Consider the following 57671-nt stretch of genomic DNA (forward strand, 5'->3'; position numbering starts at 1 on the left):
TCGATGCGCATGCGACCCGCCTGGATGATGCCCACACGGGTCGCGATGGATTCGACGTCATCGACCAGATGCGAGGAGAAGAACGCCGTGACTCCTCGTTCCGCGACCATTGCGACGACCAAATCGTTGAACTCGCGCCGGGCAACAGGATCCAGGCCGGTCGTCGGCTCATCGAGCAACAGAAGCGGAGGCCGCGGCGCCAGGGCAAGGGCGAGTCCCAGTTTCGTTCGTGTGCCGCCACTCAACTCGGCGGCCCGGCGGCGGGGCGGGATATCGAGCACCTGAAGCAAGCGTCCGTACTCCGCTTCATCCCATGTCGGATAGAAAGCACCGACGAACCGCCCCAACTGCTCGGCGTTCATCCACGGATAGAAGTTCTGTTCCTGGGATACGTATCCGATCCGACGTTTGATCGACACGGGCACGCGCTTCATCGATTCGCCGAATAGCCGGATCTCGCCCGCGACGGGCTCGAGGACCCCCATCAATACACGCATGGTGGTCGTCTTCCCCGCGCCATTCCGGCCCAGAAACCCGTAGATCTCGCCAGCCCGCGCCGTGAGCGAAAGACCGTCCAGAGCCAGAAACTTGCCGTAGCGTACAGTCACCGCGCTGAGCTCGACGAGCGGTGGAGCAGCAACGTCCATGGGTTTGCCTGCCGTTGTAGTAGTAGTTCAGGCTTCTATCAGAGTTCCCGGCTGAAGAGAACCGAGTGCGACACGCCCTTCTCCAGGTCGATCAAGAGCCGAATCTGAATTGCGTGACGTTCGTTTCGACCGTCGGCCCATTTTTGTGCCCGGCCTCGCCCCTTTGCAGCCGTTCGAGAATGTCTGGTATAGGGAGTTGCAGCAGAGTAGCGATATATCGAGCCAGCACGTGCAAAGGGCGCCATGACGATTGGTCGATTCCTTGGAGCGCTGTTCTCTATCGCGCCGGGCCTGGCGCTCGCCGCTGCGCCTGCGCCGATCATTCCAGATACGCCGGCCGGCCACGCGCTGGCCGCGTGGCTCGACGCGTTCAACAGCGGCGACAGGGCAAGATTCCAATCCTTCCAGAAGGCCCATGCTCCGTGGTTGAGTCTTGACCAAGAGATGAACCAGCGGGCGCGCACCGGGGGTTACGATCTTGTGACTATCGATAAAGGCGACAAGTTATGGATCGTTTTCCGGGTCAAGGAAAGAGCGAGCTCGGCACAGACTCTCGGCAGCCTCGTAGTCCGGTCGAGCGACGCAGATCATATCCGCCTGTTGAGGCTCGCTCCGGCTGGCGCCAACGCTGCGGAGGTCGTTTTGGATGAAGCTCAGCGCAGCCGTGTGATTGACGGGGCAGCCAAACTGCTGGCTCAGTTTTATCTGTTTCCGGATGTGGGGAGAACGACAGCGGAGAAACTCGGAACGCAGCAGAAGCAGGGCGCTTATCGAGACATCACGGATGGTCGGATTTTCGCGATCCGGCTCACCGACGACCTGCGCACGCTAACCGGCGACAAGCACGTTACGGTGGATTTCTTCGCCAAGAGCACGCCCCCCGCAGAGCCAACCGCTCGTCCCCGCCCCGACCCTGCCCGGCTCGCCGCCACCAACTGCGGTTTCGCGAAGGCTGAGCACTATCCTCCGAATATCGGTTATCTGAAATTGAATGGCTTCGAGGAGCCTGACCATTGCGGATCGACCGCGGTCGCTGCCATGACCTTCCTCGCCGACAGCGATTCCATCATCATCGACCTGCGGGACAACGGCGGTGGAGCGCCGCGCATGGCGGCCCTGATCTCAAGCTATCTATTCGACGAGGTCGTGCACCTCGACGATCTCTACGACCGCAACCAAAACATCACCGAGCAGTTCTGGACGGTTCCCTACGTGCCGGGAAAGAAGAAGGCCGGCAAGAATGTTTTTGTGCTCACATCCAATAGAACGTTTTCCGCGGGTGAAGTATTCAGCTACGACCTGAAGAGCCTCAAGCGAGCGACCCTGATCGGTGAGACGACGGCCGGCGGCGCCCACACCGTAGCTCCGCACCGGATCGACGATCACTTCTTCATCCGCGTGCCATTCGGGCGATTCGTCAACCCGATCACCAAGACGAACTGGGAAAGCACCGGAGTCGAGCCCGACGTCAAGGTGCCGGCCGCAGAGGCTCTTGATGAAGCGCTGAAACGCGCGCGCAGCGGACACTAATTGGCGTCATCGCACACGTACACGCACTGCTCCACCCGCGACCTACAGTCAGGCGGTCAAGGCTGGCGGCTCGACCGCGGCAGAAGAACACTAGCGCACGCTCTTGACGGGCAGGATGGTGATTGACGCCATCAGCGCGATCGAGCCTGCAATCGCGAACAGCCACGTGTAATTACCCCCCGTGAGCGCGAGGATCACCGGCGCGACGGCGGGAGCGATGGCTTGGGGCAATGCATTCGCAACGTTGAAGATGCCGAGGTCCTTGGCAGCGTCGCGCCATCGATTCGGCAAAACATCGGTCACGAGCGCCAGATCGACTGCGAAATAAACACCATGGCCGATGCCGGTGATAGTCATGCCGAGCAGGAAGGTTGGATAGTCCGGCGCGGCGGCGATCACCCACAATCCGATCGCATAGACCGCACCGCCGATGACCACAAAAATCTTGCGGCGGCCGATCGCATCCGACAGCCGACCGCCGAGAATGCTCACCGCCATGATGGCGACAGTCTGCACCAGGATGCCCTGGAAGATGAGCGTCGGAATTTGCACCTCGGCGTGACCGAGCTTGTCGATCAAATAAAACGGTTGATAGGTATTCAGGAACGCGGTGCCCAGCACGAGTAACAATCGACTCAACCAGGTCCAGCCGAAGTCCGGATACTGCCGTGGATTGACCCAATAGATTGCAATCACATCGCGCCAGCCCAGCGGCGCGACCTGGCCAGGCGCGAGGCGCCGATCGGGCAACATCACAGCAAACAACAACACGACCGCGACACAGATCGACGCAGGTACCATGAAGGTGTGCAACGTCGAAGTGGCAACCGATTGCACGAGAAACGTGCCGCTCACCTGCCCCAGCGGCAGACAAACACCCATCACACCGGCAACCGTGCCGCGCTGTTCCGCGGGCACCTGATCGGGCAACACGGCAATGATCGCCGCCAGCACCGCATTGAATGCGAGCTGGGCCAGGCACCAACCGATGAGCACCACCGCGATGCTGGTTGCCGTTGCTATCAGCAACAACGCCAGCGCGCCGCAGATGACTCCGCCGATCAGCCACGGCCTGCGCATGCCGAAGCGCGAGGTGGTCCGATCGCTCAATCGTCCGAACAAAGGATTGCCGACCAGCGCGAAGAACGCGCCGAGCCCCAGCACCAGCGACAAACTCGACGCAGCTGTCTCGGGCGCGAGATGCCGCACTCGCAAGGCAATGGTCACCAGCACCGGCGTTAGCAACGCCAGCCACGTGCCTGTGTAGGCCAGCGCGTGGAGCGTGATGAATCCCCAGCCGACGCGCGGTTTGTCATCGACAGCTGCGACCGAAGCCGGCTGCTCTTGTGAATACATGGCGCGCAGGATGCCCGGAAGGTTGCACAACTCACAAGCGACTTTGTTCCGCCCTATGAAATCAACAAGCTGGGCTCGCCGCCAGCCGCTGCTGCGACTACACTGATTTGAATTGTCGGTACGCCCCACCAGGAAGACAGGCGGCGACCGCGATGCAGTTGCGAAAGGCTTAATTCCATTCGAGCGCCTGCACGGGGGAACACAATTGAATACTCAGGATCCGGCGGCCACGCCGCCCGCATTCGCTGGAGCCGTGCCGTATCCGGCCTCGGCGCAGGCCTGGTATCTGGTCTTCGTACTGCTGCTGTTCTACATCTTCTCGTTCATCGACCGGCAGATCATTTCGCTGCTGGTCGAGCCCATCAAACGCGATCTGCAGGTCACCGATACACAGATCGGCTTGTTGCAAGGGTTTGCGTTCGCACTCTTCTATACGTTCTTCGGCATTCCGATCGGCCGACTCGCCGATCGCATGAACCGCAAGAGCATCGTAGCGGCGGGCATCGTCGCGTGGTCGCTGATGGCGACGTTCTGCGGTCTCGCGAAGAACTGGGTGCAACTGTGCCTGGCTCGCGCCGGCGTCGGTGTCGGCGAAGCGGCCCTTTCGCCAGCGGCGTACTCGATGATCAGCGATGCGTTCCCGCGAGAGAAACAAGGCCGCGCGTTCAGCGTCTACAACATGGGAATCGCAATCGGCGCAGGCATCGCGATGCTGGTGGGCGGCCTGGTGGTCGCCGCCATTTCGGGAGAAGGCAAGACATTCACGTTGCCGCTGCTCGGCGAAGTCCGCGCGTGGCAATTCGTCTTCATCGTCACCGGCGCTCCGGGATTGTTACTGCCGTTATTGCTGCTTGGGGTGCGAGAGCCGGCGCGTCGCGGACTGATGAAAATCCAATCGGCGAGCGGTGAAGACTTCGGCCAGAAAGTGCCGTTCCGCGAAGTGCTGAAGTTCCTGGTCAAGCACGGCAACTTTTACAGCTTGCACTTCATCGCGCTCGCCATGCTGGCCATGATCGGCTACTCGGTGGGCGCCTGGCTGCCGACGGTCATTGCCCGCACGTATGGAGTGCAGCCAGCGCAGGTTGGCATCGTCATCGGCCTGTCCACCATATTCATCAATACGACCGGCATCCTGCTCGCCGGAAAGCTCTGCGATTTCTGGGCAGCGCGCGGTCAAACCGACGCGCCGATCAAGGTCTGCCTGGTCGTGGCGCTGGCGACACTGATCACGAGCTCGCTCACCCCGTTCATGCCGTCGTTTGCGATCGCGTGCGTGGCAATCTGCGTTGCCGGCCTGCCCTTCCATGGTTATGTGGCGATGGGCCCGATGGCGGTCAACCAAGTCACGCCGAACCAGATGCGCGCGCAGATCTCCTCGGTGTACCTGTTCACGATCAACTTGATCGGCATGGGCGTCGGCCCGGCGCTGGTGCCGTTCATCAGTGACTACATCCTCAAGGACCCGGCGCAGATTCGCTGGGGACTGGCCATCGTCGTGGTCGTGGGCAGCAGCATCGCCGCGACACTGCTGTGGCTGGCCCGGCCGTTGTACCGGGAAAAGATTGCGGCAACCGCGAACTGGCACTGACGCCCGCGGGCGGCGGAGTGGACTAGAATGCGCGCATGCACGCCACACCACTGCTCTGCCACCCGTCGACACCGGACAATATCGTCACGGGCATCACGGTCGACGTGGATTCCCTCACGTCGGACCTGCTGGTGCTGGACTATCGGATCCGTGGCGACATCGATCGCCTGCAACTGCCGGCCCAGGCGGCCAGCAGGTTCCAGGATCTGTTGTGGCAGCAGACCTGCCTGGAAGCGTTCATCGGCTTCGGCGACAGCGACGCCTACTTCGAATTCAACTTCTCGCCCTCGAGCCAATGGGCGGTGTATCGATTCGGCGGCTATCGCCAGAACGTCACGTCGCTGAACCCGCTGCCGCCGCCGCGCGTGATCGTTCGTCGTCACGGCGACGAGCTGGAAGCCGATGTGGACATCCACCTCGGCGCCATTCCGGGGCTGACCGCCAGTGAGATCGAGGGCCGCGAGTTGCGGCTCGCCCTCTCGGCGGTCATGCAAAGCGATCAAGGCGTCATTTCCTATTGGGCGCTGGCGCATCCGCCGGGCAAGCCCGATTTTCATCATCGCGATGGCTTTGCCTTGCGGCTGGCCGGAGATCCTGCATGAAGTTCGGTATCGATCGGCTGCTCGACGAGCCGTCGCTGCGTCGTGAGTTACAAGGCAAGCGGGTCGCGCTGCTCGCCCATCCCGCGTCCGTCACGACGGATCTGACTCATTCCCTCGATGCGCTTGCGGCCGCGGGAGTGAAGCTCACGGCGGCCTTCGGTCCGCAACACGGCCTGCGCGGCGACAAGCAGGACAACATGGTCGAGTCGCCGACCTTCAACGACCCCATCCATGGCATTCCGGTCTTCAGCCTGTACGGCGAAGTGCGACGACCCACGGACGAGATGATGCAGCCGTTCGATGTGCTGCTCGTCGATCTGCAGGATCTCGGCTGCCGCATCTACACGTTCATCACCACACTGCGCTACGTGCTCGAAGCAGCGGCGAAGCATGGCAAGTCGGTGTGGGTGCTCGATCGCCCGAATCCCGCCGGCCGACCGATCGAAGGATTGCGTTTGCGCGCCGGTTGGGAAAGTTTCGTCGGCGCGGGACCGCTGCCGATGCGGCATGGCCTCACGCTCGGCGAGCTCGCGCATTGGTTCGTGCGCACGCTCAAGCTCAACGTCGATTACCGCGTGGTCGAGATGCAAGGTTGGCAACCGGAAAGTGCACCGGGTTACGGTTGGCCGCTGGGCGAACGAACCTGGGTCAATCCCAGCCCCAACGCGCCGAATCTTTGGATGGCGCGCGCTTATGCGGGCACCGTGATGCTGGAAGGAACCACGCTGTCCGAAGGACGCGGCACGACGCGGCCACTCGAATTGTTCGGCGCGCCGGATATCGATGCGAACCAAGTGCTCACCGAGATGCGCTCGCTGGCGCCGCAGTGGTTACATGGCTGTCGCCTGCGTCCCTGTTATTTCGAACCGACATTTCATAAACATGTCGGGAAACTTTGCTCAGGACTGCAGATTCACGTCGAAGATCCGAGCTACGACCACCACGCGTTCCTGCCGTGGCGCCTGCAAACATTGGCGTTCAAGGCCATCCGTCGCCTGCATCCCGACTATCCGTTATGGCGCGACTTTCACTATGAATACGAGAAGGATCGCCTGGCCATCGACATCATCAACGGCGGCCCGCAGCTGCGCGAATGGGTCGACGATGCGAACTCCACAGCTGCGGATCTGGATGCATCGACGCAGCCCGATGAGAAATCGTGGGCGCAGGAGCGTGAGGCGTTCCTGATCTATCGGTAAGCTTTTCGGAACAGCCCGCTGCGTCGAGGCGTTGGTGGTCGGGACTGATCCATCCCGACACACGAGGAGCCGTTCATGGCGACCAAACGCAAGTACAGCAAGAAGGCCTCGAAGAAAGTCGAAAAGACCATGCGCGAACGCAAGAAAGGGACGCTGCGCAGCGGTCGCTCCGGCAAGAAGGTGAAGAGCCGCAAGCAAGCGATCGCGATCGGCTTGTCCGAAGCGCGGCGTTCCGGAGCGAAGGTGCCGAAGAAGAAGAGCAGCCGCAAAGGCGGCGGCCGCAAGAAAAAGAGCTCGAAGAAGAAATAGGCCGCCCGAGCGTGCGCAGCTCCGATCAAGCCTTGGAACTGCGCACGAGCAACAGCGCGCTGAGTGCGATCAGCGCCAGCGCGCTGAGGGTCAGAGAAGTGTGAATGCCGATCGCGGCGCCCATCAACCCCACCGTCACACCGCTGAACGTTCGCAATCCCAGCGCCATCATCGAGAACACGCCCAGCACGCGGCCGCGAATGTCGGCCGGCGCGTTCAACTGCACGAGCGTCTGCGCCATCGAGTTGAACGACAGATCCATGAAACCGGCGATGAACAGCAGCAGCACCGCGAGCGAATAGACCGACGACATCGCGAAGCCGGCCAGCGCAGCACACCAGAGCATCGCCAGGATCATGGCCGTGCGCGGATTCGGCGCCAGCCAGCCGCGACTCTCCAAGATGAAACCCGCCGTCAACGCACCTACCGCGTCCGCACCCAGCAACACGCTGTAGGAAAGATCCGCATCGGCGTGACCCAGCGAGCGCGCGAAGTCCGGCATCTGCGGCAGATAAGCATTGCCGATGAAGAACGACGCTCCGCCCGACAGCAGGATCATCGACAGCAACGTCTTGTGCGAGCCGATGCGACGCAGCGTCGACGTCACATCGCTCAACGAAAGCAACGCGCGTCGCGGCGGCCCCTGCCCGGCCGCGGCTCGGGAATACGGCGCTTTCCACAACCAGGCGATCGTCGGCAAATAGAAAAATGCATTCAGCAGAATGCCGTGCGTGGGGCCGAGCAGCATCAACAGCGCGCCACCGATCGCCGGTCCACCGAGCAAGCCGAGTTGCCGTGACGTTGCATTCAATCGCACGGCGCTTTGCAGATCCTCCGCTGGCACGACGTGATGGAGCAGCACCTGCGCGGTAGGCGTCCACAACACACCGGCGATACCGTGCAGAGTCAGCAGCACCATCGCATGCCAGACCTCCAGCGTGTCGGTCAGGAACAGCGCCCCCCAGGCGAGCGACACGCCCATGAATATCACCATGCCGATCTGAATCAGGCGTCGCGGATCGAAATGATCGGTCAGCGCGCCGACCGGCAGCGACAGCAGCAGAAACGGCAGCCAGTGCGACACCACCGCGAACGCCCCGAGCGCGTTCGACTGGAACTTCTCGAACATCATCCAGTAGCTGATGACGTGCTCGACGCTGTCGGCCATCATCGCGCCGGCAAAGCTCAAGAAGAACCCGCGATAACCGGGATGGCGCAGGGCCGCGAAGGAGCGGCGAGGCGGCGCCGTAGTCGTCGCGTTATTCACTGGCCGTGTCCGAATGCGGCTTCGCGCGCAACGGCAGCTCGGGAATGAACAGCACGACGAACAGCGCGAGACCGACAATCCACAGCGCTCGCTCCAGCATGTGAGCGATTGAAGCGGCGAATGCCACTTTCACGCCGCGCTGAATGTCGGCGACCAGCTTGTCCGCGTACATCGTCATCCCTGCCTTGACCATCTGCAAAGCGTTCTGCGCGCGCTTGGCGACGATCGCATTCTCGGTGGCGAGCAAACTGTCGCGAAACAACGTAGCGACACCGGCGATCACTTCCGGCTCATTCCAGGCGCGCGAGGGAATATTGGCCAGCTGCTTCTTCATGGCGGGCGACAGATCCGGATCCTTCAACAATCGATCGCGCCCCGCTTCGCCCGCCTTCAATTCGGCGACGAGCGCGTCGGTGCGTTCCTCCAGCTCGTCATGCGTTTTCGCGCGCAGCCCGCCGTCGCGCAGCGGCGCTTTGACGGCTTCAGGCAGGCGCGAATCGGCTAGCACTTCCTGCACCGCGCGCTGATCTTCGTTGAAGGCGCGCTCTATGACTCGATATCGCTCATCGAGCGCCGTGTGCACGCGCGCACGAATCTGGTCCACATTCATGGCCTGGCTCTGAGCGTGCGCCAGATCCAACTGCGAGAGGTTGCCGCCGGGCAGCTGGGGCACGTGCTTGGGCAATTCAGCCGTGAGCGCATGCGTAAGAAATGTTCCGAAGATGGCCACGCCGACCGTCGAGCCGATCTGCCGGCTGAACTGGCTCATGCTGGTAGCCACGCCGATCTGATTCGCGGGCGCGGCGTTCTGAATCACCAGGCTGAACAGCGTCTGCGCCGGCCCGAGCCCGAGGCCGGTCAACGCGAGTCGCCACGTCAAATCGGCTTGCGTCGTGTCCGCGCCGATGCCGGTCAGCGAAACGACACCCGCGACGAGCAGGACACCGCCGCTCACCATCAACCATTTGTACTTCCCGGTGCGCGCGACGATGCGACCCGAGCCGATGCTGCTGACGATCAATGTAAGCATCAACGGCAGCAGGGCCACGCCACTCTGCACCGCCGAAACGCCCTGCACGACCTGCATGTACAAGGGCATGAACATCACCACGCCCAGGAACGCCATGCTCATGACGAACGAACCCAGCGTCGCGATCCGGAACGTGGGAATGCTGAAGAGATGCAACGGCAGAATGGGCTCGCGGGCGCGCCCTTCGACCCAGATGAAAATCGCCAGCGACACCAGCGACATGGCAAACAGGCCGAGGATGCGAGGCGAATCCCATGCGTAGTGCGTGCCGCCCAACGTCAGGCCGAGCAACAGCGACGCCGCGGTCAGCACAACCAGCACAGCGCCCAGATAATCGATGTTGCCGCCGCCGCCCTTCCGCAAGGCAGGCATGCGATAAACGATCATGAACAAGGCGAGCGCGCCGAGCGGCAGGTTCACATAGAAAACCCAGCGCCAGCCGGCAATCTCGTAAGCGCCCATCGACACGGTGCCATGATCGGTGAAGAAGCCGCCGATGAATGGCCCCACGACCGTGGCCAGACCGAACACCGATCCAAACACACCGAACAACCGGCCGCGCTCGCGTGGCGGATACATATCCGCCATGACTGCGAATGAAACAGTCATCAATGCGCCGGCCCCCAGCCCCTGCAGAGCGCGGAACACCACCAGCTGCATCATGCCGTCGCCCAGCACCGGCAAACTGCCGAACTCGCCGCTCAATCCGCACAGCGCCGAACCGACCAGGAACACCACGACACCCAGGATCAAAATCGGCTTGCGTCCGTACTGATCGCTCAACTTGCCATAAAGCGGCACCGAGACCGTGGACGTGAGCATGTAGGCCGTCGTGACCCAGGCATACATCGACAGGCCTTGCAGCTGCTCGATGATGCGAGGCATGGCCGTCGCGACGATGGTCTGGTCGAGGGCGCTGAGCAGGACGACGACCGCCAGCGCCGCCAGCGTCAGGCGCCGTTCGGCGGACGTGATTTGTAAGTCGCTCGAGTCGTTCAAGGGAGGTGGTTCAGGGTCGCAAAAAACGCCGCAGAGCTTAAACCGTCCGCCGCCGCCCCGCATCACAAGGTTCGTTCCGTCGTGATTTGAATTCGGCCTGTCGCAACGGCCCAAACCGGCGGACCGAGCTGCGGTCCAATCCGCACCTGGCCAAACCGAAGAAAGGGAGCCGAGCGATGCGCGTCATTGCCGCTGCCATCCGTAACCCCATTGCCGTCGGCGTGACGGTGCTGCTCGTCGCCCTGTTCGGCACGCTCAGCCTGCTGGAGCTGCCGCTGCAGCTGTTTCCCGATATCGAGCGACCGACCATCGGCATCACGACCAACTGGCGGGGCGCCTCGCCCGAGGAGGCCGAGGCGGAACTGCTGGAACCGCAGGAACGGGTGCTGCAGGGCCTGGCCGGCGTGGAGGAAATTACCGGCAACGCCAACAGCGGCGGCACCGAAATCGTGCTCACATTCGCGATCGGCACCGACATGAAAGCTGCGCTGGTCGACGTGATCGGCCGCATGAGCCGCTTGCCGCCGTTGCCGCGCGATGCCGATCGACCCGTCGTGCAGTTGGGCGGCATCGGCGGCGACACCAACGAGAGCCTCACCTGGTTCTTCGTGCAGCTGTTGCCGGGCACGCCGGGCCCGATCGACAACTATCGCCGCTTCATCGAAGACGTCGTGCAGCCGCGTCTCGAATCAATTCCCGGTGTGGGCGGCATGCGCGTGAATGGCGGCGCGCCGAACGACGTTCGTATCACCGTCGATCTGCCGCGAGCCGCGGCGCTCGGCGTTGGCATCCCCGATATCGCGAGACTGGCCGCGAGCGCCAACAATGTTTCTGCGGGGCAGCTCGATGTAGGCCGACGGCAGTACGCGTTGCGCTACGCAGGCCGATACGATGTGGATCAATTGGGCCAACTGGTGCTCGCGTGGCGGGATGGCCAGCCGGTGCGACTCTCTGACGTCGCCGTGGTCGAGGCCCGTCCACCCGACCAGCTTTTCTATTCGCATCAGAACGGCAACCCCGCCATCGGCCTGCAACTCTTGCGAGCGCCAGGCGCGAACGTGCTTGCTACGCTCGAGGAAGCCAAGCGCGTCGTCGCCGAGCTGCGTGACGGGCCGCTGCGCGAGCGTGGACTTGGCATCGAGCAATCGTTTGACGCCTCGGTATTCATCACACGGGCCGTCAATCTGCTGATCGAAAATCTGGTCGTCGGCGCGCTGCTCGCGCTGGTGTGCGTGTGGTGGTTCATGCGGAACGTTCGCGCCACCGTGATCATCGCGACCACCATCCCGATTTGTTTGCTCGCGACGTTCTGCGCCCTGCATCTCGCCGGCCGCAGCATCAATGTGATTTCGCTCGCCGGACTGGCGTTCGCGGTCGGCATGGTCGTGGAAGGCGCGATCGTCGTCTCCGGCAACATCATTCGCTTGCGGGAAACCGGCATGCCGATCGATCAAGCGGCGCACGACGGCACGCGGCAGGTCGTGCCCGCTCTGTTCGCATCGACGACCACGACGATCGCGGTGTTCCTGCCCGTGCTGTTTCTCAAAGATGTCGAAGGCCAGATCTTTGCCGACCTGGCGCTGACCATCTCCATCGCCGTCGCATTTTCCATCCTGGTCGCGATCACCGTCGTGCCCGCCGCGGCGGGACGCTGGCTCGGCGGGCCAGCGCAGAAATCCGGTTACGGCGAAGGCTGGCCCGGGCTGACCGACAAGGTGATCGAGTGGACACGCACCCGGCATCAGCAGGTCATGTGGGTGCTGGTCTTGTTGGGGGCGCCGTTGCTGTTGTCGTGGGCGTTCTTGCCGAAGCTCGATTATTTGCCGCCGGTGAAGCGCGCGGCGATCGACGCGTACTTCAGTTTTCCGCCCGGCATGAGCCCGGCGACGGTGGATCGCGAGATCGCCACCAAGCTGCACGAGCGCATGCAGCCGTACATGACGGGCGAGAAAGAGCCGCGACTCAAGAATTATTACGTGCTGCTGTGGCCGGGTGGCGGCACACTGGGCGCGCGCGTGATCGACGACGATCGTATCGGCGAACTGGAACGCATCGTGCGCGACGAGATTGTCGCCGGCATTCCCGACACGCGAGTGTTCGTCAATGAAGGCGAGTTGTTCGGCGGCATCGGCGGTTCGGCGCGCTCGGTCGCCATTCATCTGCAAAGCACCGACACTGCCTCGTTGAACACGGCCGCTGCGGCGGGCCGGCGATTGCTGGAGGAAACGTTCGCAGGCGCGAACGTGCAGTCATTCCCAAATACGGACGTGCAAGTGTTGGAACTGCGCGCCGAGCCCAACGATCGGCGCATCGCGGAAGTTGGCTGGGATCGCGCGGCGTTAGGCACGGTCGTGCGCTCGCTCGGCGATGGTGCGTGGCTGGGCGAATATTTCGATGGCCAGGCTCGATTGCCGGTGATCTTGCGAACCAATCTGGGCGAGACGCCCGAAGATCTCGCGCAGGCGCCGTTGATCACGCCCTCCGGCGAGGTCGTGCCGCTCGGCGAACTGGTTACCCTGGAGACGACGCTGGTTCCGGAGCAGATCCGACGCGTCGATCATCATCGCACCGTGACGCTCACCATCGATCCGCCGCCCACGCTGTCGCTGGAAGACATGCTCACGAAGATCAACAGCGACATCGTGCCCCAACTGCGCGCCAACTTGCCGCCGGATGCAAACATCCGCCTCGCGGGCAGCGCCGATCGACTCGACACCATCATCGCAACCATGAGCGGCAACTTCCTGCTCGCGCTGCTGGTGCTGTTCATGCTGATGGCGGCGATGTTTCATTCGCTGCGCGATGCGCTAGTGGTCGTGCTCACCGTGCCGCTGGCGCTGGCCGGCGGCGTGCTCGGTATTCGTTTGCTGGGCGTGGTGGCGTTCCAGCCGCTCGACCTGCTCACGATGATCGGCTTCATCATGATGATCGGCATCATCGTCAATCACGCCATCCTGCTGGTCGACCTGACCCGCGAGGCGATGAATCACGGCCACAGCCTGGAAGAAGCGCTGCGGATGTCACTCAATCAGCGCCTGCGCGCGATGGTCGCGAGCACGCTGACTGGCGCGCTCGGCGCTTTGCCCATGGTCGTCAATCCTGGACCCGCCAGCACTATTTATCGCGGCCTCGCGGCCGTGAACGTCGCGGGCGTGATTGTGAGCATGGTGTTTTCAATCGTGTTGCTGCCGAGCCTGATGCGACTTGTTTACGAACGTCGCTCGCCAGCGGCGACTCACGACGTCGGCTTGTTAACGGAGACTGCGCAATGATGCGATTCACGAAAGGCTGGTTGCTGATGCTGTTCGCGGCGAGCGCGGGCGCTCAGCAAACGAAATCCGAGCTGCCGGTGGTGATGGTCGAAGTCGCGCAAGCGTCGGTGACGCGTGTGGCGCCACGACGCTGGGTTCCTGGCAGTGTCGTCAGTCGCAACGATGCTCGGCTCGCGACCAGCGCAGCCGGTCGCTTGGAGTACGTCGCCGAAGTGGGCACTCGCATTCGTGCCGGTGAGCGTGTTGCGAAGTTGGAAGACGAAGCCGTGCGTTTGCAGGTCGAAGATGCGAAGGCGGAGATGATGCGCATCGAGGCGCAGCGTGCGATGTCGGAGCGACAGCTGCAGCGGATCGAGAAGCTGGCGAACAACTCCATCTCACAAACCCAGCTCGACGAAGTCAGGTCCCAGCTCGCCATGCTCACGGCTCAGCTGCAGCAGGCGGAGGTGCGTCATCGTTCGGCCAAACATGATTTGGAGCAGACCGAAGTGCGGGCGCCGTTCTCCGGTGTTGTGACGGAGCGCCTCGCTCAGCGCGGCGAATACGTTGCGACCGGTGCGTCCATTGCCCGACTCGTCGATACGGTTCACGTCGAAGCGCGCGTTCAGGCGCCGCTGGCGCTGCTCAGCTCAGTGAAGGCGAGCATGGAGTTGCCGATCAAGGTCGCGAACAAACAGATCCCTGCAACGGTGCGGACGGTCGTGCCCGTCGGCGAGGAACGCTCGCGGCAGTTCGAACTGCGCATGCTGCTGGCGGACAGCGCCTTCAACGTCGGCTCCGCCCTCGAAGTCGGCCTCCCAGAGCGCGACGCAACCGAAGCCCTCGTCGTCCCCCGCGACGCCATCGCCGTCCGCCAGACCGGCAACTACCTGATGCGCATCCGCGGCGACAACACCGCCGAACGCGTCGCCATCACCTCCCTCACGACCGACGGCGACCTCGTCACCATCGACGGCCCCGTGAGCGCCGGCGACGTCGTCGTCATCCGCGGCGTCGAACGCCTGCAGGACGGCCAACGCGTCACCATCCTGACCCGCGACGCCTCGCTCAAGGGCAAGCCCCGGCCGGATGCATGAATCTATTCACTAAATAACCAATCGCGTCCTTTACCGATTGATTTTATTGTAAAAATAGTCTGATTTTTCATTCAAGTATCTATTCACGTATCTATTCACTAGACTAGGCCCATGGCTACCGCCGAGGGCCTGCTAACAATCCTCGCTGATGGCGCTTCCAGCAGCTCGGTGCTGGCGGAAGCGCTCGGGATCTCCCAGCCCACGCTTTCACGGCTGATCAATCCACTGGTCAAAGCCGAGCGTGTTCTCAAGATTGGAAGCACCCGGGGGGCTCGCTATGCCCTGCGACGGGAGGTGAGAGGCGCCGGCTCCAATTGGCCGCTGTTCCGGATAGACCGAACGGGGGCAGCGCATGCGGTGGGCACTTTGTATGCGCTCGCAGCCGGTCAGTTCTATCTCGCAACCTTGTCTAATGAAGACTACCGCCCCTCCGAGCTCAGCACCGGGCTGCCCTATTTCCTGCAAGACCAGCGTCCCGGCGGATTCCTTGGCCGCGGCGTGCCGAGGCGCTACCCCGAGCTGAGCCTGCCGCAGCGGACTACGGATTGGACCGACGATCACTACCTGCTCTATCTCACCCAGCATGGCAGCGATCCGCTCGGCGATCTGGTGCTCGGCGAGCCTGCGCTGACCGAGTATCTGGCGACGATCGCGCAACGCCAGCCAATACGAAATCGCGCCCAGGAATTTCCCAAGCTGCTTCGGGACGCCATCGAAGGCGGACTGCCGGGCTCGTCGGCCCATGGCGAACACCCGAAGTTCGCCGCCTTTGTCGACGACGGACGTGGCCCCCGGCATGTGCTGGTCAAATTTTCGCCACCTCTGACCCATCCCATCGGCCAGCGCTGGTCGGATCTGCTCGTCGCCGAGCACCTTGCGCACGTGGTGCTGGCGAGCGATGGCATCGCTGCCTGCCGCTCGCAAATCCATCGCTTCGACGATCACACGTATCTGGTCGTCGACCGCTTCGATCGCCTCGGCAATGACGGACGCCTCGGTGTGACGTCGCTGTTCGCCATCGATCTGGACCACTATGGGCAGCTGGATAACTGGATCGCCGCGGCCGCACGACTGCTCAACGACCGAATGATCGATGCCGCCACGCTCGAACAAGTGAGATTGCTCGCGACGTTTGGCGCGCTGATCGGCAATACCGATCGCCACTTCGGCAATCTCTCCTTCTTCGATACATACGACGGCACATTCACGCTCACGCCCTCGTACGACATGCTGCCCATGCTGTTCGCCCCCGAGCACAATCAAATCATCGGGCGCACCTTCGAAGCGGCGCATCCGACTGCAAACACCATGGTGTGTTACGCGCGGGCGCGGCGCCTGGCCGAGCAGTACTGGCGCACGGTCGCCAGTGACACTCGCATCAGTGAAGACTTCCGCGGAATAAGCGCCCAATGCCTGGCGGCGCTCGAAGCATTGCCTCGCACGGGACCCTACTCGGCGAATCCCTCTCGCTGACCGCATTGCATTCCAAATAAGAATGATTATCATCGGACGGCTTTAATCGCTGGGACCAGCCACGCCCGTTTGAGGCCCGACTTTCGCGGCCGAGACCGCTAGCCATCCCTGGATAGTCGTCGGGAGGCGTATGCAGTCGGGAATCGGGCGCGGGTCAGCAGGGCGGAGTCGCTAGTCATGACGGCGCTCACCCCCTCCTATCGCCTTTCCGTCGCTTCGCGCGCCCTCGCCGCCATCATCGGCGGCTACGCGCTGACTGCGCTTGCCACGTTCGCACTGGCGATCTTCCTGCCGATGTCGAGAGCCGAGGCGTCGATGACGGCGACGCTGGCGTCGTTCCTCATCTACGCATGCGTCGTGCTCTGGGTGTTCGCCACTCGCACCGCCTGGCGCGCGTGGGCGGGAATCATCGGGTCCACGGTCGTGCTCGGCGCACTCGTTTGGTTGCAAAGACAGGTGACTGCGTCATGAAGGAAGGATTTCGCCAGTCGATGGCATGGCTGCACACCTGGTCCGGGCTGGTCGTTGGCTGGATCCTCTTCGCGGTGTTCGTCACCGGCACGCTGAGTTACTTCCGGCCCGAGATCTCACAATGGATGCGGCCGGAGCTGCGCGACGTAAAGGCCGATGCGCATGCGGCGTCAAAGGCGATTGCAATGCTTCAGGAGCGAGCGCCGAACTCGCCGCGTTGGTTCATCACTTTGCCGGAAGCGCGTGAGCCGGTAGTTCGCGTGACGTTCCGGGATCCAAACGGCGGCGGCGAGGGACGGCGCGGCTTCAAGGTCGCCGTGCTGGACCCAAGCACCGGCGAAGAAGTGAAAGCCCGCGAGACCCGCGGCGGCGACTTCTTCTATCGCTTCCATTTCGAGCTGAGCATGAAGCCCATCTGGGGCCGCTGGGTGGTCGGCTTCTGCGCCATGCTCATGCTCGTCGCCATCATCAGCGGCGTCATCACCCACAAAAAGATCTTCAAGGACTTCTTCACGTTCCGCCCGAAGAAGGGTCAGCGCTCGTGGCTCGACGCGCATAACGCCGTTGGCGTGCTCGCCTTGCCCTATCACGCGATGATCACGTACACCGGCCTCGTGACGCTGATGTTCATGTACATGCCCTGGGGCATAGAGGCGAACTACAGCGACAATCGTGAAGCTTTTTCCAAGGAAGCCTTGGGGATCGCGGCAGAGGTCAAGCCGGCGAATCAGCCGGGCACGCTGACCGATATCGAGCCGCTGATCGAGGAAGCACGCAGGCAATGGAACGGCGCGCACGCGGCGTTCATCACGATCAATAACCCATCCGACATCAACTCTCGCATCACCATCCGTCGCGACACCGAAGGCCAGCTGGCCAATAGCAATCGAAACGTCGTGTTCGCCGGCACGACGGGCGAGCTGCTCTCGGTAGCGGGTGAGCCCGCGCCAGCGTCACAGACGCGCGCAGTGATGTTCGGCCTGCACATGGCGACGTTCTCTTCGACGACCCTGCGCTGGCTATTCACGCTGTCCGGCCTCGGCGGAATCCTGATGGTCGCGAGCGGCCTGGTGTTGTGGTCGGTAAAGCGCGCGCCCGAGCGCGCCAAGCTGGGCTACACGCCGTTCGGACATCGGCTGGTCGAAGTGCTGAACATCGGCGTGATCACGGGCCTGCCGGTCGCGGTTGCCGCGTTCTTCTACGCCAATCGCCTGCTACCCGTGACGCTGGCCGAGCGGCCGGGCTGGGAAGTGCGAGTCTTCTTTGCCGCCTGGCTGCTCAGCTTCGTGCTTCCGATGATCCGGCCGGCCCGGGTCGCCTGGACGACTCAATTCGTCGCCGGCGCGGCGCTGTTCGCCGCCCTGCCGGCGATCAATGCCCTCACCACCCAAGCCCACCTGGGCATCACCCTGGCTCAGGGCAACTGGGTCTATGCGGGCTTCGATTTGACAATGCTGGCCATCGCCACCCTGTTAGGTTTGACAGGGTGGTACGCCTCCCGCCCGCCCGGCAGCCGCAAACCCGCGAAACATAAGGCTTCGGAGCGTCTGAATCTCCCGGCAGAAGCGGAGCGGGCGTAATGTCCTTATTCCCATTCGCGCTGACGTACACGGGGTGGGCGGCGCTATGCTTATCCATGAGCCGCCATGCCCGCGAGCTCTTGCAGCGGGAGCCAACGCCTCTACAAAGGCAGCTCCTGCGCGCCGCTGGCTGGATCGCTTTGACCGTGTCGCTGTTGATGGCCGCCGCCCAGGCGGGCTGGCCGATAGGCACGGTCGAATGGTTTGGCATGCTCACTGCGAGCGCCGTGAGTTTCGTTTTACTGCTGACGTATTCCCCCCGGGTGGCCGCTGGCCTGGGACTGGGGCTGCCGATCTGCGCCCTGGTGAGTCACTTTCTGGTCAGCGCGTGATGAGGAATTGAGGAACCAAATGTCTGCTTTCAACACTGAGCGCGTTCTGAAGGTCCGTCACTGGAACGACACGTTGTTCAGCTTCACGACGACTCGCGATCCGGGCCTGCGCTTCGAGAACGGCCAGTTCGTCATGATGGGCCTGCAGGTCGACGGCCGTCCGCTGACCCGCGCCTACAGCATCGCCAGCGCCAATCACGAAGAGCACCTCGAATTCTTCAGCATCAAAGTGCAGAACGGCGCGCTCACCTCACGCCTGCAGCACCTGCTGCCGGGCCATGAAGTGCTGGTCAGCCGCAAGCCCACCGGCTCGCTGCTGATCGACGATTTGAAGCCGGGCAAGCATGTGTACCTGTTGAGCTCGGGCACCGGCCTCGCGCCGTTCATGAGCCTGGTCAAGGATCCGGCGCTGTACGAGAAGTTCGAGAAGGTCGTGCTCCTGCACAGCGTGCGCGCCACCAGCGAGCTCGCGTATGAGGAATACCTGACGCACGTGCTGCCGCGAGACGAGCATATCGGCGAGATGGTCGCCAATCAGCTCATCTACTTCCCGACCGTGACGCGCGAGCCGTATCGCAATCGCGGCCGCCTCACTGATTTGATCGAGAGCGGCAAGCTGTTCGAACAGATCGGCCTGCCGCCGCTCAACCCCGAACACGATCGCGCGATGATTTGCGGCAGCCCGTCCATGCTGAAGGACCTGTCCGCCATCCTCGACGCGCGCGGCTTCCAGATCTCCGACCACATCGGCTCGCCCGGCGACTACGTCATCGAGCGCGCGTTTGTCGAGAAATAATCTCTCCTGACGGGCGATGCCGGCCTTCAAGCCGGCATCTGCTAGTCGATCGCTACGCTGACACTCACCGGGCAGTGATCGCTGCCCATCACGTCGGCGTGGATCTCCGCCTTCTTCACCTGCTTGCGCAGCTTCTCCGACACCAGCCAGTAATCGATTCTCCATCCCACGTTGCGCGAGCGGGCATTGGAGAAATTGCTCCACCACGAATAGTGGCCGTTGCCTTCGGTGAACATGCGGAAGGTATCGACGAAGCCGGCGTCGAGGAAATTCTGGAAGCCTTCGCGCTCCTCTTCGGTGAACCCTTTCTTGCCGCGGTTCGGCTTGGGGTTCGCCAGATCCAGCTCGGTGTGCGCGACGTTCAGATCGCCGGAGAACAGCACCGGTTTTTTCTTTTCCAGTTGTTTGCAGTACGCGAGGAACGCCGGATCCCAATGTTTGTGCCGCAACGGCAGGCGGCTCAGATCGTCCTTGGCATTCGGCGTGTACACCGTGACCACGAAGAACTTATCGAACTCGGCGGTGATGACGCGGCCTTCTTCGTTGGCGTCGCGCTTGAGCTCGTCGGCGAACGAGAACTTCTTGGCGAAGTCCTTGGGAAAGCCGTTGATCACATCGAGCGGCTCGCGCTTGGAGAAAATCGCCGTGCCCGAGTAGCCCTTCTTGACCGCCGAATTCCAGTACTCGTGATAGCCGGCGAGATCGACCTCGGCCTGGCCGCGCTCGGCCTTGGTTTCCTGCAGGCACAGGATGTCGGGCTTGTGCTCCTTGATGAACGCCTGAAACGTTCCTTTCTTCACGACGGCGCGGATGCCGTTGACGTTCCACGAATAGAATTTCATTGGTTATTTCTTATCGCCACCGTGAGTTGCGAACACGCTGGTCTTGCCTTCCTTGTCGACCAGCAGCACGTCGTAACGATCGACGCGGCCCGACGGCACTTCCATGCCGGGCGATCCAGCCGGCATGCCCGGCACCGTCAAGCCCTTGGCCGCCGGCTTTTCACTCAGCAGCCGCTTGATATCCTCCGCCGGCACGTGACCTTCGATGAAATAGCCGCCGACCTCGGCGGTGTGGCAGGAGCCCATGCCAAACGGCACGCCGACGCGTTCCTTGATGGGCGAGAGATTCTCGAGGTCATGCACCTGGACGGCGAACCCCGCCGCCTGCAGATGCTTGACCCAAAGTCCGCAGCAGCCGCACGTAGGCGTCTTGTTCACGACCACGACGGGCGCGGCGGCAGCCGAAGCAATTTGTGCCACCGCGGGCAAGGCAACCAGTCCAAGCAAAGCCTGGCGACGATTCATGGCGATCTCCGGGACGGCCGAAAACGATTAAGGCGGAGCCTGCCACGCAGACTCCGCCCTAATGATGACCGCGACCCGATGAACTGACCAGTCTTGCCAAACCGAGGGCGATTGCGCTCGCCGCCAGCCAGCCTTTGACAAGTCTGGCCGCCGCCGTTACTCGCCCTTTTCGTTATCCGCCTCGTCCTGCTTGACCGTCTTGCCGGCGGCCTGACGTTCCTCTTCACGCGCACCGGCCAGGATGCCCGGCAGCGCGTAGTTGCCTTCGTGGCAGGCGTACTCGTACATGAGGTCTGGCGTCGCATTCATCGGCAGCTCGCCGGCGAACGGTTGCGTGAGCGCCGGATCTTCCACCTTGAACTGATACAGGATCTGATCGGCCGAGACGCGAGTGAAGCGCTCGGTGACTTTGCGATCCGGGCCGAGGCCGCGGAACGTCTGCATGGGATGGAAGTTGGTCGTTTCGACCACCAGCGTGTCGCCTTCCCAGCGACCGATGGAATCGCCGTACCACTTCTTCACGCTGTTCGGCACGTGCTTGCCGCCGATGCGCACGACGCGCGCGTCGTGAATCATCTCGACCAGGATCATCACCGTGTCCGGCGTCTGCACGATCGAATACGTGTTGTTGTACATGAGCGGCAGCATCGGCGGTCCCGCGCTCGAGCCGAACGAAGTCAGACAGCGCTCACCCAGCGAACGCAGCTCGGGACCATCGACCGGACCCGCACCTTTGCGGAACGCAGCCACGCGCGCCATTGCTTCTTTGCCCGCAGCGGGCGTCATGGGAGGAATTCGGCCGTTCGCCGGCTCGGTAATGATGGAGCTGCGCGGCTCGCCATTGATGCGGATCACTTGCGTGCCGCGATCGACCCAGAAATTGTTGTAACCGCAATTGGTGCCGGAGAAGCCGTAGCCGCAATCCTTGGGCAGATCCTGAATGCCCAGCTTCGGATCGGTGGGCTTGGCGTTTTCCTCGACGTGCTCAGCGGCGGCGCCTTCGATCTTCTGCGCCTCCTCGGCGGTCAGCACTTTGCGATCGCCCTGCGCCGGCGAGCGCTCCAACTGCGTGAGCGTCGCATTGGTCCAGTTGCCCTGCAGGTCCGGCTTGCCGTCCGCAGTGCGCGGCACTTTCCACCCTGCGGCAGACGCGCTGACGACACAAAGCACCGACAGAATACTGCCCAACAGAACACGGGCACCCGACGAACGATATTTCATAGCTCCCCCACTCGCGTCACTCATGCGACGCCCGCGCAGTGTTATGGATGAAGCGCAACGAGACAATCGCGCGGGCCACGCTTTGACTTTTCTTTTTACGGCGCCCCGGTCGAATCCGGTAAACAAGCAAGCGGGGGATTCACATGTCAGCGTGGTTCATGAGCGAGAATTCACTGTGTCGCAAGGCTTTCGCGCGCGTTGCGGCGGCACTTGCTTTAGGTCTTATCGTCAACCAGCTCGCGGCAGCGGCCGAAGGTCCGGCGCCCGACCCTCGCGCCAATCTTCCCGGCCGCCAGGTGTATGAAACGTACTGTGCGGCCTGCCATAACATTCCGGGCACTCGCGCCCCTGCTTTGTCAGCGTTGCAACTGATGAGCGCGCAGTCGCTGCGGCTCGCACTCACAACCGGTGTGATGCAACAGCAAGGCTCGATGGTTCCTAAAGAGAAGATGCCGCAGCTCATCGAGTATCTCGCGGCCCCGGAACAGGATACGAACTGGACTGCCGCGATGATGTGCGGCCCCGATCAGCGCAGCGTGAATCTGCAGGCCAGCCCTGCGCTGACCATGTTTGGCGTCGATCACAACAACAGCCGCCGGCTGAGCGCCAAACAGGCCGGGCTCAGCAGCAAACAATTGCCCGAGCTGGAACTGGCGTGGGCCATCGGCTTCCCGAAGACCACGTCGCTGCGCTCATCGCCCGTGATCGTCGGGTCGACAATGTTTTATGCACCGGCGCAGAGCGGCAAGCTGCTCGCGCTGGATATCGAGAAGGCGTGTGCAAAGTGGGTTTATGACGTCGGTGTCGCGGTGCGCAGCTCGGTGTCGTTCGGCGACATCGGTTCTCGCAAAGCGCTGATCTTTGCCGACCAGCAAGCTCAAGTGCACGCCGTGGACGCGCAGACCGGCGAGCGCATCTGGAAAGCAAACGGACGTCACGATGCGACCGGCAACATCACTGGCGCTCCCGTGCTCTACAAAGATCGCATCATCGTGCCAGTCTCTTCGTCGGGCGTCGGCAGCGGCGCGAATCCGAAGTTCGAGTGTTGCGTCGGCCACGGCGCGGTCGTCGCACTCGACGCAGCGACCGGCAAACAGTTGTGGGTCGCGCACACGATGGAAGACGCCCAATACACCGGCAAGACCAGCGCGACCGGCGTGAAGTTGCGCGGCCCGTCGGGCGCACCGATCTGGTCGACACCTTCGATCGACGTCGAACGCGGGCTGATCTACGCAACCACGGGACAGAACACTTCGTTGCCGGCCACACCGACCAGCGATGCGGTGCTCGCGATCGACCTGGCCACCGGCAATCTGAAATGGACCTTTCAGGCCCTCGCGAACGATGTTTGGAATCTCGCCTGCCGACCGGAGCCAGCGCAGTCCGGGCCGAATTGCCCGAGCCCCGCCGACAGCGTGCTGAAGGACTACGACTTCGGCGCTGGCGCCGTGCTCACAAAGAAGCGCGATGGCAGCGACATCGTGCTCGCGGGCCAGAAGTCCGGCGATGTCTGGGCGCTCGATCCCGAGCAGAACGGCAAGCTGCTGTGGCGACAAACATTCGGCGACGGCAGCGCGCTCGGCGGCGTGCATTGGGGTATTGCCGTCGACAGTGAATATCGCGTGTTCGCGCCCATCAACGATCCGCACTTCCCCGAGTTCAAGGACTACGTGCCGGAGCCGGGCATGAACGCCATCGACATCGATACCGGCAAAGTCCTGTGGCGCAAGCCCGTCACCGCGGATTGCAGCAACGGTCGTGAAGCTCGCTTCAACTTGTGCGGCGAGAAGTATGGTTTGTCGGCCGCACCGCTGGTGATCGACAAATCCGTGGTCGCGGGCGCGCTCGATGGACGCATCTATATTTTCGACGCCGCGACCGGCGACATCGTCTGGCAATACGACACGCTGCGAGATTTCACGACGCTCAACGGCGTCAAAGGGCAAGGAGGCGGCATCGACTCGCATTCGGTGTTCGCCGGCAGTGGCATGTTGTTCGTGGCGTCCGGCTACGGCGGCTTCCGCCAGCCGCCGGGCAACGTGCTGCTGGCGTTTCGTCCGAAGACTAAAACCCGCTGAGTTTTCATAGGGGGACCCTCATGACCAACAGCATCATTCGAGTTTCGATCGCTGCCTGCGGCTTGCTGCTCGGGACCGCGTCGTTCGCGCAATCGTCCGCGCCGGAAAGCGCGCCGCCGCCAGCCGCCAACGATTACAGCAAGGCGGAAACCTGGCTGTGCCGTCCGGGCCGTCAGGATGCGTGCGCCGTCGATCTGACGACGACCGTCATCGCGGCAGATGGAAAACTCACGAAGGAAGCGTTCAAAGCCAATGCGAACGCGCCCATCGATTGTTTCTATGTATATCCGACGGTGTCGAACGATCCCACGCCGAATAGCGATATGAACGCGGGGCCGGAAGAGACGAACGTAGTGCGCGCTCAGTTCGCCCGGTTCGGCTCTCAATGCAAGCTATATGCGCCGCTCTATCGGCAAATCACGCTGAAGGCGCTGCGGGCCGCGATGGCGAGCGGCGGCGGCTTCCCGGCCGATCGCAAGCTCGGTTACAACGATGTGCTCGATGCCTGGAACTACTATCTTCAGAATGACAACAAGGGCCGCGGCGTCGTGCTCATCGGGCACTCGCAGGGCTCGGGCATGCTGACTCAGCTGATCAAGAACGAGATCGACGGCAAGCCTGTTCAATCGAAGGTCCTCTCCGCGCTGCTGCTGGGAACGAACATCGCCGTCCCCAAAGACAAGGACGTGGGCGGGTCGTTCCAGAGCATGCCGTTGTGCCGCTCGGCCTCTCAGCTCGGCTGCGTGATTTCGTATGTGACTTTCCGCAGCGACGCGCCGCCGCCGGCGAACTCGCGCTTCGGTCGCGTACCGACGGAAGGAATGCAGGCCGCTTGCGTCAACCCGGCAGCGCTGAAAGGCGGCAAGGCCGAGATGCATGCGTATCTGTCGAGCGGCTTCAACGGCGTGAGCACGGAGTCCGCGCAGCCGAAGCCGTGGGTGGCCGGTGCGAAGATCGAAACGCCGTTTGTGAGCGTGCCTGGATTGCTGACTGGCGAATGCGTAAGCAACGATACGGGCTCGTATCTCGCAATCACGACCAACGGAAATCCGGCGGATCCGCGCACGGATGAGATCCCTGGCGATGTCGTCGCCGGCGGCAATGTGATGAAAGACTGGGGCCTGCATTTGATCGACGCGCACGTCGCGATGGGCAACCTGGTCGACGTGGTTGAGCAGCAGTCGAAGGCATATCTCAAGAAATAACGCCGCCACTAAGTAATTTTTCTCTGCAGCGATCGCGAGCCGCCTCCCGGCGGCTCTGCGATTCGCGCCCGCGCCGAGCCGAAAGCGGCATCTGCGGTAAATTGATCTACACGTTGTATGCGGCAGGTCGCGCCGCGTAGGCGGAACCGAAAATTCCCCCGCCGCGTTCGTCGACCATGCGTTATCTCGCCTTGTGCACTGACTACGACGGCACCATCGCCCGCCACGGCGTCGTCGACCTGCCCACCATCGACGCGTTGGCGCGGCTGCACGAGTCAGGCCGCAAGCTCATCATGGTCACGGGGCGCGAGCTGGCCGAGCTCATCTCGGTATTCCCTCGCTTGGATCTGTTCGACTTGGTAGTCGCCGAGAACGGCGCCCTGCTCTACGACCCCGCGACCAAGGAGCAAAAGCCTTTGTGCGAGCCGCCGCTGCCAGAATTCGTAGCAGCGCTGCAGCGGCGCGGCGTCTTTCCTCTGAGCGTCGGGCGCACGATCGTCGCGACGCGCGAGCCCTATGAGGAAGCCGCACTCGAAGTGATCCGCGATCTCGGTCTCGAGCTGCAAGTGATATTCAACAAAGGCGCGGTGATGATCCTTCCCTCGGGCGTCAACAAGGCCACGGGCCTGAAGGCCGCCCTCAAGGAGCTGAAGCTCTCCGAGCACAACATCGTCGGCGTCGGCGATGCGGAAAACGATCACGCGTTTCTCGGTATCTGCGAATGCGCGGTGGCGGTGGCGAATGCACTGCCGGCCCTGCAAGAGGCCGCGGACTTCGTGACGAAGGCGACGCACGGCCCGGGCGTAACGCAGCTCATCGAGGAGATGCTTCAGGACGATCTCGCCTCGCGCGAACCGGCGCGACGCCGCCGCCACATCGAGCTCGGCAAGAGTCCGCACGCCTGGCAGCCCGCACCGAGCCCGCATTGAATCGGGCCCATTGAAATACCACGATTTGCTTGTATACATGCCGCAGCCGTGAGCTTTTGATGGGCAGGATGCCCAAATGCCGGGAGCGCAGGGACGCGCAGGACCGGCCGGCGCCGGCGCGACTCCGCTCGACGCATCGTGCTTGATGAACGGGCGCGCTTTTGTAACCCTGGCCGTCTCGCCGGACACCGAAGCTCACTATGTCAACCAGCAAGCTCGCCGCCGCGCTGTTAACCGCGGCGCTCGGAACCATGACCATGAACGCGATCGCCGCCCCTGCACTGTCGCCGGACAATCCCTTTGCCCGCGAAAGCACGCTGCCCTTCAAGTGGCCGCCGCTCGACAGGATCAAGAACGAGCACTATGTGCCGGCAATGGAAGCCGGCATGGCCGAGCAGCGCCAGGAAGTCGCCGACATCGTCCACAACAAGGCCGCGCCGACCTTCGAGAACACCATCGTCGCGCTGGAGCGCTCCGGCCAGTTGCTGAACCGGGCCACGACGGTGTTCTTCGCGCTCAGCTCGTCCAACACCAATCCGGACATCGAGAAGGCGCAGACCGAAATGGCGCCGAAGCTGTCGGCGCACTCGGACAGCATCTATCTCGACGCCACCCTGTTCGCGCGCGTGAAGAAGCTCTACGACCAGCGCCAGTCGCTGAAGCTCGATCCCGAATCGCTGCGATTGCTGGAGCGCTATCACACGAACTTCGTGCGGGCCGGTGCGAATCTCTCCGAAGCGCAGAAGCAAGAGCTGCGCGCGCTCAATGAAAAGATCTCGTCGAAAACCACTGAGTTTCGACAGCTGGTGCTCAAGGGCGACAACGCGGCCGCGATCGTCGTCGACACGAAGGCAGAACTGGATGGTCTGAGCGATGCGCAGATCGCCACCGCCGCCGAAGCGGCGAAGACGCGCGGCAAGGAAGGCAAGTACGTGCTGACGTTGCTCAACACGACCGGTCAGCCGCCGCTTGCGCAACTGAAGAACCGTGCTGTTCGCGAGCGCTTGTACAAGGCGTCCGCCGGTCGCGGTTGGAGCGGCGAGTTCGACACCACGAAGTTGATCGCGGACATCGTCAAACTGCGCGCCGACCGCGCCAAGCTGCTGGGTTATCCGACCCACGCGGCTTATGTGCTGGAAGATGAAACAGCGCTGACCGCCGAAGCCGTCAACGGCATGCTGAATCAATTGGCCCCCGCTGCGGTCGCCAACGCCAAGCGCGAAGCGGCCGACATGCAGCAGCTCATCGATGAGCAGGCCAAGGCCAACGGCACGCCGAGCTTCCAGCTGCAGGCGTGGGATTGGGACTTCTACGCCGAGCAAGTGCGCGCCAAGAAATACGCTTATGACGACGCGCAAGTGCGCCCGTACTTCGAGCTGAATCGCGTGCTCGTCGATGGCGTGCTGTTCGCCGCGCAGGAGCTGTACGGCCTGAAGTTCACAGAGCGCAAAGATCTGCCCATCTACCAGGAAGACGTGCGCGTGTTTGAGGTGTTGGATCGGGACGGCTCGCAGCTCGGCCTGTTCCTGTTCGATCCCTACGCCCGCAGCAACAAACGCGGCGGCGCGTGGATGAACAGCTTCGTCGAGCAGTCACGACTGTTCGGCAACAAGCCCGTCGTCACCAACACGCTGAACATTCCCAAGCCGCCGGCGGGCCAGCCGACGCTGCTGACCTGGGATGAAGTGACCACGACGTTCCACGAGTTCGGCCACGCCATCCATGGCCTGTTCTCGAGCGTGCAGTACCCGCAGTTCTCCGGCACCAACGTGCCGCGCGACTTCGTGGAATATCCCTCGCAGTACAACGAAATGTGGGCCACCGAGCCGCGCGTGCTGGCGAACTACGCCAAGCATCATCAAAGCGGTGCGGCCATGCCGAAGGCGCTGATGGACAAAGTGCTCGCCGCGCAGAAGTTCAACCAGGGCTACGCCACGACGGAATATCTGGCCGCGGCCATCCTCGATCAGCACTATCACCAGCTGGCGCCCGGCAAGACGCCGGCGGCCGGCGATATTGCCGCTTTCGAGGCGAATGCATTGAAGTCGGCGCAGGTGGACTTTGCGCCGGTGCCGCCGCGCTATCGGTCGACTTATTTCCTGCACATCTTCTCCAGCCCGATCGGCTATTCGGCCGGGTATTACGCCTATATCTGGAGCGAAGTGCTGGCGCGGGACACGGAGCACTGGTTCAAGACCCACGGCGGGCTGAAGCGCGAGAACGGCGACCTGCTGCGTTCGAAGGTATTGTCCAAGGGCTTCAGTGCGGATGCGCTGACGATCTTCCGGGATTTCTACGGCAAGTCGCCCGAGATCGGGCCGCTGCTGGAAGCCCGTGGCCTGACCGGTGGGACCGAGTAACCGGCTACCTGAACCGGGCAGCGTCGCCGCTGTAAGACACCGGTAAACAAGGGCTAAAGGGGCGGCCATGCTGTATGCTGGCCGCCCTTTTTTCTGCCGGACAAGGACTCCCATGCGCGCGTTTCTGATAGCAGCGGTCGGATTTTTGGTGTTCGTGGCGGCGGTCAAGCTATATGCCAAGGAGCCCAAAGCAGCGGGCGCGGCCCCGGCGACCGCCTCTGCGCCGCTGGCCGGCAGCGACGATGACAAAGCGTTCTATGCGCTGGGCGTCGCCGTTTCCCAAAACATTGCTTCGTTCAACTTCACGCCGGCGGAACTGGAGAAGGTCAAGCAAGGCTTCACCGATGGCGCGCTCGGCAAGCCGTCGCAGGTCGATGTGCAGACCTACATTCCGCGCCTGCGTGAATTGCAGACCCAGCGCATTGCCGCTGTCGCCAAAGTAGCGCTCGACAAAGCCGCTGCCGAACCGGGTGCGAAGCGCCTCGACTCCGGCCTGGTCATCACCACGGTCAAAGAAGGCACCGGCGCGTCGCCGAAGGCCACCGACACGGTCAAGGTGCACTACCACGGCACGCTGCCGAACGGCAAAGTGTTCGACAGCTCGGTGGAGCGCGGCGAACCGGCGACGTTTCCGCTTAACGGCGTGATCCCCTGCTGGACCGAAGGCGTGCAGACGATGAAGGTGGGCGGCAAGAGCAAGCTGGTGTGCCCGGCTGCCATCGCCTACGGCGATCGCGGCGCGCCGCCGGATATCGGCCCGGGCGCGACCCTGATCTTCGACGTGGAACTGCTCGCCATCGAAGCGCCGCCGGCCGCCGAGCCTGCGCCCGCCAAGTAATCGATCGTCGGCCCAGTAAACAACATCGGGGAGAGAACCATCGTGACCGCAGCTCGGCTCCTGTTCGCGCTGTTCCTGTCAGTCGCGGCTCCGTTGTCGCTCACGCCGGCGCAGGCAGCGCCGGCGCAGGGCACGGATTACAGCTTGATCAATCCGCCGCAGGCGCCGACCACCGCCGGCAAAGTGGAAGTGATCGAGTTCTTCTCATACGGCTGCCCGCACTGCTTTCACCTCAACCCGCTGCTGACCGAATGGCACAAGACCGAGCTGCCGGCGAATGCGGTGCTGATCAAAGTGCCGGTGTCGTTTGGCCGCCGCGAGTGGGGCCAGCTGGTGCGCGCTTACTACACGCTGGAGGCGTTGGGCGAACTGGAGCGGCTGGATGCGAAGCTGTTCGAGGCGATCCACGTCAAACATGAGCAGTTGTTCGATCTCGATGCCCTGGCAGGCTGGGCCGCCCAGAATGGCATCGACGCAAAGAAATTCCGCGGGCAGTTCACTTCCCCGGAAATCACCGCGAAGGCGGTGCGCGCAGAGCAGCTTTCACGCGACTATAAAATCAACGGCGTCCCGACCTTGACGGTCGCCGGCAAATATCGCGCGATCGGCAAAGACTTCCCGGACATGCTCCGCATCACCAAAGAACTGGTGGAGCAGGCAACCGCGAACTGATCGTCGGCGGGCGGTCTTCGCAACGAAGGCCGCCCGCCTCCTTCATGCCTACTTGATGTCGTAGACCAGGTTGATCGTGGTCAACGTATCGGTCTTCTTGAACTCCACCGGCGGGTTCGAGTTGTGGCGCACCCCGTAGCCCACCGCCAGCGCCAGCACGTCCGTCATCTTCACCTGCAGCGAGATGTCGTTCTGCACGAACGTATTGTCCGCGCCGGACTCGACGATGAACTTGTCGATCAGCGACGTCGTGGCCGTGAACTTGTGCTCGAAGTCGATCGTGCTTCGGAACACCACTTCGCTGTCGCTGCGCCCCTCCTCGAGCAAAACGCCGGTCACGTCGTCGAACGCGTCGCGCGTTTCGAAGAACTTGTAACCGGCGCCGAGCGTGCCGACCATGGTCGTGGTCGGGTTGTCGAGGAAGCGGCGGCCCACGCCGCCCGACAGGGTGGCCTGGTAGTCGAAACCGCTGAACTCGTCCTCTTCATAACGGCCGGCGCCGAACACGAAATTGCGCTCGGTGAATTTCCAACCGAGCTCGCCGAACGTTTCCCAGCGATTCGCGGTCTTGCCGTCCTCATCGGACGCATAGAGCGCAGCGCCGCCGACGGTGTTCTTCCACTTCTCGGTTTCGTACTGGAGATTGAGCCTGGCGTTGGCTGTCTCGGTGTTGGTGTTGCCGCTGGCAATCACCAGGCCTGCTTCGGATTTGCCGGTCCACTCCGCATGCGCCGGCAGCGCGGCGGCCAATACCGTGGCCGCGAAAAACAATCGTCGCATCAATAGAACTCCGTAAACAAAAGCGCCCGCCCCACGAAGGAACGCGGGAAAATAGCGGGCGCAACATGGAAGCAGAATACGTAAATGCTTCCAACCGCGCAGCGAGTTCCCCGTCGCTCTCTGCCGACGCATCCGCCCGCCGGCGACAGCCGAATCAAAAAGGGTTTTTCAACTGCCGGCCAGTGCTTCACAATCCACAGGATGACCTCGTCCGATAGCCTACGCGCCGCCCAGACCGGCCCCGTCTATGAGCAGCCGCTCAATGAGCGGATGCGTACCTTTTTGCGACTGGACTTTTTGTATCAGCAGGCGCTGTTCCACGAAGAGCGCGAAGACCCGTGGTCGACCCGCGCCGCCATGAGCGCGCTGCTGGAAATCCTGGCAATTACGGCGCGCGGCGATATCCGCAGCGAAGTGCTGAAGGATCTCGAGCGGCAGATGACCGTGATGCACGACTATGCCAGCCGCGCCGGCGTGGACAACTCGCGCCTCAAGGCCGTGCTGAGCAATCTGACGCGGCTCAGGACCGAGCTCAATTCGGTGGGCGCGCTGTTCATGCAGCGGCTGCGCGACTCGGAATTCCTGAATTCGATCAAGCATCGCAGCACCATTCCCGGCGGCACCTGCGAGTTCGACCTGCCCGATTACCGACATTGGCTGGACCAGCCTTTCGCGGCGCGTTCCAAGGCGTTTGGCGACTGGATGGCCACCATCCGGCCGCTCTGCGATGCCGTCACCGAGCTGCTTTGGCTGACGCGCGAGGCGGCGCGGCCCCGGCCCGAAGTCGCCACCGGCGGCACCTTCCAGATCGCGTTCGATCGCGAAAATCCCTGTCAGCTGCTACGCCTGGCGCTGCCCGCCGGCACCCAGCTGTTCCCGGAGATCAGCGGCAGCCACCATCGCTGCAGCATCCGCTTCCTGTCGTGGAACGATGTGAATTCGCGGCCAGTTCAAGCCACAGAGGATGTGCAGTTCCAGCTCGCCGTCTGTACTTGAGCCTGTCATGACCGTGGTCCGTTGCCCCACCTGCGACCGTCCCGTGGAGTGGACGGAAGCCTCCCGTTGGCGTCCCTTCTGCAGCGAGCGCTGCAAGCTCATCGACCTGGGCGCCTGGGCCGCCGAGAAGCACGCCATCCCCGGCGAGGTCATCGAAACCGAGGATGGCCCGAAACGCGGCGGCGGCCAGGAAGACGACTAGTTGGCCCCTGCCCCAGTTCGCTGGGACAGCAGGCCCGCGTCCTCCATGTGCAATGACTTGACCAGGAACGCCCACTGGTCGGCGTAGTCCTCGATCTGCATCCACACCGGCTTGCCGGCGCCATGGCCGGCCCGGGTCTCCACTCGCAGCATCACCGGATTGGCGCAGCTCTGCGCCTCCTGCAGCGTTGCCGCGAACTTGTAGCTGTGCCACGGGACGACGCGGTCGTCGCGATCCGCCGTGGTGACCAGCGTCGGCGGATAGCAGACCTTGTGGACGTTATGCAGCGGCGAGTACGCCAATTGCGCACGGAATTCCGCTTCATTCTCGCTGAGCCCGTAATCGCTCGACCACTGGCGCGCATTGGCGCTGGGCGTGTGATAGCGAAGCATGTCGAGCACGCCGACGGCCGGCAGCGCCGCGCCGAATAAATCCGGACGCTGTGTCAGTGCTGCGCCGACCAGCAAGCCGCCGTTGCTGCGGCCGCGGATCGCGATCTTCGCGGGCGACGTGTACTTCTCGGCCACCAGGTACTCGGCAGCCGCGATGAAATCGTCGAACACGTTCTGCTTTTGCAGCCTGGTGCCCGCTTCATGCCAGGCCTCGCCGTACTCCGAGCCACCGCGCAAATTGGCCACCGCATAGACGCCGCCCATTTCGAGCCACACCAGCACCGGCACGCTGAACGACGGCTGCTGCGCGATGTTGAAACCGCCATAACCGTACAGCTGCACGAAGTTCTGCCCGGTCAGCGCGAGATCCTTCTTGTGCGCGATGAACATCGGCACCTTGGTGCCGTCCTTGCTCTTGTAGAACACCTGCTTGACCACGAACTGACTGGTGTCCGCGGCCAGCTTCGGCGCGCGGAATACTTGCGTCTCGCCGGTCGCGAGATCCAGGCGTGAGATCGACATCGGCGTCAGAAAGTCCGCGTACGCAAAGAAGGTTTCGTTGTCGTCCACGCCGCCTTCGAAGCCCTGCGCCGTGCCCAGGCCCGGCAACTTCACGTCGTACTGGACCTTGCCGTCGAGATCGAACACGCGCACCAGCGAATAAGCATCCTGCAGATAGCGCACGATGATGCGGCGTCCGACGATGGAAACCTCATCGGCCGAGAACGGCCCCGCCGGCACGACGACGCGCGTTTCTTTCTTGCCGTTCACCGGCATCGCAACCACTTGCGCATTCGGCGCGCCCGAATTGCTGCGGATATAGAAAACATCGTCGATCTCGGCGATGAACTGATAGTTCGCGTCGAAGCTGTCGATCAGCCGCACCGTCTCTCCGACCGGCGCGCCGTCGCGACCCAGCTTGCGATAGTAAATACCCGTGGACTGCGAGCCGTCGTACAGCCAGAAGATCACGTAACGACCGTCGTCCGAGATCTGCACGTACGGATTGCGGGTGGGATGATCCGTGACTTTGAAGATCAGCGGGTCTTTCGCGACGTCGGCGCCGAGCTTGTGCCAGAACACTTCGCGCTGTTTGCTGTCGTCGCCCTGGCCATCCGCCTTCAGCGGAAAGCGCGCGTAATAAACGGACTTGGAATCCGCCGTCCACGCCACCGGCACGAACTTGATGAAGCGCAATACGTCGGGCAGATCCTTGCCTGTCTCGACATCGCGGAAATGCCACGTCCGCCAATCGGTGCCGCCGTCGGAAAGGCTGTATGCAACGATGCGGCCGTCCGGGCTCGGCACGAACTCGCCGAGCGCGACCGTCGCGTCCTTGCTGAGTTGATTGGGATCGAGCAGCACACGCGGCTGCGCATCGAGCCGCTCGGTCATATAGAGCACGCTCTGATTCTGCAGACCGTCGTTGCGCAGGTAGAAGTAGCGTTTGCCGCGCTTCAGCGGAACGTCGTAGCGCTCGTAGTTCCACAGCTGCGTCATGCGCTGCTTGATGCGTTCGCGCGCCGGGATGGACTCGAGGTACGGCTGAGCCAGCGCGTTCTGCGCCTGGATCCAGCTCTGGGTGTCGACGCTCTCGGCCTGCTCCAGCCAGCGATAGGGATCGGCGACCTGCGTGCCGTGGTACGTGTCGATATGGTCGATGCGTCGCGTCGCTGGATACTTGAAGGCGGGGTTCATCGCAGTGGGCGTGGCGGACGTGCTGGCGGTCAGGGGCGCGGGGTCGTCGGAGGCCTGCTTGGCCGGCTCCACTCCGCAGGCGCCAAGCAACAGCAAGGCGGGCAATAAGAGCTGAATCTTCCTTTGCATGGTTCTCTCGCTCGACACTTAAAATGACGGGGTGGGCGCGACCAGGCGCCGGCTCCTGCCTTGGAGCCTGGCTTAGTGTAACGTCGTCATTCCATTTCCGGCGCAACTCTCATGCGGTATACAACGACCAACGTCGCGATCCTTGCGACCTGCCTGATGGGCCTTTGCTTGTCCAGCCAATCCAGCCACGCCGAACCCTTGACCGTCGCCCGTATTTTCGCGGATCCCGATCTCGCCGGACCTCGGCTACGCGAGCCGAAGTTCTCGCCCGACGGCCGCTACGTGACCTATCTGCAGGGCAAGGCCGACAACAAGGATCAGCTCGATCTGTGGGCCTTCGATACCCGCAACGGCACGGCCCGTGTACTGGTCGACTCGCGCAAGCTGGTCGGCGACGACGAAAAGCTCTCGGCCGAAGAAGAGGCCCGGCGTGAACGGCAGCGCACCGCCGCGCTGCGCGGCATCGTCGAATACGAATTCTCCAGCGACGGCAAACGTCTGCTGATTCCGCTGGGCGGCGATTTGTATCTGTACGATCTGGACGCAAAGAGCGAGCCGGTCACTCGGCTCACTCACAGCGCCTCCTATGAGACCGACGCGAAGATCTCGCCTGCCGGCCGCTACGTCAGTTTCATTCGCGACCAGAATCTGTTCGTGATCGACTTGCGCACCCGCCGGGAGCAGGCGATCACGACCGATGGCGCCGGCCTGGTGCAAAACGGCGTGGCCGAATTCGTCGCGCAGGAAGAGATGGGGCGCGATACGGGCTACTGGTGGTCGCCCGACGATTCCCATATCGCGTTCACTCGCATCGACGACACGCCGGTGCAGGAAGTCGAACGTTTCGAGATCAACGCCGATGGCGCGCGCATGTTTCGTCAGCGCTACCCGGCAGCCGGCACTGCCAATACCAAAGTCGAGCTGAAGGTCGTCACGCTCGCAAATTCGAAGATCAAAGATATCGAGCTCGGCCTGGGCGACGGGTATCTGCCGCGCCTCAAATGGTTCCCGGACTCGAAGGCGCTCGCAGTTCAACGCCAGACACGCGATCAGAAAAAGCTCGAGCTGCTCAGGATCGACATCGCGAGTGGCGCGTCTCGCGTGCTGCTGACCGAAACGAACCCGCATTGGGTCGAGCTGAGCGATGACTTCAAATTCCTGCAGTCGAAGCCGCACTTCATCTGGAGCTCCCGTCGCTCCGGCTACAAGCATTTGTACCTGTACGACTTCGACGGCAAGCTGCTGCATCCGCTGACCGCCGGCGAGTGGATGGTCGTAGGCGACGGCTCCGAGAATGGCCTGGTCGGCGTCGACGAAGCCGCGGGCCGCGTGTATTTCCTGGGCTCGAAGGATTCGGCGCTCGAGCGGCATATGTATTGGACGTCGTTGACCAAAGATACATCGAGCAACGTCACGCGCGTGTCTCGCGAGGCAGGCTGGCACGATGCGAAGCTGCTGCCGGGCGGTCGGGGCTATCTCGATCTGCATTCCTCGCCAGACCAGCCGCCCTCGGCGAGCCTGCGCAAACCCGACGGTTCGCTTCAGCATTGGCTGCTCAGGAATCCGCTCGACGCGACCCACCCGTACTACCCGTATGTTTCCAATCAGGTCGCCGAAGACTTCGGCTCGGTGACGGCGAGCGATGGACAGCAGCTCTATTATCGGCTGATGAAGCCGGCGAACCTGGTGGCCGGCAAGCGCTATCCGGCCATCATCGATGTCTATGGCGGCCCGCACGTGCAGAACGTGCGCAAGGATTGGATGGGCGGCGCCCGTGCCGCTCAGGGCTTGTTCCGCCAGGTGCTGGCGCAGAACGGATTCGTGGTGCTGACGCTCGACAATCGCGGCTCGGGATTCAGAGGCAATGCGTTCGAGAGCGCGATTGCCGGCCGCACCGGCAAAGTCGAGATCGAAGATCAGCTGCGCGGTGTCGAATATTTGCAATCGCTGCCGTTCGTCGCAGGCGACCGCATCGGCATCATGGGATGGAGCTACGGCGGCTACATGGCGCTGATGGGCCTGACCACCACCAGGGCGTTCCGCGCCGGTATCGCTGGCGCGCCTGTGACCGACTGGGCGCTGTATGACACGCACTACACCGAACGTTATCTAGGCACCCCGCAAAACAATGCCGAAGGCTATCGCAGCAGCGCAGTCTTCCCTTACGCCGACTCACTCCACGGCTCGCTGCTACTGGTGCACGGCATGGCCGACGACAACGTGCTGTTCACGCACAGCACGCGCTTGATGCAAACGTTGCAGTCGTTGAACAAGCCATTCGACGTGATGACGTATCCCGGCGGCAAGCACGGGCTGGTGAGGATGCCGCAGCAGGGGCGGCACTATTATGAGATGGTGTTGCGGTTCTTTGGGCGAGAGCTGGCCGATTCCGACGAAACTAGTTGACCCCGATCGCCAACGCATCCGGGCGGCGCGTGTCGGCGCCGCCGAGGAAGCGGCCGTTCGTGCACATCACTGACTGCGTGCTGCCCATGTTGCCGACGGGCTTCACCTTGTGGCCGCGCTCCTGCAGTAGTCGAACGACATCCGCTGGATGACCCGGCTCGAGTTCCAGCTCACCCGACGTCATGTTCTGAAACACGCGCGGCCGGCCCGTCGCTTCGGCGACATTCAAACCATGGTCGATCACGTTGACCAGCAACTGCGCCATCGCTGGGATAATGCGCGCGCCATCCGGTGAGCCACTCACCAGATAAGGCCGCTCGCCACGGAACACGATGACCGGCGTAATCGCCGAGGTCGCACGCTTACCCGGCGCCAGCACGTTTGCCACACTCGTATCCAAGCTGTGCGGAATCACCGGCCCGGCATGCAATGCAAAGTTGTAGATGTGATCGTTGAGCAGAATGCCCGTGCCCGCGACCATCACGTGCGCTCCAAACGACGACCCGAGCGTGTAGGTGTTGCTGACCGCATTACCCGCGCTATCCATGATCGAGTAATGAGTCGTATCCCGGCTCTCGTACCGCATCGGATCGCCGGCCTTCAAAGCCGCCGTGTCGGTCGACTTCGTGAGATCGATGTTCTTAGCCAGGGAGCGCGCGTACTCCTTGCTGGTCAACCCGCTCACCGGCACTTCGTAGTCCGGATAACCGCCGAAATACACACCGCGATCCGCAAACACGCGCTTCGAGGCCTCGGCGATCACATGAATGCTCGCGACGCTGTTGGAGCCCAGGTCCTTCATCGGAAAGTTCTCGATGACATTGAGCAACTCCGCAAGCAACACGCCTGACGCCGGCGGCGGCATCAATGCCAGACGATAGCCCCGATAGTCGCTCCAGATCGGCTCCTGCTCGCGAAGCTGATAGCGGCCGAGATCGTCCAGGGTGATCGCGCCACCGTTCGCCTGCATGTCGGCAACGATCTTGCGCGCGATGCTGCCTCGATAGAACGCATCGGCGCCGCCCTTGGAAATCTCCCGCAGCGACCACGCGAGATCCTTCTGCACAAAACGCTCACCCGCGCGATACGACTCCCCATTCGATTTATACAGCGCCTTCGCGGCAGCGGGATCGCGGCTGAGCCGGTCACGCCGTACATCGAGCGCATAGGCGAAGTCTTCGCTGACGACGATGCCCTTCGCGGCGAGATCGATCGCCGGGTGTAGCAAGCGCTTCCAGGGCAACTTTCCATACTTCTGATGGACGTGCCACAGCCCGGCGACCGTGCCCGGAACGCCCGCACCCAAACGGCTGTACCGTTTTTCTTCATCGACCGTGCCGTCAGGCTTACGCAACTGTTCGATGCGAATGCTTGCTGGCGCCTGCGAGTAGTACTCCAAAGCGATCGTGCGCTTCTCTTCCGCCAGGTGCAGCAACATGAACCCGCTGCCGCCAAGATTGCCCGCTCGCGGCAATGTCACCGCCAGCGCGAAGCCGACTGCGACGGCGCTGTCCACCGCATTGCCACCATCGCGCAACACCTGCGCGCCGATGGCCGACGCAAGCTCGCTTTGCGTGGCCACCATGCCTTCGCGACCGATGACCGGATGATCGATGCTGTCGTAGCGAATGTTGTACGACGCCGCATCGACTGCCCGCTGCGCCGAACTGCCGTCGCGAGCAGGATCGGAACAGACGTTAGCGGAGGACGCGACCGCCTGTGCCGCACACAACAGCCCGCACGCCAGCCACCCAGCGCTGAACAGCTTCATCTCGGCCATGCTCACTCGAACGACTTCGTGAACTGCAGGTACCAATAGCGGCCACGATTGTCGTGCAGCGTCGCGAAGTAACCGAAAGGCTCGTCCGCAAGCGGCGGATCTTCGTTCAACACGTTGTTCACACCGAGTCGCACGGTCGTCGCATCCAGCCAGCCGGAGCGCAGCGTGTAGCTGCCCGAGACATTGAAGATCAGCCAATCGTCGACTGGATAATCCAACGCCGTCGAATCCTCGACCTCGCCCACATAGCGGGCAAACAACGTCGCACCCACATCGCCGCGCCGCCAACTGAACGTCGCCGACGCGCGATTGCGGGGATTGTCATCGCGCTCCAGCAACGAGCCGCCTGCGGTCGCAGGCAGACCGGCCGCAAGCAACTCGGCGCTTTCCGATGACGGCGAGACATCGAAGCGTGTCAGCCGCGACCAGTCGAGCATCGTGCGGAAGTCGCCGATCGCAGTCTCGAAGTCATAGCTCACGGCCACATCGACGCCGCGCACCACGCGCGAGGTCAGATTCAGGAACTCATTGAAGATGCGGACAGGCTGACCCTGCGCATTGCGCTCCAGCGCCGGATCGCTGCTGCCCTGTTCGAGCCGGCGCACAGCGTCGAGGTTGAGATGGTCGATGGCCGAGAACACGCCGACCAGGCCAGTCTGCTCGATGCGCCAGAAGTCGACGGTCAACGTAAGGCGATCGATGGGCTCCAGCGCGAAGCCATAGCTGATCGTCTCGCTGTCTTCGGGCTTCAGCTTGTCGCCACCGCGCCGAATGTCTTCGACGTTATAACGAAACGCACCGCACGCGCTCTGATTCACGGCTGCGATGGAGGTGGCGCCCTGGTTTAGCGCGCACAAGTACAAGTCGGTCAGATTCTCTTCGACCCGGCGGATCTCGGTTGCATTGATCTGCTCCAGGTTCGGCGCACGAAAACCCTCCGCATACCCGGCACGGAGTTGCAGCCAATCCTTCACTTCCCAGGCAATCGCGACCTTGGGCTTCAACACGTCATCCTCGATGTCCGAGAATTTCTCGTAGCGAGCGGCGATCTGCGTGTTGAGCGCCTGCATCAACGGAATCTCTTGCTCCGGCAGCACCAACGGCACCTGCCACTCCACGTAGGCGGAGGTGACATTGCGCGAACCTTCGGTATCCGGCGTCGGGCTCGTGCCCATCACGTCGCTCGTGACGAGCCCACTGGTCGATACGAAGTTGATGGTGCCGTCGATGCGCGGATCCCGGTCGTCGTCGTACGTCTCGCGACGCCACTCGACGCCGGCCGCCAAACCGATATCGCGACCGAGAACAGTGAACGCCTCCGGACTGGAGATCTTGGCGTCGGCCAACGTCAGCGTCGCCGTGCTATCGCGCGACACATTGATTCGCAGCGGATCGGTGACGCTGGCGGGATTCCAGGTCGAATCGCCGACGGCGGGATTGCTGGGATCGCCGCCGTTGAACGGGTTGTAAGCGGTGGCCAGATCCGAACTGTTCAGCGCCGCCTGCAGCGCGGTGTTGCTGACGCGGTTGTACTCAACGTCTTCGGTATTCGCCCGCGAATACAACGCAGCCGTTTCCCAATTCCATCTGCCAATGTCGCCACGCAAGCCGCTGAGCACTCGCCATGCATTCGATTCGACTTCGATGCGTCGATTGCCCGCGTCGAATACCCGGATACCGGCAATCTGCACGGCTTGCGCCGGGCCAGTGTAGCCCGCCAGACGGCCTGGACCGGAGCCGAACGGGTTATAGGGATTGTTGGCCGACACGGTCAACGGCGCCGATGTGAGATCGGTGGAGCCGCCGCGCACTGCCGTCGAGTCGGCGCCGTAGTACATCAGCTCGCCAAACGCTTCGAGGCCGGAATCGAACTCGTGCGTCAGCGTGCTCATGAGATTGAATCGATTCGACTCGGGCGTCATGGTCGACATCGAGCCCTCGTCCGTGCGCAACGACGCATCCAGTGACGAGGAACCGCCGTCGATACACGCTCCCGATGTTCCCGGCACGGCCGCATCGGACCCGGACAACCCGCAAGGCTGAATATGAAACTGCGTGAATGCCGTGCCGAAGCCGGTGACCGGCGTCGTCACCCGGCCGCGCAGCCAGGGTGCGATCGTCGAGGCATCGTTGAAGTTCGATGCGTACTGCGAGGAGACGAAGCCGCTGCGATTATTAGTCCCGGCATAGTCACGCTCGCTCGCCATCATCTGCGCGCGATGCATGTACGAGCCGAACAATGTGACGTGGCTGCGACCCTCATTGAACGAGAAGCCGGATTTCACGTCGAACGAAGTCTCATCGAAGTCGGTGCCTTCGGAAAAGCCGTAGCGCGCGCCGACTTCCAACCCTTCGTAGTCCGAGTCGAGCACGTAATTGAGCACGCCTGCGGTCGCGTCAGCGCCGTAGATGGCGGCCGCGCCATCGCGCAGCAACTCCAATCGGGAGACCGAGGATGGCGCGATCGTATTGACGTTGACGATCTGCACCGGCACACCGTCCTCCTGCTGCGTGGTCGGATGCATGACCATGCGCCGGCCATTCAACAGCACCAGGGTATTGCCCGATCCCAGACCTCGGAGGTTTGCTGAAGCAACGTCGCCGCGCGCTTGATTCGGCCCCTGTTGTTCGTTGTTGAAATTCTGGCCGCCCGCTTGCGGCAATGAAGCGATCAACTGATCGGCGGTGAGCACGCCGACCGCGGCGATGTCTTCGCTCGAACGCACCGAGACCGGCAGAATCCCCGCGGCCACCGGGCCTTGAATGTGAGATCCGGTAACGACGATTTCTTCGACCGCCGCGGGTTCCACCTCATCGCGTCTTGCGGACTCCCCCGCTGCCGCGACCTCGGCGCGGGTAATACGAATAGTGCCATCTTTGTCCCTGACATATTGCAGCCCCGAGCCGCGCAACAAACGTTCGATCGCGTCTTCTGGCGTCATCCGTCCCGTGACGGCAGGCGCAGGCAGATTGGCGACGAGATCGGCGGCAGCGACCACCACCAGATCGGACTGTTGTGAGAACGCCAGCAAGGCGCGCGACAGTTCTTGCACGCGAATATCGAAATTGCGCTCAGCTTCGGCGGCGCCAACGTTGGCCGCACCGAGCATCAGCGCGGCCACGGCGACAGTGGAGGTAAGCTTCGGCAGAAAGGAACGAACGCTGCGTCGGATCATGAATGCATGGCGCGCAGTCACCTGGACCGCATGTGTAAAGCGCGCCGACTCCCCGTATTTTTTGTAACCGTGCATGAGACGTTCGAGCGAGCCGATCGTGCCAACCTCTCTTGACCGGCACCGCATCGCCCACGTACTTTCGCACGCAAGTGTCATCGCACTTGGGTTCAGACCAGCCGTGGCCGGCGTTTCTCTCGACAGCATTACCTCCGCGGATCGTGACGAGCGCCCGCAGCTGAAACAGCTGTACGAGCGCTATTGGAACGATCTGTGCCGTCACATTCGCGCGACCTTCGGCGGCGCTCGGGCGCCGGATCCTCAGGACGTCGCACAATCGGCGTTTGCGCGTTATCTGTCGATCGACGACCAGCAGGCCGTCGAGAATCCACGCGCCTTCTTGTATACAACGGCGCGCAACATCGCGCTTGATATCGCTCGACATCGCAAGCACGCCGACCGACATTCGCAAAGCGCCGCCCGGGATGAGGGCGCTCAGACTGATGATTTCTCTCCCGAGCGCATCGCGCTGGCGCAGGAACGCGCCGCTGCGTTGTCAAAGGCGATCGAGAATCTGCCGAAACGGCAGCGACAGGCGTTGCTGCTCAACCGGCTGCACGATCTGTCGTACAGCGAGATTGCCGAGCGCATCGGCTCGTCGAAGTCGGATGTGCGACGGCAGATCGTGCGCGCCTTGGAAACCATCGAAGCGGCAATGGAAGCCTACGAATGAGCGGCGACGTCACCAGGATCAAGCGCGAGTGCCGCGAATGGCTGGCACTGCTGCAGTCGGGCGAAGCCAACGAGGCCGATCGCGCCCGCTTCAGCGCCTGGCTGCGTGCCGATCCTCGACATCAACGCGCTTACGACGGCTTGCGCATGCTGTGGCGTGATATCTCCACGCTGAGTCAACTCAAAGAACTGGAGCCGGTGCCGCCGCGGCCGGCTGCGAAAACAACGCGTCGATTCTTGCCGCTGGCCGCAGCGGCCGCAGCGGCTGGACTCGCGATTGCACTCCTGTTGTCGCAGCCACAATCCGTTCAACAGCCTGTGACCACCGCCGCGTTGCAGACGGAGGAATATCAAACGCAGCTCGGGGAAGTGCGTGCGATTCGCTTGACGGATGGCAGCACGCTGACTCTTGGTGCACGGTCGCACGCTATCGTGAGTTTCAGTGACAGTGAGCGCCGGGTGCGGCTCGAGCAGGGCGAAGCCTATTTCGATGTGGCCAAGAATCCGGCTCGTCCCTTCCATGTCGCGGCGCCGGGCACGGCCGTTCGAGTCGTCGGCACTCGTTTCGACGTGCGCGTCAGCGACAGTCACGTTCGCGTGGCGGTCGATGAAGGCGTCGTCGCGGTCAACAATCGATCAGGCGCACTCACGCGCGGTCAACGCATCGACGTGCTGCCCGATGGCGCAATGACGGAAGTCACTCAAGTGGATGGCAGCGAAGTGGCGGCGTGGCGCGAAGGCAGACTGGTGTACGACGGCGCCACTCTCGCGGAAGTCGTTTCGGATCTGGCGCGCTATCGACCCAATGTCACACTCAGCTCTGTTGAGGCCGGCAAGCTGCGTGTCACTGCTGGCTTGCGTGTGGAACAGATCGAACAGTTCGTCGACCGCCTGCCGGATATCCTGCCCGTGCGCGTCACCCGCACCGACGACGCGATCACCATCGACGCGAGCTGACCGTCAGCGGCGCGCCTCGCGTAGCGCTGGAATCATCGGGCGGTCGGCTTCCAGCAAGCCGACGGTTTCGAGCTCATCGAGCGTCACCCATTTGAGCGGCTGACCTTCCACCGACCTTGCCTCGCCGGTGTAGAGCGACACCAGCCAAAGGTCGAGCAGCACTCGACGATCCGAGTAGCCATGCTCGTAGGCGATCAGCGGCGTCGCATCGAGGACTTCGATGCCCAGCTCTTCTCGCAACTCACGCTGCAAACCCGCGAGCGCCTGCTCTTCGGGCTCGACCTTGCCGCCGGGGAATTCCCAACCGCCGGCCATGTGCTTGCCGGGAGGCCGTTGTGCAATCAGGACGCGACCCTGCTCATCGAACAGGGCGCCGGCGACGACGTGAATCATTCGCAACCCACTCTCTTTGCCAATGCATCGACGGGGCGAATCATACGACGAATTTGCCGGCCCGCTCGTGGGCAGGAGGCTAACCCCCTGCCCACGGCATCGCATCAGCTCCGCAGATCGAAGCGATCCAGGGTCATCACCTTGGTCCAGGCGTTGACGAAGTCCTTCACGAACTTCTCATTCGCATCGCTGGACGCATAGTGCTCGGACACGGCGCGCAGCTCCGTGTTCGCACCGAAGACCAGGTCCACCGTCGTGGCAGTCCACTTCACGGCGCCGCTCTTGCGATCGCGGCCTTCGTAGATGCCCTCGCCGGACTGCTTCCACTCGGTCGACATGTCGACCAGGTTCACGAAGAAGTCATTGGTCAGGCTTTCCGGCCGCGTCGTGAGCACGCCATGCGTGGCGCCGCCGGCATTCGCCTTCAGCACACGCAAGCCACCGACCAGCACCGTCATTTCCGGCACGGTCAGGTTCAACAACGATGCGCGTTCGACCAGCGCTTCAGCTGGCGGCTGCGCATTCCCCTTCGCAAGGTAGTTGCGGAAACCATCGGCAGTTGGCTCGAGCAGCGCGAACGACTGCACATCCGTCATGGCTTGCGTCGCATCGGTACGGCCCGGAGCGAACGGCACGGCCACCTCATGGCCCGCATTCGCCGCGGCCTTCTCGATCGCCGCGCCGCCGGCCAACACGATTACATCCGCCAGCGAAACTCGCTTCTTGTCACGCTGAGCGCTGTTGAAACGTTTCTGAATGCCTTCCAGCACCGGCAGCACGCGAGCCAGTTCCTGCGGCTGATTCACCGCCCAGCTGTTCTCGGGCGCCAAGCGAATGCGCGCACCGTTGGCGCCACCTCGCATGTCCGTGCCACGGAACGATGCTGCCGACGCCCACGCCGTGCGGACGAGTTCCGGAATCGTGAGACCCGAGGCGAGGATCTGCGACTTCAATACAGAAGCATCCACTTCATCGATCAGCGGATGATCGACCGCGGGCACCGGATCCTGCCAGACGAATGTTTCTTTCGGCGCCATCTTGCCCAGGTAGCGCGTCGTCGGACCCATGTCTCGATGCGTGAGCTTGAACCAGGCACGCGCGAAGGCGGCCTCGAACTCCTGCGGGTTCTTCAACCAACTCTGCGTGATCTTGCGATACGACGGATCTTCCTTGAGCGCCAGATCGGTCGTGAGCATGATCGGCGCGTGACGCTTGGTCGGATCGTGCGCATCCGGCACGAGGTTCGCCGCGGCGGGATTCGAAGGAATCCACTGCGTGGCGCCGCCCGGGCTCCTGGTCTGCACCCAATCGAAGGCGTACAGGTTCTGCAGGAAATTGTGAGTGAACTGTGCAGGGCTGACGGTCCACGCACCTTCCAAACCGCTGGTGACCGTGTCTGCGCCCTTGCCAGTGCCGCACTTGTTCTGCCAGCCCAAGCCTTGCTGTTCGATGCTCGCCGCTTCCGGTTCGCGACCGACGCAGTCCTTCGCTTTGTGCGCGCCGTGCGCTTTGCCGAAGCTGTGACCGCCGGCGATCAGCGCGACGGTTTCTTCATCGTTCATGCCCATGCGGCCGAACGCCTGACGAATGTCATGCGCGGCGGCGAGCGGATCCGGCTTGCCGTTCGGGCCTTCCGGATTCACGTAGATCAAACCCATTTCGCTCGCGCCTAACGGACGCGCGAGTTCGCGCTTGCCGCTGTGACGCTTGTCGGTCAGCCACTGGCCTTCCGGCCCCCAGTTGACTTCCGCGGACTGCCAGCCGTCCACACGACCGCCAGCGAAGCCAAGAATCTTGAATCCCATGTCTTCCATCGCGACCGTGCCAGCGAGCACGATCAAGTCGGACCACGACAGCGCGCTGCCGTACTTTTGTTTGATCGGCAACAACAGGCGCTGTGCCTTATCGAGGCTCGCGTTGTCGGGCCAACTGTTCAGCGGCGCGAAGCGATGGAAGCCGCCGTCGGCGCCGCCGCGTCCATCGACTGCGCGATACGTGCCTGCGCTATGCCACGACATGCGGATGAAGAACGGTCCATAGTGATCATAATCCGCCGGCCACCAATCCTGCGACGTGCGCATGACAGTGGAGAGATCCTTCTTGACCGCATCGAGATCGAGCTTGGCAAACGCCTTCGCATAATCGAAGTCGGCGCCTAGGGGATTCGCGGAATTCTCGCTCTGGCGCAGCGGCGCAAGGTTCAGTCGGTTGGGCCACCAATAATCGTTGTCGGGCACCGCCGTTTGCGCGCTTCCCAGGCTCGGCGCAATCGACAGGATGCCCACCACACAGGCGGTCACCAGCGAAGGGATTCTCTTTGACATTGGATCTCCAATTGACGTTCTCAATAAGCGCCTCGCCACCCGCAGCGAGGCGGGCGCCAAGCTAGAGATCCAACAATCGTGGGTCCAATGTATGTTTGCTATGCCGGCGATAGGCAGACGCAGTCAGGTCTGCGGCACACCGACGCGTCTACCCTTCTGAATCAGAGCTGCGATTCCTTTAGCCCCCAGCGTCAGAGTCAGTCCGATCGTGAGATCGATTAGCGACAACACGAGATTCGCTTGCTGCTCGAACGAGAAATCGGGAAACGAGGACTCCGGCGCCAGCGCCAGGATCGACCAGTAGATGATGTCGGGAATGGCGCGCGCCAGCACGAAGACACCGACGCCGACGAACACGAGATCGCGCCACTCATCGAATGGCACCGCGCTCGGCTGCACCTGAACGTTGCTGGCCCGAAGCAACTTCGACGCGAGCGTGGCAGGAAACAGCCAGAGCACGACGATCGCGACCAGCTGCAGCACCAGTGTGATCAGAAATGGCTTCGCAGAGATGTCTGTGTTCTGGATTGTGCCCGGAAGGGCCGCGGCCTGGCCGATCAGGCTGAGAAACCAGAAGATGACCAGCACCCGAATTCCGACGATCAGGATCTGATGTGGAGTCACGTTCTTTCCTTGATTGATTTCGCAAACGACGTTGAGAGCTATTGCTCCGGCTGGAGGATCCAATAGCTCACGGTTTCCATCTGCGTGCCGGGATGGCAAACGCCCGTGCCCTGAACGGCGACCGAAAGGCCGCTGGCCTTTGCCATCAGCAGCGACGAATAGAGCGCCTTGCCATCGGCGTTGGAGATATCGATGACGAATTGGTAGCTGATGTGATTATTGCAGGCCGCCCGATTGACGGGCGCGGGCGATAGGGCGAAATAAACCAGATTGGGACCTAAACCCTGACCGCCGATCGGCCCGAGCTGACCGATGCCGTACGCAGCGGCATTCGCCGCTCCAAACTGGCAACACATCACTGCCATGAGAACGCCGCGTGCAAACTTGGACATCGATGTCTCCTTGTTCAATCCTGTGCGATGTGAGGTACCGACTGGCCGCTGTCGACTCCTCTTATTGAGTACGCGGCGGCGGATGATAGTACTCGTTCAAACGTTTCCTCGCCGCCTGCAGCTTCGCCAGCACCGGAGTCTCTTTCGGACTCTTGGCGCGCGCCAGCGTCAGGATCTCCTCGCCGGTGTCCACCAACCACTTGGGCGGAAGATCTTTGTTCGCGACCCCGGTTCTTGCGCTGGGCCAGCCCACCCCTTTCAGATGGGTCCGGAACCGATAGCTCACGGCATCGGCGCCGGAGGGCGCGTGCCGGGTGTATCTCGCTTCGAGAATGTTGTTCGCCCAAATGTCGTACACGACTTCGGCGAACTGCCTGCTGACCTCGAAACGCAGCACGTCGACTTGCCGGGCATCCACATCGGATTTGGGATTGACCAGCCGCCAGCTGCTCAGCACATATTTCTTATCCTCCAGCTGGATCTGCCATTCGGAGGCCGGCTCGGAGGAAGGATATCGACCGAACTCCGCGAGGCAGCGCATGCATCGCCCACGGACGCTTGCGGAGCCGTCCGGAATCAAACGATCGGAGGCGCCGGCGACAGTCTCATCGCGCTGCTGGGTCACATCCGGCTCGTAAGCGGACGCGATGCTCGCTCCGATCAGGAGCGACAGGCAGACCACGAATCGTTTTCCCGGCATCGAGCCATCCCCTCAGTCCCCGCTGCCGCGATCATATCTCGTTGTGCACAAATAAAAACGCGCCGGGTGGAGAACCCGGCGCGTTTGGTTTCGAACGATACCTGTCGAGCGCGGCTAGCCTTGTCCGGCCAGCGCTCCATGACAATGCTTGAACTTCTTCCCCGAGCCGCACGGGCACAACTCGTTCCGTCCAACCTTCTTGGTCTCACGCACGAACTGCGCGACGGGCTCGCCTGAAGCAGCGGCCATCGGCTGCGGCTCTTCGGCAGGGGCGGTTGGGGAAGTGAGCTGCTCCGGAGCAGCGTGCTGGAACTGCAAGGCGCGAGCAAGGCGAGCCTGGCGCTCGGCTTCTTCGCGCTCTTCGCGTTCGACGTCGGCCTGCGTGCGCAGTTGCATGCGGGAGAGCATCGAGACGGTGTCGTGCTTGATGCGATCGAGCATGGCGGTGAACAGCTCGAAGGCTTCGCGCTTGTATTCCTGCTTGGGATTCTTCTGCGCGTAGCTGCGCAGGTGAATGCCCTGGCGGAGGTAGTCCATCGCAGCGAGGTGTTCGCGCCAGTGCGAATCCAACTGCTGCAGCATGATGGCCTTCTCGATGTGACGCACGACCGGCGCGCCGTACATCTCCACCTTGTCCTCGTAGGCCTTGTCGATGATCTCGTGGACGCGCTTGCGCAGCCCTTCCTCGACCAGGTTCGTGTCCGCTTCCAGCCAGGCCTTGGGATCGATGCCGACGGCGAAGTCCTTCTCGACCGCCTGCTTCAAGCCCTCGAGGTCCCACTGCTCTTCCAGGCTGCCGGGCGTCACGTAACGATCCATCAACGCATTGACCACTTCGTGACGGATGCCGGCGATGGCGTCGCCCACTTCCTCGGCGGCCATCAGATCGGTGCGCTGCGCGTAGATCACCTTGCGCTGATCGTTGGCAACGTCGTCGTATTCGAGCAGGTTCTTACGGGCATCGAAGTTGTGCGCTTCGACCTTGCGCTGGGCGCGCTCGATCTGTTTCGAGAGCATGCGGCTCTCGATCACTTCGCCTTCCTTCATGCCGGCGGTCTGCAGCCAGCGCTTGACGCGCTCGGGATCGCCGAAGATGCGCATCAAGTTGTCTTCGAGCGACAGATAGAAACGGCTCGAGCCCGCGTCGCCCTGACGGCCGGAACGGCCGCGCAGCTGATTGTCGATACGGCGTGACTCGTGACGCTCGGTGCCGACGATGTGCAAGCCACCAGCGGCGAGCACCGCCTCGTGACGCTGTTTCCATTCGTCGCGCACGCGGGCCTGGGTCGCTTCATCGACCTCGCCCATGCCCTGCAATTCGACTTCCAGGTTGCCGCCGAGCACGATGTCCGTGCCGCGACCGGCCATGTTGGTCGCGATGGTCACAGTGCCGGGGCGGCCGGCCTGCGCGACGATCAATGCTTCACGCTCGTGCTGTTTGGCGTTCAGCACCTGGTGCGGAATGTTTTCCTTCTCCAGCAGCTTCGACAGCAGCTCGGAAGTTTCGATGGACGTCGTGCCGACCAGCGCCGGCTGGCCGCGCGCCACGCAGTCGCGGATGTCTTCGATGATGGCTTCGAACTTGTCCTTCTGCGTGAGATACACGAAGTCGGGGTGATCCTTGCGGATCATCGGCTTGTTGGTCGGGATGACGACCACTTCCAGGCCATAGATCGACTGGAATTCGAACGCTTCGGTATCGGCCGTGCCGGTCATGCCGGCCAGCTTCGAATACATTCGGAAGTAGTTCTGGAACGTGATCGACGCGACCGTCTGGTTCTCTTCGCGGACCCGCACGCGCTCCTTCGCTTCGATGGCCTGATGCAAACCGTCCGACCAGCGGCGGCCCGGCATGGTGCGGCCGGTGAACTCGTCGACGATGATCACTTCGCCGTTGCGGACGATGTATTCGACATCGCGGTGATACAGCGAATGCGCGCGGAGCGCCGCATTCAAGTGATGCATGATGCGGATGTTGGCCGCGTCGTACAGGCTCTCGCCCGGCTGCAACAACCCGGCTTCGGCAATCAGCTGCTCGGCGTGCTCGTGACCGACATCGGACAGATGGACCTGGCGGGACTTCTCGTCCGCCCAGTAGTCGCCTTCGCCTTCTTCGCTTTCCTGGCGCTTGAGCTTCGGCGCCAGCTCGTTGATGCGCAGATAGAGCTCGGTGCTCTCTTCGGCGGGGCCGGAGATGATCAGCGGCGTGCGGGCTTCGTCGATGAGGATGGAGTCCACTTCGTCGACGATGGCGTACGCGAGGCCACGCTGCACGCGGTCCTCGAGGCGGAACGCGAGGTTGTCGCGCAGGTAGTCGAAACCGAATTCGTTGTTGGTGCCGTAGGTGATATCGCAAGCGTAGGCGGCGCGCTTCTCGTCCGAGCTCTGGCCGCTCTTGATCACACCGACCGTGAGGCCGAGGAAGCGATAAACCCGGCCCATCCAATCGGCGTCGCGCGAGGCCAGGTATTCGTTGACCGTGACCACGTGCACGCCCTTGGCGGGCAGCGCATTGAGGTACGCGCCCAGGGTGGCCATCAGCGTCTTGCCTTCGCCGGTGCGCATTTCGGCGATCTTGCCCTGATGCAGCACCGTGCCGCCGATGATCTGCACATCGAAGTGCCGCATGCCGAGCACCCGGCGCGCAGCCTCGCGCGTGGCCGCGAAGGCTTGGGGCGCGATGTCGTCCAAGGTCTTGCCCTGGTCGAGCAACTGGCGGAACTCCGCCGTCTTGGCCTGCAACTGCTCGTCGGACAGCGCCCGGAAGGATTCTTCCAGGGCGTTGGTCTTGCCGACGATCTTGGAATAGCCGCTCAAAAGCCGCTGATTGCGACTGCCAAACAGCTGGGTCAGCCAATTCGCCACGCTGAAACTCCGGGGAAGGGGCCTTCAGGGCCCGCTAAAGCCTGTTGGGAAAAGCCCGTTATTGTACACGCGCGCCCGGCGACTCTAATTAAGGTCGTGCCATGCTGAACACCGGGCGGCGTCAGGCTGGGGGCAATCGGGGCGAAAACAAGCCGAGCAGGCGCTTTTTAGCGCCGGACGAATGTCATCGGATCCACGGCACGGCCCTGCTTGAGCACCTCGAAATGCAGGTGCGGGCCGGTGGAGCGGCCGGTGGATCCCATCAGCGCGATGGCTTGGCCTTTCTGCACGGTCTCGCCCACCTGCACCAGCGCCTTCTGGTTGTGCGCGTAGCGGGTGACGTAGCCGTTGCCATGATTGATTTCCACGGTCCGGCCGTAGCCGAACCGGTCCTTGGAATAGGTGACCACGCCCGAGGCGACCGCGACGACTTGCGAGCCCGCCGGGCCGGCGAAATCGATGCCGCGGTGATAGGCGTTACGGCCGGTGAACGGATCGGCGCGATAGCCGAAGTGCGAGGAAATCCAGCCCTGCAGCACCGGCCGGCCGTCCGGTACTACCTGGCGGCTCAGGTTGCGCGTGGAGATCATGCTCTCCAGCACGCTCAGCTGGCGCTCGCGATCGCGGATCTGGTGGGTCAGGTCATCGAGCATGGCGGTCAGCTCGGGGGCGGCGACGGTGGCGCTTTCCACCAGGCCTTCGGGACCGCCGACGGCGGGCTCGCTATCGAAATTGAATTCGCCCTTGTCGAGATTGGCCATTTCGGTGAGCCGGCGGCCGAGGGCGTCGAGGCGGATCACATGCGCATTCATCTGGCCGACCCGGCTGGTCAGCGCGTCGAGCCGTTCCTGCAGGTCGCGCCGGGCATTGGCGATATCGAGCCGTTGTTGCTCGAGCTTGCCGCCCCACTCCGTGACCTGCGCGGCGGGGTCGAGGACCAGGCCGCTGCGGCCGAGCTGGATGCCGGCGAACAGCACGCCCGCAAGCACCAACACCACCGAGGAGATCGTCACCGTCATCGCCAACGGACGGCCAAGCTCGAATTGGCGAGCCTTGCCGAAGCGCTTCGAGAACACGATGACGTTCATTTGATCACTACCTTCTCTCTTTCGCGCCCTAAACGGCCAGCTTGCCACTGGCGGCACGACAATACGTTCACACCCGCCTGGAACCATGGGGTTTCCAGCGGCGATACGAGCCGGTCTATCTCTCTGGTCGAAAGCGGCCGAGGCCCTTTCGACACGTCTGGCAAAAGGCGTGACTTTTGCCAGCCTTTGGCTCGAGCAGGACTGCGGTGGACGTAGAACCGAATGTTCGTGTTGTACATCCTGGCAACCCCGCTATCGTGGCGCGGCTCGCTTCACTGGCGTGCCTGCTGCCGTAGACCGGTGGCTTTGCGTCCCCGCCTTTCGACGGGTTTGCCCTTAACAGTGGCCGGAATATGCATAACGACGCGTACAAAGATCAAGCGCCTGGCGCCCAGAACGGTGCTTTCAGCGAATGACTGATCGTTTCAAACCGCTGGGCGAGACAGTTGGCCCGTTATTCGCGCAGCTGGAGCAGCGCGTGGCGGCGCATGTCGAGCTCACAGAGAAGATCCGCGAGGCGCTCACGGGGCCGGAAAAAGATCATGTGGTGTCAGCGAGTTGCCGCGGCGATACCCTGGTGGTGCTGGCGGACTCGGCGGCCTGGTGCCCGCAGATTCGTTATGCCCAGGCGCAATTGTTGGAAGTGTTAAATCGCGCCACCCCTAACCCGGGTGAGAAGCAAGTCACAAAAGTAAAAGTTCGCGTCGGCCGGAAGACGCCGGGCCCGACTCAGCGCTAACGGCAGATTTCTGCGCTGAACGCCTAGGCGCTCACCATCGCGGCAGCCGGTACATAAGAAATCGGGCTGTCTTTGATGTTGTCGAAGGTCACCGGCTCCCACGCATTCGGCGTGTTGATCAGCTTGCGGACCAGCTGATTGTTGAGCGCGTGGCCGGATTTGTGGCCGCTGAATTCGCCGATCAGGCTCTTGCCGAGCAGGTACAGGTCGCCGATGGCGTCGAGGATCTTGTGTTTGACGAACTCGTCCTCGTAGCGCAGGCCGTCTTCGTTCAACACCCGGTACTCGTCCAGCACGATGGCATTGTCCAGGGTGCCGCCGAGCGCCAGGTTCTTGGAGCGCATGTATTCCAGGTCGCGCATGAAGCCGAAGGTGCGCGCGCGGCTGATCTCTTTCAAATAAGACGTCGTGGAGAAGTCCATCGACGCGGTCTGGGAGCGCTTTTTGAAGACCGGGTGATTGAACTCGATCTCCATGTTGACCTTGAAACCGTTGTACGGCTCGAAGCGCGCCCACTTGTCGCCATCGCGCACTTCCAGCGGCGCGAGGATGCGGACGAAACGTTTCGGGGCGGGCTGCTCTTCGATGCCCGCCGACTGCAGCAGGAACACGAACGGACCGGCGCTGCCGTCCATGATGGGGACTTCTTCGGCGGACAGGTCCACATAGGCGTTGTCGAGGCCGAGACCGGCAAATGCCGACAGCAAATGTTCGACCGTGTTGACCCGGACATCGCCATTGAACAGGGAGGTGCCGAGCATGGTATCGCCGACGTTTTCGGCATACGCGCGCACGTCCACCGGCTCGTTCAGATCGGTGCGACGGAACACAACGCCGGTGTCCACCGGCGCCGGTCGCAGCACCATCAGCACTTTTTTCCCGGAGTGGAGGCCCACGCCGGTCGCGCGGATGGTGTTCTTGAGGGTGCGTTGTCTGAGCATGCGGTTTTCCAAGCGGCGCAGACCCTAACACTGCCAGCAAGTGAACGGCAAGCCTCTGACTTGCCGTTACTTTTGCTTACATCGAAAAGGGACTTCCCGCGTCCTGATGAATCGACTTGCCAGCGTACAGCGAAGTTCCTGGGGCACCATGCATGTTCCCTATGCAGCCCATAGAGATCGCCGCCCCCGGCCCGCCGTCAGCAAGCGCGGTTCACCAGCCGGTTCCGCCTCAATCCGCCTGCCGGCGCAAAAACGCCGGGATATCCAGCATCGACGTATCTTCAGCCGTCAGACCGTCGCCCACCGCGCGGCGAGCCTGGCCCGCATGCGGATCGCGCTGGTTGCGGATGTAGGTCGGAACGTGCAGATCGTCGAGCGTGGGCACGCCGCCGCGACGGCCGCCGGGGATGGCGGTCATGCGACGAGTATCCTGCTGCGGCGCCTGCATCTGCGTGCCAGGACGGCCGATGCCGGTGGCGACCACGGTCACGCGGATCTGCTCGGTCATTTCCGGATCGATCACGCAGCCCACGACCACATTGGCGTCTTCCGACGCGTACTGTTTCACCGTGTCGCCGACGATGCTGAACTCGCTGGTACGCAGGTCCATGCCGGCCGTGACGTTGATCAGCAGGCCATGCGCGCCCTGCAGATTCACATCTTCCAGCAGCGGGCTGGAGACAGCGGCTTCGGCAGCTTCACGCGCGCGATGCTCACCGCGAGCGATGCCGGTGCCCATCATCGCCATGCCGGTCTCGGCCATCACGGTACGCACGTCGGCGAAGTCGACGTTGATCATGCCGGGACGGGTGATCAGCTCGGCAATGCCCTGCACCGCGCCTTGCAGCACCTGGTTGGCCGACTTGAATGCGTCGAGCAAAGTCACATCGCCGCCCAGCACGGTCAGCAGTTTCTGGTTCGGGATGGTGATGAGCGAGTCGACATGCTTGCTCAGCTCGGCAATGCCACGCTCGGCGGAGCCGTGACGCTTCCTGCCTTCCATCTCGAATGGCCGGGTGACGACCGCGACCGTCAGGATGCCCAGCTCCTTCGCGACCTGCGCCACGACCGGAGCCGCGCCCGTGCCGGTGCCGCCGCCCATGCCGGCGGTGATGAACAGCATGTCCGAGCCTTCGATCATTTCGATGATGCGGTCGCGGTCTTCCATCGCGGCCTGACGGCCCACTTCCGGATCGGCGCCCGCACCCAGACCCTTGGTGATGTTGCAGCCGATCTGCAGACCGACTTTCACCTTGGAATGTTTCAACGCCTGCGCGTCGGTATTGATGCAAATGAAATCCACGCCTTCGATACCGGCCTGGATCATGTGAGCGACCGCGTTTCCGCCGCCGCCGCCGACGCCAATCACTTTGATGACGGCGCCTTGGTTTTCTGTATCAGCAAGTACAAACATCGTTAGTCCCCTCAATGTCAGCGAGACGAATCAAATTGCAACTCGACGTACGGCCGGTTCAGAGGCCCGCCGCACGTCCCACCTTCCCCAGACATCCCCTTTTTGTTGCCATGTCCCTGGCTCGCATCTGAAGTCATTAAAAATTTCCTTGAAACCACGCTTTCATGCGATCGAACGTGCCGCGCACGTTGCCGCCCAGCGGCTCGCGGCGCCCGCGCAGATAATTCTCCCGGCCGTACAGCAACAGGCCGACGCCGGTCGAATGAATAGGATTGCTCACCACATCGACCAGTCCGGTGATGTGTTGCGGCACGCCGAGCCGCACCGGCATGTGAAACACTTCTTCGGCGAGCTCGACCGCGCCTTCCATCTTCGCGCTGCCGCCGGTGAGCACGACGCCCGCGGCGATCACTTCTTCGAAGCCGGAACGGCGCAGCTCTTCGCGCACCAAAGCAAACAATTCCTCGTAACGAGGCTCGACCACTTCGGCGAGCGTTTGTCTCGCCAGCCGGCGCGGCGGACGATCGCCCACGCTCGGCACTTCGATGGTCTCGTCCGAGTTCGCCAGCTGCGACAGCGCGCAGGCGAACTTCATCTTGATCTCTTCGGCGTGATGCGTCGGCGTGCGCAAGCTCACCGCGATGTCGTTCGTCACCTGGTCGCCGGCGATCGGAATCACCGCGGTGTGACGAATTGCGCCGCCCGAGAACACCGCGAGGTCGGTTGTACCGCCGCCGATGTCCACCAGGCACACGCCCAGTTCCTTCTCATCGTCGGCCAGCACCGAGTAGCTCGACGCCAGCTGCTCGAGCACCACGTCCTCGACCTGCAAGCCGCAGCGCTGCACGCACTTCACGATGTTCTGCGCCGCGCTGTCCGCACCGGTGACGATGTGAACTTTCGCTTCCAGTCGCACACCCGACATGCCGATCGGCTCGCGGATGCCTTCCTGGCTGTCGATCAGGAACTCCTGCGGCAGGATGTGCAGGATCTTCTGGTCGGCCGGGATCGCGACGGCGCGCGCCGCGTCGATCACGCGATCGACGTCCTCGGACGTCACTTCTTTATTGCGGATCGCGACGATGCCGTGCGAGTTCAGGCTGCGTACGTGACTGCCGGCGATGCCGGCGTACACCGAATGAATCTCGCAGCCCGCCATCAGCTCGGCTTCTTCCACCGCGCGCTGAATGGACTGCACCGTCGACTCGATGTTCACGACGACGCCACGCTTCAGGCCGCGCGAAGGATGCGAGCCCAAGCCCACCACTTCGATGCGACCTTCGTGATTGACCTCGCCCACGATGGCGACCACCTTCGAGGTGCCGATATCGAGGCCGACAATCAGATTTCGGTCATTCTTCCTAGCCATCAGAGCGAGGTTCCTCGGCGTCGCGCGCGACTCGGGCTGGAGCGTTCCAACCCACGGAAAAGCCGTTGCTGTAACGCAGATCTACGTAACTGACTTCCGCTGCCCGCGCGGCCACGACCGGGCTCGCCACAGCGATGAATCTTTCCAAGCGGGCCGGCACGTCCTGCCGACCGAGACGAACCATCACGCCATTGCCGAGCGTCAGCTGCCACGCGCCGCGCGCGTCCAGCTCGACTTTGCTCAGGCGCATTCCCACGCCCAACAGACGGGGGTACGACTCGAGATAGAGCTTCGCGACCTGAGCTTCGGTGCCCGACGGGCCGATGAGCTGCGGCAACTCTTGTGGAATGTGCCGCGCCTCTTTCAGAAACAATTCGCCTCGCGTATTCATCAGGCCCGACTCGCCCCAGCGAGCCGCAGCGACATGCTCGGTGATGAACACGCGCACACCGTTTGGCCACTTGCGTTCGACCCGAGCGCGATCCACCCAAGGAATCGTTTCCAACGACGTGCGCAATGCCGCCAGGTCGACGGAAAGAAAACCCGAGCCCCGAAACTGCGCGACGACTTCTTCGACCTGCAGCGGCGTGACGCGCTGAAATTGCCCGCCCACTTCCACCTTGCCAATCGGTCGATCGAACGAGACCATCAGCCCCCACGCCATGACGCCGATGCCGAGCATCAGCGCGAGCACGCCGAGCGCAGGACGCAAGCCACCATTGGTCAACGACGCGACCAACGGTTGCAGCCGGCCAAGCAGATCGAGCTGCTCGCCTCCGGCCTTGCGACGATTGCGCTTGCGAGTGCCCATCATGAGCGGGGTGCTCCTTGACCGGCGTGCGGCACGCTGGTTTCCAACACGCGCCACACCAGCTCATCGAACTCGATGCCGAACTGCTTCGCCGACTTGGGCACCAGCGAATGACTGGTCATGCCCGGCGCCGTGTTCACTTCCAACAAGTAGAACTTGCCGCTGGCACGGTCGCGCATCACGTCGACGCGCCCCCAGCCGGAGCAGCCAGCGGTACGGAAGGCTTCGAGCGCGAGCGCACGAATCTCGTCCTCAGCTGCGCCTTGCAGCCCCGGGCAGATGTATTGCGTGTCCTCGGCTTTGTACTTGGCGTGATAGTCGTAGTACTCACCCGCCGGCACGATACGAATGCTTGGCAACGCGGTGTCGCCGAGGACGGCAACCGTCAACTCATCGCCGACGACCAACTGTTCCATCAACATCTCGCCTTGATAGCGAGCGGCCAGATCGACCGCCTGCTTCAGATCCGCTTCTTTGAATACGCGAGTCACGCCGACGCTCGAGCCTTCGCAGGCCGGCTTCACGATCACCGGCAACCCGAGATCGCGCGCGGCCGTCGCCACGTCGCTGTTGCGAGACAGACGCGCATAGCGCGGCGTCGGCAGACCGAGCGACAGCCACACCTGCTT

The 57671-nt window shown here is 62.8% G+C and carries 47 protein-coding genes and 1 riboswitch (1 of these 48 cut by a window edge); of the genes, 24 read left to right on the forward strand and 23 right to left on the reverse strand.

The window, feature by feature from the left end; all coding sequences use genetic code 11:
* Positions 1-647: ABC transporter ATP-binding protein (locus GYH35_RS18190; RefSeq protein WP_161829176.1), on the reverse strand; the 647-nt coding region annotated here is incomplete at its 3' end.
* Between the two features lie 243 nt (positions 648-890).
* On the opposite strand from GYH35_RS18190, the gene GYH35_RS18195 reads away from it, so the two are divergent.
* A complete protein-coding gene (locus tag GYH35_RS18195; RefSeq protein WP_161813088.1) occupies positions 891-2177 on the forward strand; it encodes a S41 family peptidase in 1287 nt (428 codons plus the stop codon).
* A 90-nt stretch (positions 2178-2267) separates the two neighbouring features.
* Here GYH35_RS18195 and GYH35_RS18200 read toward each other — a convergent pair whose 3' ends face one another.
* Complete coding sequence (locus GYH35_RS18200; protein ID WP_202624399.1) at positions 2268-3563, reverse strand: MFS transporter; 1296 nt, start codon at positions 3561-3563, stop codon at positions 2268-2270.
* 175 nt (positions 3564-3738) lie between these two features.
* Here GYH35_RS18200 and GYH35_RS18205 point away from each other — a divergent pair, with 175 nt between their 5' ends.
* The 4 genes from GYH35_RS18205 (at position 3739) to GYH35_RS18220 (ending at position 7231) form a co-directional block, all read left to right on the forward strand.
* Positions 3739-5121, forward strand: coding sequence for a spinster family MFS transporter (locus tag GYH35_RS18205; protein WP_161813086.1), 1383 nt, complete (start codon positions 3739-3741; stop codon positions 5119-5121).
* Between the two features lie 35 nt (positions 5122-5156).
* Positions 5157-5723, forward strand: coding sequence for a DOMON-like domain-containing protein (locus GYH35_RS18210; protein WP_161829177.1), 567 nt, complete (start codon positions 5157-5159; stop codon positions 5721-5723).
* Positions 5720-6922, forward strand: a complete 1203-nt coding sequence (locus GYH35_RS18215; protein WP_161829178.1) for an exo-beta-N-acetylmuramidase NamZ family protein — start codon at positions 5720-5722, stop codon at positions 6920-6922. The genes GYH35_RS18210 and GYH35_RS18215 overlap by 4 nt, the downstream gene beginning before the upstream one ends.
* A 75-nt stretch (positions 6923-6997) precedes the next feature.
* On the forward strand, positions 6998-7231 hold the full coding sequence (locus GYH35_RS18220; RefSeq protein WP_161813083.1) for a DUF6496 domain-containing protein: 234 nt from the start codon (positions 6998-7000) through the stop codon (positions 7229-7231).
* A gap of 25 nt (positions 7232-7256) precedes the next feature.
* On the opposite strand, the gene GYH35_RS18225 is transcribed toward GYH35_RS18220, so the two are convergent.
* A complete protein-coding gene (locus GYH35_RS18225) occupies positions 7257-8498 on the reverse strand; it encodes an MFS transporter (RefSeq protein WP_161829179.1) in 1242 nt (413 codons plus the stop codon).
* Positions 8491-10527 carry an MDR family MFS transporter gene (locus GYH35_RS18230; protein WP_202624400.1) on the reverse strand — a complete coding sequence of 679 codons (2037 nt, stop codon included), beginning with the start codon at positions 10525-10527 and terminating at the stop codon, positions 8491-8493. Before GYH35_RS18230 ends, GYH35_RS18225 begins: the two co-directional genes overlap by 8 nt.
* A 176-nt stretch (positions 10528-10703) precedes the next feature.
* Here GYH35_RS18230 and GYH35_RS18235 point away from each other — a divergent pair, with 176 nt between their 5' ends.
* The 7 genes from GYH35_RS18235 (at position 10704) to GYH35_RS18265 (ending at position 19527) form a co-directional block, all read left to right on the forward strand.
* Positions 10704-13799 carry an efflux RND transporter permease subunit gene (locus tag GYH35_RS18235; protein ID WP_161829181.1) on the forward strand — a complete coding sequence of 1032 codons (3096 nt, stop codon included), beginning with the start codon at positions 10704-10706 and terminating at the stop codon, positions 13797-13799.
* Positions 13796-14875, forward strand: coding sequence for an efflux RND transporter periplasmic adaptor subunit (locus GYH35_RS18240; RefSeq protein ID WP_161813080.1), 1080 nt, complete (start codon positions 13796-13798; stop codon positions 14873-14875). Before GYH35_RS18235 ends, GYH35_RS18240 begins: the two co-directional genes overlap by 4 nt.
* Positions 14876-14986: 111 nt before the next feature.
* Positions 14987-16348, forward strand: a complete 1362-nt coding sequence (yjjJ, locus tag GYH35_RS18245) for a type II toxin-antitoxin system HipA family toxin YjjJ (RefSeq protein ID WP_161829182.1) — start codon at positions 14987-14989, stop codon at positions 16346-16348.
* Positions 16349-16525: 177 nt separating this feature from the next.
* The gene (locus GYH35_RS18250; protein WP_161813078.1) at positions 16526-16819 is read left to right on the forward strand and encodes a DUF3649 domain-containing protein; all 294 of its coding nucleotides are present in this window, start codon (positions 16526-16528) and stop codon (positions 16817-16819) included.
* The gene (locus tag GYH35_RS18255) at positions 16816-18399 is read left to right on the forward strand and encodes a PepSY-associated TM helix domain-containing protein (protein WP_161829183.1); all 1584 of its coding nucleotides are present in this window, start codon (positions 16816-16818) and stop codon (positions 18397-18399) included. Before GYH35_RS18250 ends, GYH35_RS18255 begins: the two co-directional genes overlap by 4 nt.
* On the forward strand, positions 18399-18731 hold the full coding sequence (locus GYH35_RS18260; RefSeq protein WP_161829184.1) for a DUF3325 domain-containing protein: 333 nt from the start codon (positions 18399-18401) through the stop codon (positions 18729-18731). The genes GYH35_RS18255 and GYH35_RS18260 overlap by 1 nt, the downstream gene beginning before the upstream one ends.
* 19 nt (positions 18732-18750) lie before the next feature.
* Positions 18751-19527 (forward strand): ferredoxin--NADP reductase, encoded by a 777-nt coding sequence (locus GYH35_RS18265; RefSeq protein ID WP_161813075.1) that lies wholly within the window; start codon positions 18751-18753, stop codon positions 19525-19527.
* Between the two features lie 41 nt (positions 19528-19568).
* Here GYH35_RS18265 and GYH35_RS18270 read toward each other — a convergent pair whose 3' ends face one another.
* The 3 genes from GYH35_RS18270 to GYH35_RS18280 form a co-directional block, all read right to left on the reverse strand.
* Positions 19569-20369, reverse strand: a complete 801-nt coding sequence (locus tag GYH35_RS18270) for an exodeoxyribonuclease III (protein WP_161813074.1) — start codon at positions 20367-20369, stop codon at positions 19569-19571.
* A 3-nt stretch (positions 20370-20372) separates the two neighbouring features.
* Positions 20373-20834 (reverse strand): DUF411 domain-containing protein, encoded by a 462-nt coding sequence (locus GYH35_RS18275; protein ID WP_202624401.1) that lies wholly within the window; start codon positions 20832-20834, stop codon positions 20373-20375.
* A 156-nt stretch (positions 20835-20990) separates the two neighbouring features.
* Positions 20991-22055 carry a hypothetical protein gene (locus GYH35_RS18280; protein WP_161813073.1) on the reverse strand — a complete coding sequence of 355 codons (1065 nt, stop codon included), beginning with the start codon at positions 22053-22055 and terminating at the stop codon, positions 20991-20993.
* Positions 22056-22198: 143 nt separating this feature from the next.
* Between GYH35_RS18280 and GYH35_RS18285 the strand changes: the two genes are divergently transcribed.
* The 6 genes from GYH35_RS18285 (at position 22199) to GYH35_RS18310 (ending at position 30137) form a co-directional block, all read left to right on the forward strand.
* Positions 22199-24133: an outer membrane protein assembly factor BamB family protein gene (locus tag GYH35_RS18285; RefSeq protein WP_161829185.1), complete on the forward strand. Its 1935-nt coding sequence runs from the start codon at positions 22199-22201 to the stop codon at positions 24131-24133.
* A gap of 20 nt (positions 24134-24153) precedes the next feature.
* A complete protein-coding gene (locus GYH35_RS18290) occupies positions 24154-25338 on the forward strand; it encodes a DUF3089 domain-containing protein (protein ID WP_161813071.1) in 1185 nt (394 codons plus the stop codon).
* A gap of 176 nt (positions 25339-25514) precedes the next feature.
* Positions 25515-26267 (forward strand): HAD family hydrolase, encoded by a 753-nt coding sequence (locus GYH35_RS18295; protein WP_161829186.1) that lies wholly within the window; start codon positions 25515-25517, stop codon positions 26265-26267.
* 200 nt (positions 26268-26467) lie between these two features.
* Positions 26468-28627, forward strand: coding sequence for a M3 family metallopeptidase (locus GYH35_RS18300; protein ID WP_202624402.1), 2160 nt, complete (start codon positions 26468-26470; stop codon positions 28625-28627).
* Positions 28628-28739: 112 nt separating this feature from the next.
* Positions 28740-29465 (forward strand): FKBP-type peptidyl-prolyl cis-trans isomerase, encoded by a 726-nt coding sequence (locus GYH35_RS18305; RefSeq protein ID WP_161813069.1) that lies wholly within the window; start codon positions 28740-28742, stop codon positions 29463-29465.
* A gap of 42 nt (positions 29466-29507) precedes the next feature.
* Complete coding sequence (locus tag GYH35_RS18310) at positions 29508-30137, forward strand: thiol:disulfide interchange protein DsbA/DsbL (RefSeq protein WP_161813068.1); 630 nt, start codon at positions 29508-29510, stop codon at positions 30135-30137.
* 48 nt (positions 30138-30185) lie between these two features.
* Here GYH35_RS18310 and GYH35_RS18315 read toward each other — a convergent pair whose 3' ends face one another.
* The gene (locus GYH35_RS18315; protein WP_161813067.1) at positions 30186-30917 is read right to left on the reverse strand and encodes a DUF481 domain-containing protein; all 732 of its coding nucleotides are present in this window, start codon (positions 30915-30917) and stop codon (positions 30186-30188) included.
* 84 nt (positions 30918-31001) lie between these two features.
* Between GYH35_RS18315 and zapD the strand changes: the two genes are divergently transcribed.
* Together zapD and yacG are read left to right on the forward strand one after the other, a co-directional pair.
* Positions 31002-31913 (forward strand): cell division protein ZapD, encoded by a 912-nt coding sequence (gene zapD, locus GYH35_RS18320; RefSeq protein ID WP_161829187.1) that lies wholly within the window; start codon positions 31002-31004, stop codon positions 31911-31913.
* Between the two features lie 7 nt (positions 31914-31920).
* Entirely contained in the window at positions 31921-32115 is a 195-nt protein-coding gene (gene yacG / locus GYH35_RS18325; RefSeq protein WP_161813065.1) for a DNA gyrase inhibitor YacG, read from the forward strand.
* On the opposite strand, the gene GYH35_RS18330 is transcribed toward yacG, so the two are convergent.
* Positions 32112-34334, reverse strand: coding sequence for a prolyl oligopeptidase family serine peptidase (locus tag GYH35_RS18330; RefSeq protein ID WP_202624403.1), 2223 nt, complete (start codon positions 34332-34334; stop codon positions 32112-32114). The two genes, yacG and GYH35_RS18330, sit on opposite strands and share 4 nt — an antisense overlap.
* A 111-nt stretch (positions 34335-34445) precedes the next feature.
* Here GYH35_RS18330 and GYH35_RS18335 point away from each other — a divergent pair, with 111 nt between their 5' ends.
* Positions 34446-36740 carry a S9 family peptidase gene (locus GYH35_RS18335; protein ID WP_161829188.1) on the forward strand — a complete coding sequence of 765 codons (2295 nt, stop codon included), beginning with the start codon at positions 34446-34448 and terminating at the stop codon, positions 36738-36740.
* Here the strand turns inward: GYH35_RS18335 and ggt are convergent.
* On the reverse strand, positions 36733-38520 hold the full coding sequence (ggt, locus tag GYH35_RS18340) for a gamma-glutamyltransferase (RefSeq protein ID WP_202624404.1): 1788 nt from the start codon (positions 38518-38520) through the stop codon (positions 36733-36735). The two genes, GYH35_RS18335 and ggt, sit on opposite strands and share 8 nt — an antisense overlap.
* Positions 38521-38522: 2 nt before the next feature.
* Positions 38523-41771, reverse strand: a complete 3249-nt coding sequence (locus GYH35_RS18345) for a TonB-dependent receptor (protein WP_161829189.1) — start codon at positions 41769-41771, stop codon at positions 38523-38525.
* 22 nt (positions 41772-41793) lie between these two features.
* Between GYH35_RS18345 and GYH35_RS18350 the strand changes: the two genes are divergently transcribed.
* Together GYH35_RS18350 and GYH35_RS18355 are read left to right on the forward strand one after the other, a co-directional pair.
* Positions 41794-42426 (forward strand): RNA polymerase sigma factor, encoded by a 633-nt coding sequence (locus tag GYH35_RS18350; RefSeq protein ID WP_161829190.1) that lies wholly within the window; start codon positions 41794-41796, stop codon positions 42424-42426.
* Complete coding sequence (locus GYH35_RS18355; protein WP_161829191.1) at positions 42423-43382, forward strand: FecR family protein; 960 nt, start codon at positions 42423-42425, stop codon at positions 43380-43382. Before GYH35_RS18350 ends, GYH35_RS18355 begins: the two co-directional genes overlap by 4 nt.
* A gap of 3 nt (positions 43383-43385) precedes the next feature.
* Here GYH35_RS18355 and GYH35_RS18360 read toward each other — a convergent pair whose 3' ends face one another.
* The 7 genes from GYH35_RS18360 to GYH35_RS18390 form a co-directional block, all read right to left on the reverse strand.
* Positions 43386-43775 carry a (deoxy)nucleoside triphosphate pyrophosphohydrolase gene (locus GYH35_RS18360; RefSeq protein ID WP_161829192.1) on the reverse strand — a complete coding sequence of 130 codons (390 nt, stop codon included), beginning with the start codon at positions 43773-43775 and terminating at the stop codon, positions 43386-43388.
* 104 nt (positions 43776-43879) lie between these two features.
* The gene (katG, locus tag GYH35_RS18365) at positions 43880-46099 is read right to left on the reverse strand and encodes a catalase/peroxidase HPI (RefSeq protein WP_161829193.1); all 2220 of its coding nucleotides are present in this window, start codon (positions 46097-46099) and stop codon (positions 43880-43882) included.
* A 123-nt stretch (positions 46100-46222) separates the two neighbouring features.
* Positions 46223-46723, reverse strand: a complete 501-nt coding sequence (locus GYH35_RS18370) for a hypothetical protein (RefSeq protein ID WP_161829194.1) — start codon at positions 46721-46723, stop codon at positions 46223-46225.
* Between the two features lie 38 nt (positions 46724-46761).
* A complete protein-coding gene (locus tag GYH35_RS18375; protein ID WP_161829195.1) occupies positions 46762-47115 on the reverse strand; it encodes a hypothetical protein in 354 nt (117 codons plus the stop codon).
* A 61-nt stretch (positions 47116-47176) separates the two neighbouring features.
* On the reverse strand, positions 47177-47815 hold the full coding sequence (locus GYH35_RS18380) for a hypothetical protein (RefSeq protein ID WP_161829196.1): 639 nt from the start codon (positions 47813-47815) through the stop codon (positions 47177-47179).
* Between the two features lie 114 nt (positions 47816-47929).
* Positions 47930-50680, reverse strand: coding sequence for a preprotein translocase subunit SecA (gene secA / locus GYH35_RS18385; RefSeq protein ID WP_161813055.1), 2751 nt, complete (start codon positions 50678-50680; stop codon positions 47930-47932).
* A gap of 167 nt (positions 50681-50847) precedes the next feature.
* Positions 50848-51756, reverse strand: coding sequence for a M23 family metallopeptidase (locus tag GYH35_RS18390; protein ID WP_235936811.1), 909 nt, complete (start codon positions 51754-51756; stop codon positions 50848-50850).
* Positions 51757-52007: 251 nt separating this feature from the next.
* Positions 52008-52113: riboswitch (cyclic di-GMP riboswitch) on the reverse strand.
* Positions 52114-52180: 67 nt separating this feature from the next.
* Between GYH35_RS18390 and GYH35_RS18395 the strand changes: the two genes are divergently transcribed.
* Positions 52181-52507 carry a DUF721 domain-containing protein gene (locus GYH35_RS18395; protein ID WP_161813053.1) on the forward strand — a complete coding sequence of 109 codons (327 nt, stop codon included), beginning with the start codon at positions 52181-52183 and terminating at the stop codon, positions 52505-52507.
* Positions 52508-52530: 23 nt separating this feature from the next.
* Here the strand turns inward: GYH35_RS18395 and lpxC are convergent, their stop codons facing one another.
* The 5 genes from lpxC to GYH35_RS18420 form a co-directional block, all read right to left on the reverse strand.
* Complete coding sequence (lpxC, locus tag GYH35_RS18400; protein WP_161813052.1) at positions 52531-53448, reverse strand: UDP-3-O-acyl-N-acetylglucosamine deacetylase; 918 nt, start codon at positions 53446-53448, stop codon at positions 52531-52533.
* Positions 53449-53677: 229 nt separating this feature from the next.
* Positions 53678-54862 carry a cell division protein FtsZ gene (gene ftsZ / locus GYH35_RS18405; protein WP_161813051.1) on the reverse strand — a complete coding sequence of 395 codons (1185 nt, stop codon included), beginning with the start codon at positions 54860-54862 and terminating at the stop codon, positions 53678-53680.
* 136 nt (positions 54863-54998) lie between these two features.
* Positions 54999-56231, reverse strand: a complete 1233-nt coding sequence (gene ftsA, locus GYH35_RS18410) for a cell division protein FtsA (RefSeq protein WP_161813050.1) — start codon at positions 56229-56231, stop codon at positions 54999-55001.
* The gene (locus GYH35_RS18415) at positions 56224-57045 is read right to left on the reverse strand and encodes a cell division protein FtsQ/DivIB (protein WP_161829197.1); all 822 of its coding nucleotides are present in this window, start codon (positions 57043-57045) and stop codon (positions 56224-56226) included. The genes ftsA and GYH35_RS18415 overlap by 8 nt, the downstream gene beginning before the upstream one ends.
* Positions 57042-57671: the 3' portion of a D-alanine--D-alanine ligase gene (locus tag GYH35_RS18420; protein WP_161813048.1), read on the reverse strand. The gene runs 354 nt beyond the window's last position; the window shows 630 of its 984 coding nt (coding positions 355-984); its start codon lies beyond the right edge, outside the window — the gene reads right to left on this strand; it ends in the stop codon at positions 57042-57044. The genes GYH35_RS18415 and GYH35_RS18420 overlap by 4 nt, the downstream gene beginning before the upstream one ends.

Origin of the sequence: Steroidobacter agaridevorans (assembly GCF_009932555.1) — a bacterium.
Lineage (GTDB): Bacteria > Pseudomonadota > Gammaproteobacteria > Steroidobacterales > Steroidobacteraceae > Steroidobacter > Steroidobacter agaridevorans.

Excerpts from the sequence above, each read along its gene's own strand:
- GYH35_RS18255 (WP_161829183.1), top strand. The coding sequence starts at position 16,816 with ATGAAGGAAGGATTTCGCCAGTCGATGGCATGGCTGCACACCTGGTCC.
- GYH35_RS18195 (WP_161813088.1), top strand. The coding sequence starts at position 891 with ATGACGATTGGTCGATTCCTTGGAGCGCTGTTCTCTATCGCGCCGGGC.
- zapD (WP_161829187.1), top strand. The coding sequence starts at position 31,002 with ATGCTTCCAACCGCGCAGCGAGTTCCCCGTCGCTCTCTGCCGACGCAT.
- GYH35_RS18375 (WP_161829195.1), bottom strand. The coding sequence starts at position 47,115 with ATGTCCAAGTTTGCACGCGGCGTTCTCATGGCAGTGATGTGTTGCCAG.
- GYH35_RS18305 (WP_161813069.1), top strand. The coding sequence starts at position 28,740 with ATGCGCGCGTTTCTGATAGCAGCGGTCGGATTTTTGGTGTTCGTGGCG.
- GYH35_RS18210 (WP_161829177.1), top strand. The coding sequence starts at position 5,157 with ATGCACGCCACACCACTGCTCTGCCACCCGTCGACACCGGACAATATC.
- lpxC (WP_161813052.1), bottom strand. The coding sequence starts at position 53,448 with ATGCTCAGACAACGCACCCTCAAGAACACCATCCGCGCGACCGGCGTG.
- GYH35_RS18300 (WP_202624402.1), top strand. The coding sequence starts at position 26,468 with ATGTCAACCAGCAAGCTCGCCGCCGCGCTGTTAACCGCGGCGCTCGGA.
- GYH35_RS18235 (WP_161829181.1), top strand. The coding sequence starts at position 10,704 with ATGCGCGTCATTGCCGCTGCCATCCGTAACCCCATTGCCGTCGGCGTG.
- ggt (WP_202624404.1), bottom strand. The coding sequence starts at position 38,520 with ATGGCCGAGATGAAGCTGTTCAGCGCTGGGTGGCTGGCGTGCGGGCTG.
- GYH35_RS18330 (WP_202624403.1), bottom strand. The coding sequence starts at position 34,334 with ATGCAAAGGAAGATTCAGCTCTTATTGCCCGCCTTGCTGTTGCTTGGC.
- ftsA (WP_161813050.1), bottom strand. The coding sequence starts at position 56,231 with ATGGCTAGGAAGAATGACCGAAATCTGATTGTCGGCCTCGATATCGGC.
- GYH35_RS18270 (WP_161813074.1), bottom strand. The coding sequence starts at position 20,369 with ATGAAATTCTATTCGTGGAACGTCAACGGCATCCGCGCCGTCGTGAAG.
- GYH35_RS18285 (WP_161829185.1), top strand. The coding sequence starts at position 22,199 with ATGTCAGCGTGGTTCATGAGCGAGAATTCACTGTGTCGCAAGGCTTTC.
- GYH35_RS18280 (WP_161813073.1), bottom strand. The coding sequence starts at position 22,055 with ATGAAATATCGTTCGTCGGGTGCCCGTGTTCTGTTGGGCAGTATTCTG.
- GYH35_RS18215 (WP_161829178.1), top strand. The coding sequence starts at position 5,720 with ATGAAGTTCGGTATCGATCGGCTGCTCGACGAGCCGTCGCTGCGTCGT.
- GYH35_RS18395 (WP_161813053.1), top strand. The coding sequence starts at position 52,181 with ATGACTGATCGTTTCAAACCGCTGGGCGAGACAGTTGGCCCGTTATTC.
- katG (WP_161829193.1), bottom strand. The coding sequence starts at position 46,099 with ATGTCAAAGAGAATCCCTTCGCTGGTGACCGCCTGTGTGGTGGGCATC.
- GYH35_RS18260 (WP_161829184.1), top strand. The coding sequence starts at position 18,399 with ATGTCCTTATTCCCATTCGCGCTGACGTACACGGGGTGGGCGGCGCTA.
- GYH35_RS18380 (WP_161829196.1), bottom strand. The coding sequence starts at position 47,815 with ATGCCGGGAAAACGATTCGTGGTCTGCCTGTCGCTCCTGATCGGAGCG.
- GYH35_RS18265 (WP_161813075.1), top strand. The coding sequence starts at position 18,751 with ATGTCTGCTTTCAACACTGAGCGCGTTCTGAAGGTCCGTCACTGGAAC.
- GYH35_RS18290 (WP_161813071.1), top strand. The coding sequence starts at position 24,154 with ATGACCAACAGCATCATTCGAGTTTCGATCGCTGCCTGCGGCTTGCTG.
- GYH35_RS18250 (WP_161813078.1), top strand. The coding sequence starts at position 16,526 with ATGACGGCGCTCACCCCCTCCTATCGCCTTTCCGTCGCTTCGCGCGCC.
- GYH35_RS18360 (WP_161829192.1), bottom strand. The coding sequence starts at position 43,775 with ATGATTCACGTCGTCGCCGGCGCCCTGTTCGATGAGCAGGGTCGCGTC.
- GYH35_RS18220 (WP_161813083.1), top strand. The coding sequence starts at position 6,998 with ATGGCGACCAAACGCAAGTACAGCAAGAAGGCCTCGAAGAAAGTCGAA.
- GYH35_RS18315 (WP_161813067.1), bottom strand. The coding sequence starts at position 30,917 with ATGCGACGATTGTTTTTCGCGGCCACGGTATTGGCCGCCGCGCTGCCG.
- GYH35_RS18295 (WP_161829186.1), top strand. The coding sequence starts at position 25,515 with ATGCGTTATCTCGCCTTGTGCACTGACTACGACGGCACCATCGCCCGC.
- ftsZ (WP_161813051.1), bottom strand. The coding sequence starts at position 54,862 with ATGTTTGTACTTGCTGATACAGAAAACCAAGGCGCCGTCATCAAAGTG.
- GYH35_RS18415 (WP_161829197.1), bottom strand. The coding sequence starts at position 57,045 with ATGATGGGCACTCGCAAGCGCAATCGTCGCAAGGCCGGAGGCGAGCAG.
- GYH35_RS18345 (WP_161829189.1), bottom strand. The coding sequence starts at position 41,771 with ATGCACGGTTACAAAAAATACGGGGAGTCGGCGCGCTTTACACATGCG.
- GYH35_RS18355 (WP_161829191.1), top strand. The coding sequence starts at position 42,423 with ATGAGCGGCGACGTCACCAGGATCAAGCGCGAGTGCCGCGAATGGCTG.
- GYH35_RS18335 (WP_161829188.1), top strand. The coding sequence starts at position 34,446 with ATGCGGTATACAACGACCAACGTCGCGATCCTTGCGACCTGCCTGATG.
- yacG (WP_161813065.1), top strand. The coding sequence starts at position 31,921 with ATGACCGTGGTCCGTTGCCCCACCTGCGACCGTCCCGTGGAGTGGACG.
- GYH35_RS18240 (WP_161813080.1), top strand. The coding sequence starts at position 13,796 with ATGATGCGATTCACGAAAGGCTGGTTGCTGATGCTGTTCGCGGCGAGC.
- GYH35_RS18275 (WP_202624401.1), bottom strand. The coding sequence starts at position 20,834 with ATGAATCGTCGCCAGGCTTTGCTTGGACTGGTTGCCTTGCCCGCGGTG.
- yjjJ (WP_161829182.1), top strand. The coding sequence starts at position 14,987 with ATGGCTACCGCCGAGGGCCTGCTAACAATCCTCGCTGATGGCGCTTCC.